Raw genomic sequence first — 57,671 nt, forward strand, 5'->3', positions numbered from 1 at the left:
TTCATCGTTCGACTTGCATGTGTTAAGCACGCCGCCAGCGTTCGTCCTGAGCCAGGATCAAACTCTCCGTGAATGTTCACCGGTAATCCGGTTGACACCACGAGAGCGGAACAGTCAGGCGGAATAAGCCCGACCGTTCACAGCGTCCTCGCTGTGTTGTATTACTTCAAAGGAACCTCGACCATCACGAATGTGATGGACGGGGTATCAACATATCTGGCGTTGATTTTTGGCACGCTGTTGAGTTCTCAAGGAACGGACGCTTCCTTCGTACTCACCCAAGAATTTCTCTCGGGTTTTCCTCTGGGCGCTTCCCTTCGGTGTTCCAAACTCTATCAGTGTTTTTCCGTCTCCCTGACCATCGTTCAGCAGGCATGCAGAACAAGACCCCGGGATAAGATCTGACAAGTTGGGTGCTGCCAGGCAAAGGCACTTGATCGCGTCACTCGGCCTCAAGCAGGAGTACGACTGTACACGGGCGCTCGGAGCACGCGCAAATCGATTGCGTGGTGCTCTACGGACGTCAACCGCCGTCTCTCGCACGGAACCGGCACTTCATATGACATACGCTGCTCAACAGTGTGCCGTCCGGGACAGGCAGTGACGGCCGGTATGAATCTCCACCCCGGGAGGCTTCCCTTGACCACCGTGACGTCCCCTCTTGCAGGGCGTGCCATCGGACTGGCCGCCGTGCCGGATCCGGTCTTCTCCGGAGCCATGGTCGGCCCCGGTACCGCGATCGACCCCGTGCGTGAGCCTTCGGAGGCCGTCGCCCCTGTTTCCGGAGTCATCGTCTCGCTCCACCCGCATGCCTTCGTCGTCGTGGACGACGAAGGCCACGGTGTACTCACCCACCTTGGTATCGACACCGTGCAGCTCAATGGCGAGGGCTTCGAGCTGCTCGTCAACAAGGGCGACACAGTGACGCGTGGTCAGAGCGTGGTGCGCTGGAACCCTGCCGCCGTCGAAGCTGCCGGCAAGTCGCCGGTGTGCCCGATCGTGGCGCTCGAGGCCACCGCTGATTCCCTCTCCGATCTCATCGAAGACGGCTCTGTGAAGGCCGGCGACAGCCTCTTCGGTTGGCAGTGACGTCGGCCGGACGATGACGGCAGGCAGGAAAACCACCGCGGCGGCGGGACCCGCCGCACTAACGGAGACGGGTGAGATGGAGACAACGCTGCGAGGCGTCGGTGTGAGCCACGGTGTGGCGATCGGCGAGGTTCGGCACATGGGAACGGCGGTGCTCGAACCGCCTGCGAAGCAGATTCCGGCCGAAGATGCGGAGCGCGAACAGGGGCGCGCCCGCCAGGCCGTGGATGCTGTGGCTGCGGACCTGAATGCACGCGGCAATCTGGCTGGCGGCGAAGCCCAGGCGGTGCTCGAAGCGCAGGCCATGATGGCCCAGGACCCCGACCTGATGGCAGACGTGGAGCGGCGAATAGCGGTCGGGAGCACGGCCGAGCGCGCTGTGTACGACGCGTTCGCCGCATACCGCGCTCTGCTGGCGGGTGCCGGGGAGTACCTCGCCGGGCGCGTGGCCGACCTCGACGACGTGCGGAATCGTATCGTCGCCCGTCTGCTCGGGGTGCCCATGCCCGGTGTCCCCGACAGCGACGAGCCGTACGTCCTTATTGCTCGTGACCTCGCGCCCGCCGACACTGCGCTGCTTGACCCCACTCTGGTGCTCGGCTTCGTCACCGAGGAAGGTGGGCCGACCAGCCACAGCGCGATCCTGGCGCGGGCTCTCGGGGTCCCCGCTGTGGTGGCGTTGCCCGGTGCGGGTGAGCTGGCCGAGGGCACGGTGATCGCCGTGGACGGCAGCACGGGCGAGATCTTCGTGGAACCCAGCGCGGAGAAGAAGGCGCAGTTGGAGGCGGCAGCGGCCCAGCGCAAGGCGGCGCTGGCAGCCTCGACCGGGCCCGGGGCCACCTCCGACGGTCACAAGGTGCCGCTGCTGGCGAACGTCGGCGGACCTGCGGACGTACCGGCTGCCGTCAAGGCCGGGGCCGAGGGTGTCGGTCTCTTCCGTACCGAGTTCCTGTTCCTGGACGACAGCAAGAGCGCGCCGTCCGAGGCGAAGCAGATCGAGGCGTACCGGCAAGTCCTCGAAGCGTTCCCCGAGGGGCGTGTCGTCGTACGGGTGCTCGACGCGGGCGCGGACAAGCCGCTGGACTTCCTTACGCCGGCAGACGAACCGAACCCGGCTCTGGGCGTGCGCGGTCTTCGGACCCTGCTCGATCACCCCGATGTGCTGCACACACAGTTGACGGCGCTCGCGAAGGCCGCGGAGGGTCTGCCGGTCTATCTCGAGGTCATGGCTCCGATGGTCGCGGACCGAGCTGACGCCAAGGCATTCGCGGACGCGTGCCGCGCGGCCGGGCTGCAGGCGAAGTTCGGTGCCATGGTGGAGATCCCGTCGGCCGCGCTGCGTGCACGCTCGATCCTCCAGGAGGTCGAGTTCCTGTCCTTGGGGACCAACGACCTCGCGCAGTACACCTTCGCCGCCGACCGTCAGGTGGGTGCGGTCTCGCGCTTGCAGGATCCGTGGCAGCCCGCGCTGCTCGACCTCGTCGCGCTGTCCGCCGACGCGGCACGGGCCGAGGGCAAGAGCTGTGGTGTCTGTGGCGAGGCGGCGTCGGACCCGTTGCTCGCGTGTGTGCTGACCGGTCTGGGTGTCACCTCTCTTTCCATGGGCGCGGCTTCGATTCCTTATGTGCGGGCGTCACTGGCGAAGTACACGCTGGCGCAGTGCGAGCGGGCCGCTGCGGCGGCCCGGGCTGCGGACAGCGCCGAAGAGGCGCGCGACGCTGCTCAGGCGGTGCTGTCCGGCGAGTGAGCGGCCGGCCGGCGCCGAGTCGTTGGACAGACCGGCCCGGTGCAGATCGTCGTTCGTCGAGGGGCGTCCCACTTCATGCGGGGCGCCCCTCGCCCGTTGTTCGTTCAGTGGGCGTGGCCTGTGGTGGGTTCGTCTCCTCCGAGGTCGGGGGGTGAGCAGTAGTCGACGTCCGATTCCGGTGAGATGAGGTCGCCTGATTCGGCGTCGGTGCAGTAGGCGTCGAATACCTCGCCGGCCGTCAGGGGCTCGACGCCGTTTCCGCGCAGGCGCCAGCCGTAGACGCGGTCGGTGGTCCCGGGGGCGGTGGTGCGCATGACGAGGCCTCCGGGGCTCTGGGAGGCGATACCGAGGGCCAGGACCGTGGTGAACTCGAGGACTTCGGCCTCGTCGAGTTCTGTGGCGCCCTCGCTGTCGTCGTCCGCGTGGAGGACGGCGACCAGTGTTTCGGCTGGTGTCGTGACGCTGCAGACGAGGTGCCTGTTTCCCCGCGGGGCGGTGTCGAGGATGCGGACCAGAAGGTTCGAGGCACGGGCGAAGGCCGCGTGGCCGATGTCCTCGCCGCAGGATGCGCAGGCACCGATGCGGGCCAGGAGTGTGGCGGCGTACTCCCAGGTCGCCTGTCGGACGGCCTCGTCGACGAGGTCCGGGACTAGTTCGGCGAGGGGCTGGCCGTCGTAAGGGACGGTCGGGCCCGTGGTCGCCAGTTCCGCTGTGAAGCGGGTGCGGCTGGACGGGGCGTCCGGGTCGAGGCCGGTTGCGGTGCAGAACTCGGCGTACTCCTCGGGGTCGAAGAGCGCGACGGTGGTGTGGTTGCCCTGGGCGGCAAGGCTCTTCAGAAGAGCTTCCACCTCGCGGAGGTAGGACCTGTGGTTGTCGAAGGTGAAGCTGCGGTAGCGCCGCATCGCCCGGAAGTCGTGCTCGTCGGTGAGCAGGCCGATGGTGCCCGCGATTTCGCGGCGCAGAACGCGCCGCATGGTCGAGTGCCTGGTGTTCGTCATGGTTCCCCCTGTGCGCAGTCGATCAATGCTCACTCACAGTAACCGGGGCCACTGACAATCGGGTTCGGGTCAGGCGGTCGCGGACGAGGCGGTGCTGGATCACGCAGGTCACAGCGATGCCGGCGCCGAAACAGGCCCAGCCGACGGGGCCGGTGGCGATGGCTGCCGTGACGGCGAGTGGACCGATGCTGCGTTGGACGGCTTGGGCGAGTCCATGGACTCCGAGGTACGAGCCCTGGGCGGTGTCGGAGGCGAGGGCGACGGAGAGTTCCCAGGAGACGGTGGCGTGGAGCATCTCGGCCACGGTGAAGGCGGCGGCCGAGGCGGTGAGGAAGAGCGTCGCGGAGACAGTCGTACCGGTTGCCGAGAGGGCCATGGTGATGCCACCCAGGGCGAAGACCGCGGACAGCGGGAGCAGGAGCCTACGAGCGGCCTTGGTGGTGGCGCCGAAGCGGGCCAGGGGGACTTGGAGGGCAACCACCATCACGTTGTTGAGGACCATCAGCAGTGGGGCGAGGCCGGTCGGTGCGCTGCCGGTGTGGGCGATCCAGAGGGGCAGGCCGACCTTGAAGACCGCGTCGTCGAGGAAGAGGACGGTCTCGGTGGCGACGTAGGCGAGGTAGGTGCGATCGCGCCAGGGGTTCGCCGGTCTGGTCGTGGGCGTGGGGTCGGAGGACGTGGCTACCGTGCGGGAGGGCGAAGGGGGTTCGGCGCAGCGGAGGGTGAGTGCCGCGGTGGCGACGAACGAGAGTGCGTCGCCGACGAGCAGCCATTGGTATGCCGTGGTGGTGCCGAGGGCCAGAGCCGCGGCGGCTGCGAGGCCTCCCAGGGCCCAGCCCGCGTTGGCTGCCGTCCGGTTGACCGCCTGATAGCGGACGCGGTCCGGGCCTGCGACACGGGTGGCGTAGAGCTTCGTGATGACGCTCGACGCGCGGTCGCCGAAGCCGCCGACGGCCGTACATGCGAGAAGCACGGCGTAGTGGTCAGCCGTGAGCAGGGTGAACGAGGCCAGGGCGCGCATCACTTGGACGGCGATCAGGACGCGGGTGAGCGGAAAGCGGTCGGCGAGGCGGCCGCCCATGGGTGCCCCGGCGATGCCGATGACTCCCGCGGCGGCGACGAGAGTGCCGACCTCGCCAATGGAGAGGCCCGCGACATAGGTGAAGTACAGGACGGAGACGGATGCCCACAGGCCGCTGCCGACTCGGTCGACGAGGGTGATCAGGAGCATTCTGCGGCCGTCGAGGCCCCCTGGTACGCGGTCGGTCCAGGCTGACGCACGGCGCAGTGGATTCACGTCTCCCCCTTGCTTCAATTTATGTACTGATACATAATCTTCAACGTGGCAACACAATATGGGATCAGTGGTACGACGGCCAAGGGGATTGCCTCGTCCGTCGAACGAGGCGTGTCCGAGGGGTCGTTGGGGCCGGGGGCCGCGCTGCCTCCGGTGCGTCGGCTCGCCGATGAACTGGGAGTGAGTCCGGGGACGGTCGCGACGGCTTACAAGGAGTTGCAGCGGCGCGGGATCGTGGTCACGCGCGGTCGGGGCGGGACCGTGGTGGCGGCGGCTCCGGCGGTTGCCTCACGGCGGCCTCCCAAGGTCCCGGACGGACTGCGCGACTTGGCCGGCGGGCACCCCGATCCCGATCTGCTCCCCCGGCTGGTGCCGCCCTCACGTCTCTCCCCTGGCGCCCGGTCGCATCGCGCGACACCCCGGCTGACGCGACTGGAACACGTCGTACGGGAGTGGTTCGGGCCCGACGGGGTGCCGACGGAGCACGTGGCCTTCGCCCATGGGGCGCTGGATCTGATCGGGCGGCTGCTGTCGGTAGAGCTGCGGCCCGGCGATGCGGTGGCCATGGAGGACCCCGGCTACCACCATCTGCTGGATCTGGTGACCGCGTTGGGGCTGCGCAACGTCCCCGTCGCCGTGGACGACGAGGGGCTGCTTCCGGAAGCGCTGCGAGAGGCGTTGCGGACGGGCGTACGGGCCGTTGTGTGCAGCCCGCGCGCGCAGAATCCGCGCGGGGGGTGTTTCTCGGCGGCGCGAAGGGACGCGCTTGTCGCGGTGCTCCGGGAGGAGCCGGAGGTCCTTGTGGTCGAGAACGATCACGCGTCCGCCGTCGCGGACGCGCCCCTGTACACGCTGACCTCGGGCGGTCTGGCCCGGTGGGTGCACGTCCGTACGGTGAGCAAGTTCCTCGGGACCGATCTGCGGTGGGCCGCGGCGGCCTGTGACCCGACCACACTGGCCCGGCACGACGGACGGATGCTGCTGACGTCCGGCTGGGTCAGTCATCTGCTCCAGGAGACCGTGTACGGGCTGATGACGGACGACGGCACGCGCGCGTTGGTCGCCAGTGCGCGGGAAACGTACTCGCTGCGGCGGAACGCGCTGCTGCGGGAGCTGGACCGGCACGGGATCCCGGCCCGGGGGGCGAGCGGGATGAATGTGTGGGTGCCCGTGCCGGACGAGTCCGCCGTGGTGAACGGGCTGCGGTCGTACGGCTGGTGGGTCGCGGCCGGGGCACGGTTCCGGCTCGCGTCCGGGCCCGCGGTGCGGATCGCGGTGGCTGACCTCCAGCCGGCCGACGCGGTGCGGCTGGCCTCGGACTTCGCAACCGTGTTGGTCGAGTCCGAGGCCACCTACGGTGGTTGACCGCTGTTCCCGGGGGCGGTCAGGAGCGCTTGCGGGCCAGCTCCTCGTAGAAGCGCAGCAGGTCGAGGTTGTCGATGGAGCCGGGGTTGACGGCCTTCTCCAGGGGGCTGCCCTGGAGAAGTCGCTTCACCGGGACTTCGATGCGTTTGCCGGTGAGGGTGTGCGGAACTCCGGGGACCTCGATGACCTCGTCGGGGACGTGGCGCGGGGAGAGCTGTTCACGGATGGTCTGCTTGATGCGGTTCAGGAGGGCCTCGTCGAGGACGGCTCCGGGCGCGAGATGGACGAAAAGCGGCATCCAGTAGCCGCCGTCGGGCTGTTCGACGCCGATGACGAGGGATTCCTTGATCTCGGGGAGTCGCTCGACGGCTTCGTAGATGTCGGCCGATCCCATGCGTACGCCCTGGCGGTTGAGCGTGGAGTCGGAACGGCCGTGGATGATCACGGAGCCCCGCGAGGTGACGGTGATCCAGTCGCCGTGGCGCCAGACTCCGGGATAGGTGTCGAAGTAGCTGTCGTGGTACCGGCTGCCGTCGGGGTCGTTCCAGAAGTGGATGGGCATGGACGGCATCGGGTTGGTGACCACGAGTTCACCGACCTCGTCCACCAGGGGTTTTCCGCTCGGGTCCCAGGACTGCAGGTCGGTGCCCAGTCCGGGCGCCTGGAGTTCGCCGATGTGCACGGGGAGGGTCGGTACGGCTCCTGCGAAGCAGGAGCACACGTCCGTGCCACCGCTGACCGAGGCGATCCACAGTGCGGCCCCGCTCTCCGCGAACTCGTCGTGCAGCCAGCGGAATCCGTCGGGGGGCAGCGGTGATCCGGTGGTGGCGACGCACTGCACCTTGGAGAGGTCGAAGTCGCGGGCCGGGTGCACGCCGGCCTTGCGGCAGGCCATGACGTACGCGGCCGAGGTGCCGAAAAGGGTCGCGCCCGTGCGTTCGACGATCCCCCACTGGGCGCCCGTGTCGGGGTAGCCGGGACTGCCGTCGTACAGGACGATCGTCGTCCCCGTCAGAAGGCCGGAGACGAGGAAGTTCCACATCATCCAGCCGGTGGACGTGTACCAGAAGAAGCGGTCCTCCGGCCCCAGGTCGCAGTGCAGGCCGAGTTGTTTGAGGTGTTCGACGAGGATGCCGCCCTGGGACTGCACGATGGCCTTGGGGAGGCCGGTCGTGCCCGAGGAGTAGAGCACCCACAGGGGGTGGTCGAAGGCGACCTGTTCGTAGGCGGGTGTCACGTCCGCGGAGGTGAGGGCGGACCATTCCAGGGCGCCTTCGGGGGCCTCGGTGCCCAGCAGCGGGATGTGGACGACGGCGCGCAGGGTGGGCAGTTCGCGGCGGAGTTCGGCGACTGTGTCGCGACGGTCGTGCTCCTTGCCGCCGTAGCGGTAGCCGTCGACGGTGAACAGCACGACCGGTTCGACCTGCTGGAAGCGGTCGAGGACGCTGCGCGCGCCGAAGTCGGGGGCGCAGGACGTCCATACGCCGCCCACCGCAGCCGTGGCGAGCAGGGCGACCACTGCTTGCGGAACGTTCGGGAGATAGCCGCTCACGCGGTCTCCTGGGCGTACTCCGAGGTCACGCAGCTCGGCGGCGAGGGAGCCGACCTGGCGGCGCAGCTCGGACCAGGTCACCGGGCGGGGTTCGTGGGTCTCGTCGACGTACAGGAGGGCCGGTTCGTCCGCGCGGGTGTCCGCGGCGCGCAGGGCGTGCTCGGCGTAGTTGAGGGTCGCCCCGGGGAACCATTCCGCGCCGGGCATCGAGCGATCGCCGAGCACGCGCGCGTAGGGCGTCGAAAAGCCCACGTCGAACCACTCGGTGACGGCTAGCCAGAACGTGTCGAGCTGGTCCACGGACCAGCGGTGCAGTGCCGCGTAGCCGCCGTCGGCGGGGGCTCCGTGTCGTTCGGCCGCCCAGGCCTGGAACTTGGTGATCCTGGCCCGGGCGACGCGTTCTCGGTCCGGCTGCCAGAGAGGCGTGGGGTTGGTGGTGGACATGGGGCGGCTCCCGGAACAGTGCGCATGACACGGCTGACACGGACCATGCCATCTGATCGACTCGGACACCAGGGTGCGCCGCGCGGGTGTCGTGTCGCGGAGATGAAGATGTGGTCATTGTCAGAGTGAACGGATACTGAACGGTACGTATATCGGGCGAAGTCAGTGGCAGGCTGAACAGCATGGACGGTCGTGACCTGGTGCGTTCGGTGAAGGCGGTCGGTTCGGCGGGGGCGGCTCAGGGGCTGCGTACCGTGCGGGCCGCGTGGCGCAGGAGACGCGCCGACGCCGCCGGGCTGCCGCCTCGGGGTACCGAGCGCGCGCGGGTGCCGGGCGCCGTGCGGGACGTGGCGCCGGGGCCCGGTGGTGGTGTCGTCCGGTTCGCGCGGGCCGAGCTGCGGATCACCGTCGCCGTCAACGGGGCGGTCTTCTGGGGCTGGGACGGTGCCGGTCCCGAGCCGTCGTACGCGCTCACGGGCCGCTGTCCGGAGCCGGATCCCCGTGCCTCTCTGGAGCCGGACAAGGACGGTGGCTGGCGGGTCGTGGCCGAGCGGGTGACGGTCGTGGTCTCGCGGCACGGTGCGGTGGAAGTGCTCACCCCCGGAGGGGTGAGCCTGCGGCGGGAACTGCCGCCCCGCTGGTGGGAACCCGTGGGCGGCGGTACGAGCCGCTGGATGCAGCGCTCCGAAGTGGCCGCGGACGCACGGTTCTTCGGGCTCGGCGGGCGCGCGTCGGGACTTCGGCTGCGCGATGGGACGTACCACCTGTGGAACACGGATCCCGGCCGGGCCTTCGGTCCCGGCGACGATCCGCTGTACATCACCATGCCGGTGCAGTTGGTGGTGGCCGACGCGGCGACCCATCTGGTGTTCCAGGACACCTCCTGGGACGGCACGGTGACCCTGCGGGAGGGCGAGGAGGGCGCGGGTTCCGGGCATGACCGGGCCGGAACGTGCGAGCTGCGGATGGACGGCGGGCCGCTGCGCTGCTGGATGATGGTGGGCACCCCCGCGCGCGTGCTGCACACCTGGGCCCTGCTCACGGGTGCTCCCGCATTGCCGCCCTCGTGGGCGCTGGGCCACCACCACGCGCGCTGGGGCTTCGGTGGCGAGCAGGGAGTGCGACGGGTCGTCGCGGGCTATCAGCAGCACGATCTGCCGCTCGACGCGGTCCATCTCGACATCGACCACTTCGACGGGCACCAGGTGTTCACCGTCGACCAGGAGCAGTTCCCCAAGCTGCCGGCCCTCGCCGAGGATCTGCGGCGCGACGGGATCCGGCTGGTGTCGATCATCGACCCGGCGATCAAGGCCGAGCCGGGCAACGCCGTGTACGACAGCGGGAGCGCCGAGGACGCGTTCGTACGGGACGCGTCGGGGCAGCTCGTACGGGGGGTCGTGTGGCCCGGGGAGTCGGTCTACCCCGACTTCACGCACGCGCGCGTGCGGTCGTGGTGGGGCCGGATGTACGCGGAGCGGCTCGGGCAGGGGTTCTCGGGTTTCTGGCACGACATGAACGAGCCCACGTCGTTCACCGCCTTCGGGGAGTCGACCCTGCCCCGTTCGGCCCGCCACGCGCTTGAGGGGCACGGCGGCGACCATCGTGAGGCGCACAACGTGTACGCCCTGTGCATGGCCAGGGCCGCCTACGGGGGGCTGCGCGAACTGGCGCCCGAGGAGCGGCCGTTCATATTCTCCCGCTCCGGGTGGGCCGGTATGCAGCGCTACGGAGGGACGTGGTCCGGGGACGTGGCGACGGGCTGGCCGGGGCTGCGGGCGTCACTGTCGCTGGTCATGGGCCTCGGGCTGTGCGGGGTGCCCTACTCGGGTCCGGATGTGGGCGGCTTCGACGGGAGCCCGTCGCCTGAGCTGTATCTGCGGTGGTTCCAACTGGGCGCCTATCTGCCGCTGTTCCGTACGCACGCGAGTCTGCGGGCGGGGCGCAGGGAGCCCTGGGAGTTCGGTGCGGACGTCCTCGCCCACGCGCGCGTGGTGCTCGTCGAACGCCGGCGCCTGCTGCCGTACTTCATGACGCTGGCGCATCTGGCGCGGCGCACGGGGGCGCCCTATGTGCGGCCGTTGTGGTGGGGGGCGCCGGAGGACCGGGCGCTGCGGGACTGCGAGGACGCCTTTCTGCTGGGTGACTGTCTTCTGGTGGCGCCGGTGCTCGACCCGGGTGCGGACCGGCGTGCGGTACAGCTGCCGCGCGGGCGCTGGTACGACACGGTGACGGAGCAGGCGTACGAGGGGCCCTGTCAGGTGCTGATCGACGCCCCTTTGTCGCGGATTCCGGTTCTCGCGCGCGCGGGCGCCGTCGTACCCGTGCGGGGCGCCGACGGCGGCCTGGAGCTGGAGGCGTGGGCGCCCGCCCTCGGGCGTACCGGGGGCGGGCTGGTGGTGCCGGACGAGGGTGACGGGTGGGAGGAGGCGGACATCGAGCGGTACGTCACGCGTTGGGAGGGGCGGCGGGTGGTCGTCGAGCGGGACGGGGAGGACGGCGTGAGCGAGCCGTCCCACCCCGTGCGCGTACGGGGACTCGCCGCGCACTGAGCGGGCTCAGTAGCGGCCCTCGAACCAGGCGCGGGCGGCCACCGTGTGCAGCGGGAAGGCCAGTTCCTCCGGCCTGCGCAGAAGGTGCCAACCGGCCGTCTCGTCCGTGGCGGCGGACTGCGGCAGGTGGTCGGCGGGGCGTTCCGGGAGGACTCCGAAGAGCAGCAGGTGCCCGTCCGGCGAACTCATCGCGTCGGCGAGCCGGACATCGCGGCTCGCCGCCTCGATGCCCGTCTCCTCCCTCAGTTCACGGACGAGGGCCTGCCGCCAGTCCTCGCGGTGGTCGACATACCCGCCGGGCAGGGCGGTGCCCCCGCGCGCGGGGGCGATGGTTCGGGTGATGACGACCAGGGCGGCGCCCTTGGTGTCGTACACGGGCTGGAGTGCCACCGCGACGGGCAGCGGGTTGCGGTAGGCCACGGCGCCGCAGACGGGGCAGGTGCGGGGCCAGCCGGAAACGCCCTCTCCGTAGGGCGCTCCGCAGCTCGAACAGTGGGAGTCCGGCACGGAGTTGTCGGTTGATAGTTGTTTTACGGACACGCGGCGGACTGTATCCGATCATGCGGACGGGGTCCTTCCGAGGGCTCCTCAGGACGCCGGCGTGAGGGAACTCGCGGAAACGGGGAAGTCGAAGTACGTGTCCGGATAGAGCTCGGGCTTGAACGTGAAGTGCCACCACTCCTCGGCGAGGTTGACGAAACCGAGGGTCTCCAGCGTGCCCTTCAGGAGGAGCCGGTTCGCGCGCTGCTCCCCCTGGATGCGTGGGTCGAGGGTATGGGAGAGGGTGTCGAAGCAGTCGTAACCCGTGCCCATGTCCACCGAGTTGTCCGGGAAGCGCTCGCTCTGGGGTGCGTAGCAGGACACGAGGGGTTCCCCTGGCACGTACGGCCTGGTCGGTTTCGCCGGGAGCTTCACGATCGTCAGGTCCATGGTGGAGCCCCGGCTGTGGCCCGACTTCTCCGCGATGTAACCGTCCTCGAACAGGCGGGTCTTGTCGACGTCCGGATAGAACTCGCCCTTCATGGTCTGGTCGTCGAGGTCCTCGGCCCAGCGGACGAAGTGGTCCACGGCGCGCTGCGGGCGGTAGCAGTCGTACACCTTGAGGGTGTAGCCCTGCGGGCGCAGCTTCAGCTGGGCCTGGTGGAGGGCCTCGGCCGCGGGCCTGGTGAGGATGCAGATCGGCTGCTCGTAGCCGTCGATGGGCTCGCCCACGAAGTTGTGCGGGGTGAAGTAGCGCATCTCCTGGATGATCGTCGGGTCGACGGATCTCAGGGCCACGAAGTCTTCGGGTGCCCCGGCTTCCGGGGTGGATCCGACGGCGGGAGCGGAGGCGGCCAGCAGCATGGCAAGTGCTGTCATCAAGCCACGTACTGCGACAGGAAGTCGTGTCATGCCTCCTGCATTTATCAGTTGTGGATCTCTCCGGGGAAGCAATCCGATGCGATCCTGCCCGATCGGGCACCAGGGACGGCCGGAACCACCCCCGTGGGCCCCGGCCGTCCCTACCGATACGACGACGCACGGACGGGGTGTCCGGTTCTGTGCGACGGCTGCCCAATCCGAAGTGACCGTGCCACACTTCTGACGTTCCGTCAGATCCAGTCCTCTGGAGGGGATGTGACACGTACCCGCACACCTGTGGTCGCCGGGTGGTTCACCGGGGACGGGGACGACTTCCGGCTCCTCGGTACCCGCTGCTCGGCCTGCGCCTCGGTGTTCTTTCCCCGCGAGGACGTCCACTGCCGCAATCCAGGGTGTCCGGGCGGAGAGTTGACAGAGGTGCCCCTGTCCCGGCGCGGGCGGGTCTGGTCGTACACCGACGGCAGGTACCGGCCTCCGTCACCATATGTGACCGATCCGGAACTTCCGTGGGAACCGTACGCGTTGATCGCTGTGGAGCTGGAGTCCGAACGGATGGTGGTGCTGGGGCAGGCGGTTCCCGGGGTCACCGTCGCCGATCTGACGGTGGGCATGGAGGTGGAAGTCGTCCAGGGGGTCCTCCACGAGGACGCGGAGACGACCTGGACGACCTGGCACTGGCGACCGAAGGGGGTGGTGAAATGACCGGTGATGTGGCGGTGCTCGGCGTGGGCATGCACCCCTGGGGCAAGTGGGGGCGTGGCTTCGTCGAGTACGGCGCGAGTGCCGCGCGCGCGGCACTCGCCGACGCGGGGATCGACTGGCGGGACGTCGACTCGGTCGTCGGGGCGGACACCGTGCGCGGCGGCTATCCCGGCTATGTGGCAGGGGCGACGTTCGCCAAGGTGCTGGGCTGGCAGGGCGCCCGGGTGACCAGCGTGTACGCGGCTTGCGCGTCCGGGGCGCAGGCGGTCGCCGTGGCGCGCGCGCAGATCCTCGCCGGGCTCGCGGAGGTGGTGCTCGTCGTGGGTGCGGACTCGGCGCCGAAGGGGTTCTTCCGGCCGGCCGGCGGGGACCGGCCCGACGACCCGGACTGGCTGCGGTTCCGGGTCCTGGGGGCGACGAACCCGACGTACTTCGGGCTCTACGCGCGGCGGCGGATGGCCGTGCACGGGGACACCCTGGAGGACTTCGCGCAGGTCAAGGTGAAGAACGCCGCCTTGGGGGCGCTCAACCCGAACGCCCGCTACCGCAAACGGGTCACGGCCGACGAGGTGGCCGCGTCCGCGGTGGTCGCCGATCCGCTCCGGCTGCTCGACATCTGCGCCACCTCGGACGGCGGGGCGGCGCTGGTACTGACCGGTATGGAGTTCGCGCGCCGGCACGGGGCCGCGGAACCGGTGCGGATCCGGGCGGTGTCGACGGTGACACCGCGGTACCCCACGACCGTGCTGGACCTGCCGGACATCGCCACGGACTCCGCGGTGGCCGTGGAGCCCACGGACGGGACCTTCCGGGCGTCGATCGCACGGGCGGCCTACGAGGAGGCCGGCATCGGCCCCGAGGATCTCTCCCTGGCCGAGGTCTACGACCTGTCCACGGCCCTGGAGCTGCAGTGGTACGAGGATCTGGGTCTGTGCGGCGAGGGCGAGGCGGCGAAGCTGCTGAGGGAGGGCGCGACGGCCCCGGGTGGGCGCATACCCGTCAACACCAGTGGCGGTCTCGCCTCCTTCGGAGAGGCCGTGCCCGCGCAAGCCATCGCACAGGTGTGCGAACTGGCCTGGCAGTTGCGGGGGGACGCGGGTGACCGGCAGGTCGCGCGGGCGCGTGTGGGCATCACGGCCAACCAGGGCCTGTTCGGGCACGGTTCGTCGGTGATCGCGGTGCGGTGAGGAACAGATGGGCGGGCGGTGCGCATCGAGTGCGCGCCCAGCTGGGAACTTCCACGCTCTGTGATCAGCTCGGAATCGTGCGTGAACACCTCGTGAACTGCGCCCGGGCGTACGCCTGGAGCGCCAAAATACTGCCGTGCCCTCCTGGACGGACGCTCTCCGTTTCGCCTTCCAGCCGGTCGTCAATCTGACGACCGGCGGCGTCGCGGCGCTGGAGATACTGGCCCGCCCGGAGAGCGGCGACATCCTCGCCCAGGCTCGCCGTGACCCCGAACTCGACGGCCGGCTGGCCGCGTTGGCGGTACGGGCGGCGGCCGCCCGGGAGACGCTGCTGCCGCTCCACGTCAACGTGTTCGCCGGCACCCTCGCCGACCTCGGCGGGCTCGCCGCCCTGCACCACGCCGTACGCGAGGCGGGGCGGCTGCCGTGGGAGGTGACGGTGGACGTGGTCCCGCCGTACACGCACGTGCCGCAGCGTGCGCTCCTGGAGGCGGTGGCCGTGCTGCGGGGCGAGGGCTTCCGGATCTGCGCGGACGGCGTCGGCGACGGGGACGTACCCCTGAGGCTGCTCACGGACCTGGCGCCCGACCTGGTGAAGCTCGACGCGTCCCTGCTGGACCGGCCTGCTGCGGTGCGGGCGATGCGGACCCTCTGCGAGCAACTGAGCGCGCTTCTTTCCGTGGAGGGCGTGGAGACCGAACTGCAGTGCGCCGCCGCGGTGTCGGCCGGGGCCCAGCTGGCGCAGGGCGAGCTGTTCGCCCCGCCCGCCCGGCTGCCCGTGGCCGACGTATACGTTCCGCCGCTCTCCCCCGGGACGGCCGCCACGCCCCCTTCCGGGCCGTCGGTGCGGCAGTTCGTACGGCCCGCCGCGCTTCTGCCTGCCACCGCGTCGGCGGGCCGGGTGCGGGCGCTGCTGACGGGGGCGCCCGACGTGTCCGGGGTGGTGCTCGTGGACGAGACCGGGGTTCCCGTCCGGTCGGTGCACCGGTCCCGCTTCCTGCTGTCGATGTCGGGGCGCTACGGGCACGCCCTGTACGCCGACCGGCCCGCGGCCAAGCTGGGTGACCCGCCGCGCACGGTCGGCGTCGACGCGACCGCCTGGGAGGTCCTGGACGTGGTCGCGGACGGCGACCGCGACCGTACGTCGGACGACGTGGCGGTCGTCGACCGGTACGGGCGGTGCGTGGGCGTCGTACGGCTGGCGGACCTCGTACGGGCGCTCGCCGAGAGCCGGGTCGAGGAGGCGGCGGGGCTCAATCCGCTGACGCGGCTGCCCGGTTCGGACGCGATCACCGCGGAGGTGGACCGGCGGATCACGGACGGGCGGATGTTCGCGCTGAGCTGGCTGGACGTCGATCACTTCAAGCGGGTCAACGACGGTGCCGGGTTCGCGGCCGGTGACGAGCTGATCCGGTCGGTGGCGCGGGTGTTGGCGCACTCGGCGTCCGGGAGCACGCGCGTGGGGCACATCGGCGGGGACGACTTCCTCGTCCTGGCGGATCCGGAAGGTCTCGATCCGCTGGCGTCGGCGGTGCTCGACACGCCCTGGTACGCGGGCGGCCACGCCGTCACGCTGTCCCTGGCGACGGTCCTGTGCGCGCCTGGCAGCGTCGCGGACCACCGGCAGGCCGCCGCGTGCCTGGCGCCGCTGAAGCAGGCGGCGAAAGCCCTCGACGGGGCGAGCTGGGTGCTCGGCCGGGCAGGTCTGCCCGGCCACGAGATCCTACGGGGATCGGGGCTGGCACCCGCGCAGGCGGGGTGAGGGCGGCAGAGAGGCCGTTCCACAGGAACCGCCATCGCATCCGCGAGGGGCGCCTCAACCAGTGTCGTCGGCGACCTTGACGCTCACAGGACGTCGGAGAACACTTCCGGTGTCAGTCGGCATCGCCACACATTCTCGGCGTAATCAGGCAATGCGCCGTGCGGGCCCCAACCGCACCACGGGCCATTCCCATGCGGGCGATCCGGCTGCGACGGCACGCTCGTCACGGACGCCGGGCGGGGCGCGGGAACTCCCTGTCCTCGGCTGAAGTAGCCATGGGAACGCACCCTGCAAGGTCGACCGGGGCCGGACCGCCCCGGGCGAAGGCCTAGGAGCCGCCATGAGCAATGGGGACATCTTTGTCGGCGAGATCATCGGTACAGCGATTCTGATCCTCTTCGGCGCCGGCGTGGTCGCCGCCGTCGTACTCAACTACTCCAAGGCGAAGGACGCCGGCTGGATCGTCATCACGTTCGGCTGGGGCTTCGGCGTGCTCGCCGGGGCGTACACCGCCGCACCGCTGTCCGGCGGACATCTCAACCCCGCGGTGACCATCGGGATCGCCGTCGACACCGGAGACTGGGACAAGGTGCCCGTGTACATCGCCGGGCAGATGGTCGGCGCCTTCCTCGGCGCGGTCCTGTGCTGGCTGGTGTACTTCGCCCAGTTCCAGGCCAACGCGGAGGAGGAGATCGCCCAGCCGACGCTCGGAATCTTCTCCACCACGCCCGCGATCCGCAATCCCGTCGCGAACCTCGTCACCGAGATCATCGCGACCATGGCGCTGGTCCTGCCGATCCTGGCCTTCGGTCTGACCAAGGGGCTCGGCGAGTCCGGCACATCGATCCTGATCGTCTCCTTCCTGGTGGTCGGCATCGGTCTGTCGCTCGGCGGTCCGACGGGGTACGCCATCAATCCGGCCCGTGACCTGGGCCCGCGGGTCGCCCACGCCCTGCTCCCGATACCCAACAAGGGCACCTCGGACTGGAGTTACGCGTGGATCCCGGTGGTGGGGCCGCTGATCGGCGCCGCACTGGCGGGGATCGTCTTCAACGCGGCCTTCTGACACGCACGCGCGCGTGCCGGGGCCGCAGACTTCCGGAGCTTCCCACGAAGGGGACGTCATGACGGACAAGTTCGTCGCCGCGATCGACCAGGGCACCACGTCCAGCCGCTGCATCGTCTTCAACCAGGACGGCGAGATCGTCGCCGTCGACCAGCGCGAGCACCGCCAGATCTTCCCCAAGCCCGGATGGGTGGAGCACGACGCCACCGAGATCTGGTCGAAGGTGCAGGCGGTGGTCGCGGGCGCACTCGCCAAGGCCGGGCTGCGCGCCGACCAGCTCAGCGCGCTCGGCATCACCAACCAGCGTGAGACGACGGTCCTGTGGGACCGCGCCACGGGCAAGCCGGTCCACAACGCGATCGTCTGGCAGGACACACGTACGGCGGCGCTCTGCAACGAGCTCGGCGGCACCGACGGGCAGGACCGTTTCCGCGAGCAGACCGGACTGCCCCTGGCCAGCTACTTCTCCGGCCCCAAGGCGGCCTGGCTGCTCGACAACGTACCGGGGCTGCGTGCCCGCGCCGAGCGCGGCGAGATCGCCTTCGGCACGATCGACTCCTGGCTGATCTGGAACCTGACGGGCGGTACGGACGGCGGGCGGCACGTCACCGACGTGACCAACGCCGGCCGCACCATGCTGATGGACCTGGAGACCCTCCAATGGGACGCGTCCATCCTGTCCGCGATGAACGTCCCTGAGGGGATCCTCCCCGAGATCAGGTCCTCGTCCGAGGTGTACGGCACCGCGGTGGGCCAGCTCGCGGGCGTCCCCGTGGCCTCCGCGCTGGGCGACCAGCAGGCCGCGGTGTTCGGCCAGGCCTGCTACGACGTGGGGACGGCGAAGAACACGTACGGCACCGGCAGTTTCCTGCTGCTCAACACCGGCAACCGGCCCGTCCCCTCAAAGAACGGCCTGCTGACGACGATGGGCTACAAGATCGGCGGCGAGGCCCCGGTCTACTGCCTCGAAGGGTCCATCGCGATCACCGGGGCGCTCGTGCAGTGGTTCCGCGACCAGCTCGGCATCATCCGTACCGCCGACGAGATCGAGACGCTCGCGGCGAGCGTCGACGACAACGGCGGCGCGTACATCGTGCCCGCCTTCTCCGGCCTGTTCGCGCCCTATTGGCGCTCCGACGCGCGCGGGGTGGTCACCGGCCTCACGCGGTACGTCACCAAAGGGCATCTGGCGCGCGCGGTGCTGGAGGCGACGAGCTGGCAGACGCGGGAGGTCGTGGACGCCATGTTCCAGGACTCCGGGGTGAGCATCACGACCCTGAAGGTGGACGGCGGCATGACCAAGAACAACCTTCTGATGCAACACCAGGCGGACGTCCTCGGGGTGCCGGTCATCCGGCCGAAGGTCTCCGAGACGACATGCCTGGGAGCGGCGTACGCGGCCGGGCTCGCGACCGGGGTGTGGAACGACCTCGACGAGCTGAAGTCGCACTGGCAGAAGGACGTCGAGTGGACGCCTGCCATGGAGGCGTCGGTGCGCGACCGCGAGTACCACAACTGGCGCAAGGCCGTGGAGAAGAGCTTCGGCTGGGAGGACGACGGCCGGGGCTAGAACCACCGCTCGGAGCGGAAAACGTGGTCCACGCGCGCGCGTGCCTCTTGGACCGCGGCCCGAACCCCGGTCGGCGGGGGTACGGGCCGTGCACGTGCGGGGCGGTGAAGGGCCGTCAGGTGGTGACGGTCGCGCGGCGGTCGGCCGCGTACGCCATCGCATGCTGGACGACTCCGATGAGGACCTCCTTGACCGACTCCCGGTCGCGCGCGTCGCACAGCAGGAGCGGCACACTGGCGTCGAGGTCGAGCGCCGCCCGGACGGACTGCGACGGGTAACGAGCCGCTCCGTCGAAGCAGTTGACGCCGACGAGGAAGGGTATGGAACGCCGCTCGAAGTAGTCGACGGCGGCGAAGCTGTCCTCCAGACGGCGGGTGTCGGCGAGGACGACCGCCCCCAGGGCGCCGGTGGCCAGCTCGTCCCACAGGAACCAGAAGCGGTCCTGTCCGGGCGTCCCGAAGAGGTACAGCACCAGGTCCTCGCGCAGCGTGATGCGGCCGAAGTCCATGGCCACAGTGGTGGTGTGCTTGCCCTCCACCCCGCTGGTGTCGTCGACCGGGCGGCCCGCCTCGGTGAGCAACTCCTCGGTGCGCAGCGGCTTGATCTCGCTGACCGCGCCGACGAGGGTCGTCTTGCCCGCGCCGAATCCGCCGGCCACGAGGATCTTGAGCGTGACGGGCTCGACCGGGGGCTTGCCGCGCTCAGAACGCCCGAAGATCATCGATCTCTTCTCCTGCTTGTTCGGGGTCGGTCGGCGGTGGGCCGTAGCCCCCGCCGCCGGGGGTTTCGATCACGAGTACGTCGCCGGGGCCGACGTCCGCCGAGTCGCTGCCGCCGAGCACGGTGACCGTGCCGTCCGCACGCTCCACGCGGTTGGCCCCCAGCGCGCCCGGCTCGCCGCCCGCCATACCGTACGGCGGAACCCTGCGGTGCTGCGACAAAGTCGAGACAGTCATCGGCTCGTTGAACCGGAGACGGCGCACCGCCCCGTCTCCACCGCGCCATTGTCCCGCACCGCCGCTGCCGTGCCGTACCGCGAACTCGTCGAGCCTGACGGGCAGTCGCCACTCCAGGACCTCGGGGTCGGTGAGCCGCGAGTTGGTCATATGGGTCTGGACGACGGACGCGCCCGGAAAACCGTCGCCCGCGCCGGACCCGGAGGCGACGGTTTCGTAGTACTGGTACCGCTCGTTGCCGAAGGTCACGTTGTTCATCGTCCCGGAGCCCTCGGCCTGGACGCCGAGCGCCCCGTACAGGGCTCCGGTGATGGCCTGTGAGGTTTCCACGTTGCCCGCGACGACGGCGGCCGGCGGCTCGGGGGCGAGCATGGAAGCGGGCGGTACGACGATGTCGAGCGGGCGCAGGCAGCCGTCGTTGAGGGGGATGTCGTCGTCGACCAGGGTGCGGAAGACGTACAGGACGGCCGCGTTGACCACCGCGAAGGGGGCGTTGAAGTTGCTGCTCAGCTGTGCGGAGGTACCGGTGAAGTCGACCGTCGCTGAACGTTTTTCGCGGTCCACGGAGACACGGACCCGGATGACGGCTCCCGAGTCCGTCTCGTAGGCGAACTCGCCCTCTTCCAGGGTGTCGATCACTCGCCGCACCGATTCCTCGGCGTTGTCCTGGACGTGCTTCATGTATGCCTGGACGACGTCGAGGCCGAAGTTGTCGATCATCCGGGCGACTTCGTCGACGCCCTTCTGGTTGGCGGCGATCTGGGCGCGCAGATCGGCGAGGTTGGTCCTGGGGTTGCGGGAGGGGTAGGGCGCCTCGGTGAGCAGCCGCAGGGTCTCCTCCTCGCGGAAGCGGCCGTTCTCGGCGAGCAGCCAGTTGTCGAAGAGAATGCCCTCCTCGTCGATGGTGCGGCTGTCGGCCGGCATGGAGCCGGGGGCGATCCCACCGATCTCGGCGTGGTGTCCACGCGAGGCGACGTAGAACAGGATGCGGTCACTCTCCGTGTCGCCGCTGCCTGTTGTCGTCCGCCCTGCGCCGAAGACCGGGGTGATCACGGTGACGTCCGGGAGGTGGGTGCCACCGTGGTACGGATCGTTGACGGCGTATGTGTCGCCCGGCCGCATGCCGTCGCCTCGGCGTTCGATGACCTCCTTGACGCTCGTCCCCATGGATCCCAGGTGAACGGGGATGTGGGGCGCGTTCGCGACCAGGTTTCCCTCGGGGTCGAAGAGGGCGCAGGAGAAGTCCAGACGCTCCTTGATGTTGACGGACTGGGCGGTGGATTCCAGTCGGGCGCCCATCTGTTCGGCGATCGCCATGAAGAGGTTGTTGAAGACCTCCAGCAGAACTGGATCGACTTCTGTGCCGAGATCGGAACTCTGCGTAATCGCCACGCGTTCCATGACCAGATGCCCGTCGTCGGTCGTCGCGGCCTGCCAGCCGTCGTCGACGACGGTCGTGGCACTGGCCTCGGTGATGATCGCCGGGCCGGTGACCGTCTCGCCGGGAGGCAGTTCCTCGCGGCGGTGCAGGGGTACGTCGTGCCAGGCACCGCCCGTGTGGAGGGCGGCCGTCTCCGGGGCGGTGGTGCGGGATTCGAATGCGGTGAGAGCGGAGAGATCGGGGGGTTCGGTGATGCCAGTGGCTTCCACGGAGAGGGCTTCGACCACCACAGGGCGGTCGAGGGTGAAGGAGTACGTGGCGCGATGACGTTCTTCGAAGGCGTGTTTCATCGCGTCGGGTTCGCCGAGCCCGACGGTCAGGGTGGTGTCCGTGCCGTCGTAGCGGAGCTGGGCGCGCCGGGTGACCTGGATGCGGTCCTCGGGGACGTCCTCGGCGAGGAGTTCGGCCCGGGCGGCGCCCTCCAGGTCTTCGGCGGTCTTGAGGACACCGGGCATGGAGGCGGGTTCCAGGGGTGCCTCGACGGACTGTTCACGCATGGCCGTGGTGTCGGCGAGTCCGATACCGAGCGCGGAGAGAACACCGGCCATGGGCGGCACCAGCACGGTCCGGACACCGAGCGAGTCGGCGACCCTGCAGGCGTGCTGCCCACCCGCACCACCGAAGGTGGTGAGGGCGTAGCGGGTGACGTCGTGGCCCTTCTGTACGGAGATCCGCTTGACTGCGTTGGCGATGCCGGCCACGGCGATCTGCAAGTAGCCCTCGGCTACCTGCTCCGGGGTGCGGTCGTCGCCGGTCCGTTCGCGGATCTCGCCTGCGAGGGCGGCGAAGCGGTCGCGGACGAGGCTGTCGTCGAGGGGCTGGTCGCCGTCGGGGCCGAACACCTTGGGGAAATGGGCTGGTTGGATGCGCCCGAGGGCGACATTGGCATCCGTGACGGTGAGCGGGCCGCCACCGCGGTAGCAGGCGGGGCCGGGGTCCGCGCCCGCGGAGTCGGGTCCCACGCGGTAGCGGGAGCCGTCGAAGTGGAGGACGGAGCCACCGCCGGCGGCGACGGTGTGGATGTCCAGCATGGGGGCGCGCAGGCGGACACCGGCGATCTGGGTGGTGAAGACGCGTTCGTACTCGCCGGCGAAGTGCGAGACATCGGTGGAGGTGCCGCCCATGTCGAACCCGATGACGCGGTCGAATCCGGCGAGCTGGGACATGCGGGCCATGCCGACGATGCCGCCGGCCGGTCCGGACAGGATGGCGTCCTTGCCGCGGAACTGGCCGGCTTCGGTGAGGCCTCCGTTGGACTGCATGAACATCAGCCGCACGCCCTGGAGTTCGTCGGCGACATGCTGGACGTACCGACGCAGGACGGGCGACAGGTAGGCGTCGACGACAGCCGTGTCCCCGCGCGGGACAAGCTTCATGAGCGGGCTGACCTCGCTGGACAGCGAGATCTGTGGGAAGCCGATGCGGGCGGCCAGGGCGCCGATGGCCTGTTCGTGAGCGGGGTGGAGGTGGCTGTGCATGCAGAGCACGGCGACGGCGCGGATCCCGTCGTCGTAGGCCTCCTGGAGCGGCCCGGTGAGGGCGTCGAGGTCGGGGGCGCGCAGGACGGTGCCGTCGGCGGCGATGCGCTCGTCGGCCTCGACGACCCGTTCGTGGAGCGGCCCGGGGAGGTCGATCCGGCGGGCGAAGATGCGGGGGCGGTTCTGGTAGGCGATGCGCAGCGCGTCGCGGAAACCGCGGGTGACGACGAGGAGGGTGCGTTCGCCCTTGCGTTCGAGGAGTGCGTTCGTGGCGACAGTCGTCCCCATCCGGACGGCCTCGATGGGCTCCGGGGAGTCCCCCAGGAGCTCGCGTACGCCTGCGACGGCCGCGTCGGCGTACCGGGCGGGGTTGTCGGACAGCAGCTTGTGGGTGACCAGGCCGCCGTCCGGGCGCCGCGCGACGATGTCGGTGAAGGTACCGCCACGGTCGACCCAGAACTGCCAGCCTGTCACGTCTCTACCCCGCTTCCGCGCTGCTCAGAGCGCCCGGAGGCCGTTGATCACATCGCGCAGAATACTCTCGTCCACCAGCTCGGCGGGGGGTACGGGGCGCGTCACATGGACCATTTCCTCGTCCACGAGGTCCCCGATGAGGACCCGCACCACGCCGATGGGGAGATTGAGCTCGGCAGCGAGTTCGGCGACCGACTGGGGGGCGTCACGGCAGAGTTCGACGATGTCCACGTGTTCCGGGGACAGCATGCGGTCCGCTTCCGGATCGTCCGCGTGCGCCTCCGTGACGACCACCGCGATCAGGTCCAGGCGGTGCTGGGCCGAATGGCTGGTGCGGCCCCGCGTCATGGCGTACGGACGGACGACCGGTCCGGCCTCGTCGTCGAACCAGTGGCTTCTGGGCTGACCGTCTCCGCTCATGTCATCTCACTACCCGCCTGCGGGCAGATCGGTGCGCGGAGCGGCCGCCAGATGCACACCGACACGCTTCACCAGGAGAGTCATCTCGTAAGCGACCTGGCCCACGTCCGAGTCGGCGTCCGAGAGCACGGCCAGGCAGCTGCCGTCCCCGGCGGCCGTCACGAACAGAAAGGCGTCGTCGAGTTCGACGACCGTCTGGCGGACGTTGCCCGCGTCGAAGTGACGTCCCACGCCCTTGGCGAGGCTGTGGAAGCCGGAGGCCACGGCGGCCAGGTGTTCGCTGTCCTCCCTGCTGAGGTCCTTGGAGACCCCGGTGGGCAGCCCGTCGCCGGAGAGCACGAGCGCTCTGCGGATGCTGGCCACCCGGTCCACGAGGTCGTCGAGGAGCCAGTTGAGTTCGCCGGACGCCTTGTCACTCGCGCTCTGGCCGGTCGCCTTCGGTGCGGTCATCGACCGTCCCCCTTAGTCGTTCCTTGTGCTGTGCCGTCCTGGGCGTCTTCGCCCGTGGCGTTCTCCTCACGACCACGCTGCCAACCACGCTGCAGCGAAGCCATGCGGCTGCGGACCTGGTCGGCATCGCGGTCGAAGAGGTCGGCTCCGTCCTGGGTACGGGACTTCGCCCGTTCGGCCCGCCGCTCCGGGCCGTCCCTCAGCTGCGGAGCCAGGTTCGCCTGGCGTACGCGGCGGGGCAGCCCAGCCGTACCGGACGCGGCCGGATCCGCCGCCGCACCGGGGTGGGAGGCGGTCCCGCCAGAGCCACCGCGCCGGTCTCGCTGCGGGAGGGCCGGCGCTTCCGGCGACAGGTCGCCGAGGCCGTTGCGGCCGGCCTCCGCTCGTCCGCCCGCGCCACGGGAGGGCGCGTCGGGACGGTCGGTGACAGATCGGTCGCCGAAGCGTGAGGCGGGCGGCTCCATGCGGTCGGTGAAGGACCTGGAGCCTGCTGAGTCCGCGCGGCCGTCGAGGCCCCGCGCGGCGGTTTCCCCTCGCCTGTCCCAACCGCGCACCGGAGGTTCCGTGCGGTCGCCGAAACCGTCACCCGAACCGCCGCCGGACCGGCGGACCGGTGTCTCGCCCCGGCGGCGGGCCGGGAGCGGGGCCAGGGCGTCCGGGTCCGACGAACCAGCGTTGTCGGGCTGTTCGTCCGATGGGGCCGGGATGCGCCGGGACGGCTGGTCCGTGACCGGACGGCCGTGGGAGCTGACCAGCTTGGGCGTCCGGCGGCGCGGCAGCGCCACGGCGTCGTCCGGCCGGCCGACCGCACTGTCGGGGGCGGTTTGGCTCCGGTCCTCGGAAAACTGCTGGCGTGGGTCGACCGGGAGGTCGCCCGTTTCGTCCGTCGCTCCGGTGATCGAGCGGCGTGGCCGAAGGAAAACGCCCTGCTCGCCGTCCGCGTCGCCGAAGGAACCGGGAAAGTCGTCGAGGGCGTCCAGGTCGACCGGCGCTTCCAGCTCGACCGGGCCGTCGATGAGCGAGGCGGGCAGGCCGGGGAGGCGCACAGGTCCCGGGGAGAGCGCGGCCTTGCGGCCCTCCTCGAACGCGGCCTCCTTGGAGGGCTGGGCGCGGTCCAGGCGGAAGCCGATGCCGTTGGTGTCCGGGACGTCGTCCGTGAGGAGTGCGTCGGGGACGAAGACGACGGCCGTGGTGCCGCCGTACGGGGACGGCTGGAGGGAGACCCGGACGTTCTGCCGCTGGGCGAGCCGGCTGACGACGAACAGGCCGAGCCGGTCCGTGTCGGACAGTTCGAACTCGGGTGTCTCGGCGAGTCGCAGGTTGGCGTCGAGAAGTGCTTCGGCCGCCATGCCCAGGCCCCGGTCGTGAATCTCCAGGGTGAACCCGTTGGCGACCCGTTCGCCCAGGACCTGGATGGCCGTGTGCGGGGGCGAGAACACCGTGGCGTTCTCCAGGAGTTCGGCCACGAGGTGGGTGAGGTCGGCGACGGCCGGGCCGGTGACGGCCATCCGGGGCAACCTGCGGACCTCGATGCGCTCGTAGTCCTCGACCTCGGCGACGGCGGCGCGTACGACGTCCATCAGCTGGACGGGCTTGCGCCACTGCCGGGAGGGGGCCGCTCCGGAGAGGATCACCAGGCCTTCGGCGTGCCGGCGCATGCGGGTGGTGAGGTGGTCGAGGCGGAACAGGTCGGCGAGTTCGTCGGTGTCCTCGGTCCTGCGTTCCATGGTGTCGAGCAGGGTGAGCTGCTTGTGCAGCAGGACCTGGCTGCGCCGGGCGAGGTTGACGAAGACCTCGGAGACTCCGGAGCGGAGTTCGGCCTGTTTGACGGCGGCCTCGACGGCGGCGCGCTGGAGGGTGTTGAGGGCCTGGCCGACCTCGCCGATCTCGTTCTTGTCGTACTCCAGGCGCGGTACCTCGGTCTCCACGTCGACCTGTTCGCCGGCCGACAGACGGCGCATCACGCTGGGCAGCCGCACGCCCGATGCCTCGTGGGCCTCAAGGCGGAGCTGGCGCAGGTCGCGGATGAGGGCACGGCCGATGCGTACGGACAGGACGAGGGAGAACAGCAGGGCGACCAGTCCGAGGACGCCGGCGACGACGGCTTTGACGATGACGCCCATGACGACCGGGCGGACCCGGTCCTGATAGCGGTCGCCCGACTGGTCGTTGAGCTTGCGGAGTTCGTCGAGGACATCGCCCGCGGTGGTGTCCCAGCTCTTCGCGGTGACGCCGCGGGGCCGGCCGGACTCGGCGCCGATGGCGGCCTGTTCGGCCACCCGGAGCGGTGCGGTGGAGGCGTTCTTCCAGAACCGCTCGTAGCGTGCGCGGTCCGACAGCGGGAGCAGCGGCAGGCTGACGTCGTACATGACGGTGCGCTGTGCCACGAGGTCGGAGATGTCGCGGGATTCGTCGCGGGAGACCTTGCCGACGACCAGGGCCGAGCCGAGCAACGCGTCCTCGCGGGAGAGCAGTTCGCGGGCGCGGGCGGTGTTGACGAGGGCGCGGGCCTGCTTGTCCATCTCGAGGTTGTCGATGATGTGCAGGTTGGCGAGCAGGACGTAACAGGGGTCGACCAGGCGGTTGTAGAGGTCGAGGGCCTGGGACCGGGTGACGGTGCCCTCCTCGACGCTGCGGCGCAACGGGTCGATGCCGTCGAACGCCTCCAGGACGGCGCTGAGGCGCTCGCTGTCACTGTCGCTGATCGAGTTGCGTACGTCGGATTTATCGGCGTTGTCACGGATCTCGCCGATGACGTCGTCGGTGGCGCTGCGGCTGCGCCGAAGAGCAGCCAGCGCGTCGGAGGCACGGGGGTCGGCGAGGTAGACGAGGGTCTGTCGGCGCTCCTGTTGGAGCACGCGCACGGCGTCCTCCGTGGGGTAGCTGACCTTCTCCACGATCGACGACACATTGAACAACTCGGCCGCCTCACGACCTGTGAGCACCGTGGCGAAGCCCCAGATCGCGGTCAAGGACACCAGCGGCACGAGAAGCAGCGCCACGATCTTCCGGCGGATGGACTTCCCGCGAAAGCGCATGGCCTCCCCCAGCTCGCCCCCGCCAGCGCGGGGGTACACATGTGCGTCAATAATCGGCGTGAGCCTACTACTGACCCACAGAGAACTCGAAGACCTGTCCGGAGGCTGAACTTCCGTCCTGCTGGCGAGAGATGGCGAGTTGTCCGATCATTACGGGAGATTGCCTCCACGAATCCGGCATCGGCCGTAGGACGGCGGCCGTCGGCCAACCTGACCGTTTGGCTGGATTTTTGCGTTTGATGGGAATCTTCGAGACACGTCGTTCGTCTTTGTACATAGGAAGTGGGCAGCGGAACCGTCAGCGGGGTCCGCAAACCCGCGTCCGGGCGGCGTAGAACAGTGCAAGCCGGGCAACCACTGGGGAGCCGGTGTCCACAGACATCGGGACGGGCGGTCTTGCCGGGCGGTGGGGAGTGGCACGTGATGGGCACGGCGGAACGACGCGAAGCGCTCGAGAACGACGTTGCGGCACCGGTGACGGCGGTCCGTGGTCCCGAAGCGCCTGATGACGGCCTTGCGACGGCGGACGGGCGCGACGTGCCGGTGAGCACGGGCGAAAGGGAAGGGAGCGCGGTGGACGGGAGCATCAGCGCACAGCCCTCCTATCGACAGCTGTGGGTGGAGGAGCCCGCGCGTCGGCGCCGGCTGCCGGATCCGGTGCGCACGGCGGCTGTACGGGCGGTGCTCGTCATCGCCGTGACGCTGATCCAGGCGATGGTGGCCTTCCTGTGCACGCTGGCCGGTTCCTGGCTGGCCTTCCCGATGGTGCTCAGCAGTGTGGCCAGCACGGTGGTTGCCACCTGGGCCGCGCTCGACGTGTGGGTGACACGCCAGGTCTGGAACCAGCGCAACGGCGTGGTGTCGACCCCGAGCAGCACGGCACGGGCACTGCGCCGTGAGCGTCGCAAGGCCCGGCGGCAGGTTCGGGCTGCCGCCCGGACCCAGGAGCGGATAGCCAGGCAGGGCGGCGGTTCCGGGCAGTTGTCGCACCCCTGAGGCCCCCGATTGCCGTCGCGCCTCCGCGGGCGGCGGCATCGAGTTCCGCGAGGACGTCCAGGCGTTCACCCCTCTCGGCAGCGCAGCCCTCGGCACCCGCTCCGTCAGCACCTCACCACTAAGTAATCGCACACACTTGCGCCCCTTATGAGTGGACGCCGCCTGCAATGGCATCGCGGTCGCGCCCGAAGGGTGGTGTGCTGGTGCCGGACGAACAGCACATGGGTTCCAGAGACGAAGGCACTCCCTCCGGCCGGGTACATCGACCGCCTCCAGCTGACGTGTCGAAGATCACATTCGGCATGAACCGTCGTCGGCCGGGGAGGCGCCCAGCCGCAAGGGCGCCTTACTACGGCGCTGACCAGGAGGAACAAGAACATGCCCGAACTCTTCATCGGCGGTGCGTGGAGGTCCGCGCTCGACGAGCGCACCCGGGAGATCCGCTGTCCCGCCGACGGTTCACTGGTCGGTGTCGTCGACGAGGCGGGCGGCAAGGACACGGTAGAGGCGATCGCCGCCGCCCGCCGTGCCTTCGACGAGGGCCCGTGGCCGGGTACGCCGGCGGGTGAGCGCGGTGACCTGCTGCTGCGCGTCGCCGACCTCATGGTCCGCGACAAGGACGTCCTGGCCCGCGCCGAGTCCCTCGACACCGGAAAGCGGCTGGTGGAGAGCGCGTACGACATCGACGACATCGTCAACTGCTTCCGCTACTTCGGGCGGCTCGTGGCGAGCGAGACCGGGCGGGTCATCGACACCGGCTCGCCGAGCGTGGACAGCCGGGTCGTGTACGAGCCGGTCGGTGTCTGCGCGCTGATCACCCCATGGAACTACCCGCTCCTCCAGACCGCGTGGAAGGTCGCCCCGGCCCTCGCGGCCGGCAACACCTTCGTCCTCAAGCCGAGCGAGCTGACTCCGCACTCCGCGATCCACCTGATGCGGCTCCTGGACGAGGCAGGACTGCCCGCGGGCGTGGCCAACCTCGTCCTCGGCGCCGGTCCGGAGGCGGGCGCGCCGCTCGGCGACCATCCGGACGTCGACCTCCTCTCCTTCACGGGCGGGCTCCAGACCGGCCGCCGTCTGATGGCCGCGGCAGCGGGAACGGTGAAGAAGGTCGCGCTCGAACTCGGCGGCAAGAACCCCAACATCGTGTTCGCCGACGCCGACTTCGACACGGCCGTCGACATGGCGCTCACCGCCGTGTTCCTGCACTCCGGGCAGGTCTGTTCGGCCGGGGCCCGGCTGCTGGTGGAGGACTCGCTGCACGACCGGTTCGTCGACGAGGTCGTCCGACGGGCCCAACTGATCCGGCTCGGCGGCCCGTTCGACGAACAGGCGCAGACCGGCCCGCTGATCTCCGAGGCACATCGCGCGAAGGTCGAGGCGTATGTCGCCCAGGGCCTGGCCGAGGGCGCGGTGCTGCGCTGCGGCGGGGCGCGTCCCGAGGGGCTCGACGACGGCTTCTACTACCCGCCGACGGTGCTCGACGAGTGCGACGCCCGGATGACCGTCGTACAGGAGGAGTCGTTCGGTCCGGTGCTCACGGTGGAGCGGTTCACGGACGAGGCGGAGGCCGTGCGGCTCGCCAACGACACCGTGTACGGGCTCGCCGGGGGCGTCTTCACCACCGACGAGGCCAAGGCCCAGCGGGTCGCGGCCCGTCTGCGGATCGGCACGGTGTGGATCAACGACTACCACCCGTACGTCCCCCAGGCAGAGTGGGGCGGCTACAAGCAGTCCGGCTTCGGCCGCGAACTCGGGCCCTCGGGACTCGCCGAGTACCGCGAGGCGAAGCACATCTGGCGGAACACCGATCCCTCGCCGCAGGGCTGGTTCTCGTAGCCCCCGCCCCACGACCCACCCCACCCCACGTCTGCCACTCCCCTCGTACGTCGTTCCCTCCGCACGTCGTGAATGTGCGCTTTCATTGATCCCGCCCCATTGATCCCGGCACCCGCAACGAGCCGCTCCGCTTCCTCCCACTCCCCCAGGCCCACCAGGAGTCCGCTCATGGCTACGACCGAAAAACCCACAGGCCCAGGGCACACGGACGACGCCGAACTCGCCGAGTTCGGCTACAAGCCCGAACTCAAGCGCACCCTCGGCAACTTCCACACCTTCGCGGCCGGGATCAGCTACATCTCGATCCTGACCGGCACCTTCCAACTCTTCTACTTCGGTTACGGCAGCGGCGGTCCCGCCTACTGGTGGTCGTGGCCGATGGTGTTCGTCGGCCAGTTCATGGTCGCGCTCTGCTTCGCGGAACTGGCCGCCCGCTATCCCGTGGCCGGCTCGGTCTACAACTGGTCGAAGAAGATCGGCAATCCGCATCTGGGCTGGCTGGCCGGCTGGATGATGCTGATCGCCTCGATCGTGTCCATCGCGGCGGTGGCGCTCGCCTACCAGCTCACGCTTCCGCAGATCTCCGACGTGTTCCAGATCGTCGGGGACGGCACCGGAAAGTACGACGTGGCGACCAACGCGGTGATCCTGGCCACGGTGTTGATCCTGTTCACGACCGTGGTGAACGCCTTCGGGGTCAAGCTGATGGCCACGATCAACACCGCGGGCGTCTTCATCGAGCTCGTCGCCACGGTCGTACTGATCGTCCTGTTCGCCGTGCACATCACGCGCGGTCCGCAGGTGGTCCTGGAGACCAACGGCACGGGCGCGAGCCACAGCGCCGGCTACCTCGGCGCGTTCCTGGTGGCCTCCCTGGCATCCGCCTACGTCATGTACGGCTTCGACACGGCCGCCTCGCTCGGCGAGGAGTCCGTGAACCCGTCCCGGAACGCGCCGCGCGCGATCATCCGGGCGATCGTCGCCTCCTTCGTCCTCGGCGGACTGATTCTGCTCCTCGCGCTGATGAGCGTCTCCAGCCTGAAGGGCGAACAGCTGTCCACGGACGGTCTGCAGTACATCGTGCTCGACGTCCTCGGGTCCACGGCCGGCAAGGCGATGCTGTGGTGCGTGCTGATCGCGGTCACCGTCTGCGCGCTCGCCGTCCACACGGCGGCGATCCGGCTGGCGTTCGCGATGGCCCGCGACAACAACCTGCCCGCGTCCTCGCTGCTTGCGAAGGTCAGCCCGCGCTTCCAGACGCCGGTACTGCCCGCCGTGATCATCGGTATCCTCGCGCTGGCGATCCTGGTGGTCAACATCCGCCAGCCGCAGATCTTCACCGTGGTCACCAGCATCGGCATCATCATGATCTACCTCGCCTATCTGGGCGTCACCGGGCCGATGCTGGTGGCACGGCTGCGTGGCAAGTGGCAGCCGGCCGGTGACGGCAAGTTCTCGCTGGGCCGCTGGGGCCTGCTCGTCAACATCGGCGCCGTCGTCTGGGGCGCGGCCATGACGACCAACCTGATCTGGCCGCGCGCCGAGGTCTACAACGCGACCGCCCCCTTCCACTGGTACCTCCAGTGGGGCGCAGTGCTGTTCGTCGCGATCATCGCGGGCGGCGGCTTCGCCTACTACTGGTTCATCCAGCGGCACCGGACGGGTGTGCTCGCCGGACACCGTTTCGAGGAGCCCTCGGCCGGGTCGGCCGGTCCCCTCACCGCTCCGGCGGCCGACTGAAGGAGGTCAACCACTCATGGACCAACCACTCCTGAACACCGAAGAGTTCGACTATGTGGTGGTGGGCGGTGGCACCGCGGGAAACGTGGTGGCGGCGCGGCTCTCGGAGGACCCGGCCGTCACGGTGTGCGTGCTGGAGGCGGGCCCGAGCGACGTCGGCGACGACGACGTCCTCAAACTGGAGCGCTGGATGGGCCTGTTGGAGTCCGGCTACGACTGGGACTACCCGGTCGAACCGCAGTCCAGCGGCAACAGCTTCATGCGGCACGCCCGTGCGAAGGTGCTCGGCGGCTGCTCGTCCCACAACTCCTGCATCGCCTTCTGGGCCCCGGCCGAGGATCTCGACGACTGGGCGGCGGCGGGCTGTACGGGCTGGAGCGCGGCCGACCTCTTCCCGCTCTACCAGCGCCTGGAGACCAACGACGCCCCCGGCGACCACCACGGCCGCACCGGGCCGGTGAAGCTCCGTACGCTGAAGGGCGAGGACCCGTGCGGCAATGCCCTGTTGGAGGCGTGCGCGCAGGCGGGCATCCCGATCACGCCCTTCAACACCGGCGACACCGTGGTCCGCGGGGCCAACTGGTTCCAGATCAACTCCGACGAGAACAACATCCGTCAGTCGTCCTCCGTCGCCTATCTCCACCCGGTCATGGACAAGCGGCCGAACCTGGAGGTACGGACGGGGGTGCGGGCGAAGCGGCTCGTGCTGGACGGACGTCGCTGCGTGGGTGCCGAGTATCTCGACCCGGATCTCATCCACACCCGGACCGTACGGGCGCGCCGCGAGGTTGTCGTGTCGTGTGGCGCGATCGACACCCCGAAGCTCCTGATGCTGTCCGGCATCGGACCGGCCGAGCAGCTGCGCGAGGTCGGCGTCGAAGTGGTCGTGGACTCGCCGGGCGTCGGCGAGAACCTCCAGGACCACCCTGAGGGCGTCATCATGTGGGACGCCAAACAGCCGATGACCACGACGTCCAGTCAGTGGTGGGAGGCGGGCATCTTCTACGACACTGAACCGGGCCTGGACCGGCCCGACCTGATGTTCCACTACGGCTCGGTGCCGTTCGACATGAACACGGCGCGCTGGGGCTATCCGACCTCGGAGAACGCGTTCTGCCTCACTCCCAACGTGACCCGGGCGAAGTCGCGCGGCACGGTGCGGCTGCGCACCCGCGACTACCGGGACAAGCCGATGGTCGATCCGCGGTACTTCACGCACGAGCACGATGCGCGCGTGATGACGTACGGGCTGAAGCTGGCGCGTCGTATCGCCGCGCAGCCGGCGCTGAGCGGGTGGGCGGGGGCGGAGTTGGCGCCCGGGCCGGATGTCCGGACCGACGAGGAGTTGTTGGACTACATCCACAAGACCCACAACACCGTTTATCACCCGGCCTGCACGGTGAAGATGGGTGCGGATGATGATGTGTCGGCTCCGCTGGATGCGCGGTTGCGGGTGAAGGGGATTGAAGGGTTGCGGGTTGCTGACGGGTCTGTGATGCCGGAGTTGGTGTCGGTGAATCCGTGTATTACGACGATGATGATCGGAGAGAAGTGCGCTGACCTTTTGAAAGGGGACGCCTAGGGGGGTGCGGTCGTGGGGAACTGCGGCGCCATCGTGGCTGGTCGCGCAGTTCCCCGCGCCCCTAGGGGGTTGCCCCTGAGGGAGTTGACTGTGCGGGGGGAATTGGCTGTGTCGGGCGTTTGAACATCCTGGTCGCCGTGATCTCGCTGTGCACCGCGTCCCCCTCCCCCTCCACGGGCTGCTGCGGCAGGCCCGGGCGGAGGTGTTCCTCCACGCTGATGTACTTCAGGCCCGCGCGGAGGTCGGCGTCGTTGCGGAGGCGGATGACGAGGGGGAACTCGGCGAGGGCGGTCGTGTCGAACAGGCCTGTGGTGTAGAGGAGTTGGACACCCAGCGCGTCCGACACCGCTCGCTGGAGTTCCAACAGGTACGTCGCGTTGGCGCGGCCGATGGGGTTGTCCAGGAACAGTGTGCCTGCGTGCCGGTGCTTGTCGCGGCCCCGGTCGTTGCTGCGCAGCGCGGCCATTGTGCAGTACAGGGCGATGGCGGCGGTGAGCAGCTGGCCGCCCGAGAACACGTCGCCCATTTGTCCGACGGGCACGCGCTCGGCGCGCAGTACGGCGTCGGGCTTGAGGATCTCGACGGCGATGCCCTTGGGCTGGAGGGCGGCGCCGACGCCCCTCAGGAGCAGGGACATGCCGTCCCGGCGCAGGTCGGAGTTCTTCTTCACGGCCGCGCGGGTGGCCTCGTCGATGACCTCGCCGAGCCGTTCGGTGAGCGTGGCCTGGTCGGGCTCCTCGAACCGGATGCGCAGGAACTCCTGCCCGGACCACTCGCCGAGCCCCTCAGGCAGCCGGGACAGCCGCTGGGCGGACCGCAGGGTGGCCAGCGCCGACTCCACGAGCCCGCGCAACCGGTCGACGATCGAGTCCCGGTTCCGCTCCAGCTGCGCCAACTCGTCGGTCAGGACCCGGAGTCGGGGCGCGAAGGCGTCCGCCCACTTCTGGGCGTGCTCGGGCAGCGCGGACGCGGGCAGCTCGCGGATCTGCTGGCGGGCGGGAGTGCGTACCGCCTCGTACCGCGTGGAGTTGGCATGCCGTACGAGGATGTCGCTCGCCTCGCGCACGGCGCCCTCGGCGGCGGACAGGTCGGCGGCACAGCCGCGCAGGGAGCGGCGGGCCTCGGCGGCCGACTGCCGTGCTTCCTCGGGGCTGCCGGGGTAGGGCTCCTGGGCCTCCTGATCGTCGTCGGAGGTGTGTTCGCGCAGCAGGTCGCGGAGCATGGCGGCGATCTCGTCGAACCCGGAGGCCGCGTCCTCGGCCGCCCGATGGGCGTCGAGCAATTCGGCGTGCGCCTCCCTGGCCTGGGTCAACGCCTCGGTGCGGGAGGCCAGTTCGGCGGTGGCGGTGCGCAGCAGGACCTGGGCGTGCTCGGCGTCGCGCGGGACGAGTTCCTCGGCCAGTTCGGTGTGCGCCTCGCCGTCCTCGGGCGCGTGCCGCTCGGCCTCGCCGCGCAGCCGCCCCAGCTGCTCGCTGGCGGTGGACACCCGGGTCTCCAGCAGCTGTACCAGTTCCTCCGCGCGCGCGGAGGCGGCCTGTCGGGACGGCCCGTCGGACCCGTCGGGCGACAGGAGCATCTGCTCGGCGCGCGTACGCACCTTGTTACTCAGCCGGTCCAGCTCCGCGCGCGCGGCGCTCTCATCGCTCTCGGCCCGCGCCTGCTCCGCCCGCAGGTCGGCCCCGACGCCGACCTTCTCGTAGAGCTGGGAGGCCGCCCGGTAGGCCTCACGGAGGGCGGGCAGCGACGACCTCGCGGCGTCCTCGTCAGCATCCGGTACGTCATCGGGGGCGCCCGCGATCTCCGCGCGCTCGGCGCGCAGGGCGCGGGCCGTGCGGCGCGCGTCGTCGGCGGCGCGCTGGGCGGCGCGCCGGTCCTCGTCGGCGGACCGGGCACGCTCCAGGCAGACCTGGGCGCGGGCCTCCGACTCGACGGCCTCGTCGGCCAGTTCACGCACCTTGACCTGCCAGCCGGCGCGTTCGCGCAGCCGGTAGGCGAGTCCGGCGAGCGCGTCGGCGGCGCGCCGGGCCCGCTGGGCGGCCTCCTGCCGCTCGTCCCGCACACGGGACGCCTCGCCGGCCACCTCGTCGGCCTCGACCCGCACGGTCCGCGCCTCGGCCAGCTCGGCCTCGGCCTCCTCGGCAAAGGCCCGCGCATCGCGAGCGGCCTGGGCCAGCTCGACAAGCCGCCCGGCCGGACAGCCCGTACGCCAGGAGGTGAGCCGTGCGGCCAGCTCCCGGTCCTTCCCGAGCCGCGCCGCGAGCGTACGGATCTCCTCCTCCCGCTCCCCCGCCCGGGCCCGCAGCGCCTGCCGCTCCTCGTCGGCGGCGTGCTCGTCGTGCATGGCCGGGTTCGGCGGTACAAGGAACACGTCGCCGTCGCCCGGTCCGGGCGCCGGGGTGGGGGCGAGGAGGGCGGCCGCCGTACCGACCGCCACGGCCGACCGGGGCAGCAGGGCCGCGTCGGCGAGTGCCTCACGGGCACGCGCGTGCGTGCCGGGGTCGGTGATGACGACACCGTCGACCAGCTCGGGGCGGGCGGCCAGCACGCGCGCGTGGTCGGCGGGGTCGACGGCCTGGGCGAGATAGCGCCAGCCGGGCAGCGCGGGAATGCCGTGCTCGCCGAGGAACTCGACGGTGGCCAGGACGTCGGGGCCGGGCGGCAGCAATCCGCCATCACCGAGTGCGCCAAGGATCCGGGCGTCGTCGGCCGCGGCGGTCCGCAGCTCGAAGAGCTGCCGCTCGGCGGAGGTGACACCGTCGTCGAGCAGCTCGCGGAGTTCGTCGGCGAAGCGGTCCAGTTCCTCTGGGGTCAGGGGACCTTCGTCGAGGGCCCGGGAGGCGCCCTTCCCACCCCCACCGGCCGCGTCCACGTCAGCACCCGCGGCCGTAGCCCCGCGGCGCTCACCCTCGCTCGCACCATGCTGGTGCGGCAGCGCGGCCCGCTGCCGTGCCCCGCCCACGGACGGCAGGCTGAGCAGCTCGGCGAGCCGTTCCTCTCCCGCCAGGGCCTCGGCGGTGCGCTGCTCGGCGTCGTACGCGCGCTCGGCAGCCGTGGCGGCGTCCGCCGCGCGGGCGGCCGTCAGCTCCGCGCGGGACTCGGCGGACGCCGCCTCACGCGCGTGCTCGGAGGCCCGCCTGGAGGCCTCGCGGGTGGTGTCCCAGGCCTCGACGGCCGTCTTCTCGGCGTCGCTGGCGGCGAGCGCGGCCCGCGCGGGATCCGCGTCGGGAGCGCTGTCGTCGAGCCAGCCCGCGCGTACCGCCTCGGCGGTCTCCTGTTCGACCTCGCTGAGCCGCTGCTTCAGATGCCCGACCTCGCTGCGGGCGCGCTGTGCCTCGGTGGCGGCGCCGGTCGAGTCCCGGTGCGCGGCCTCGCCGGCCTCCTGGAGGACGGCGGACCGCTCCTCCTCCTCGTTGGCGAGGGCTTCCGCGCCTTCCGCCGCCGAGTGCAGCGCCCGTACGAGGTCGACGGCGGCCTTGGCGCGGGCGGCGAGCGCCGGGGCCGCGTCGAGCTCGGCCTCGCGGATCGCGACGGCCACGCGCGCGGAGCGGTCGGCGGCGGCTCGGTGCCGCAAGAAGACCTCGGCGGCCTGCCAGGCGGAGTGCATGGTGCGCGCGTCGGCGAGTTCGCGCTTCTGCGCGGCGGCCGTCTTCTCCGCGGCCGCGAGTGCCAGCGAGGCGTGCCGGAAGGCGAGTTCGGCGGCGATCAGCGCACTGCGTTCCCGCCCGCCCTCGGAGTGGGTGACGGCGTACGCGGCGGCGGTGACCCGCTGGGCGAGATCGCCGGCCCGGACGCGCTCCTGGACACCCCGCGCGGACAGTCGCCGGGCGAGCGTGCGCGTACGCCGCTCCGCGCCCGCGTGGATGTCCCGCGCGCGGGACCGTGCTTCCGCGGCCTCGACGATCCGTCCGAGCAGGTCCACGGACCCGGCGGTGAAGTCCCGTTCGGCGATCAGTTCGGACCGTCGCCCCAGCTTGTTACCGAAGCCGCCGACCAGATCGGCGAGCCCGTCGGTGTCCCGGGTGTCGGTGACCGCGCGCAGCAGCAGGTCGGTGAAGTCGGAGTCCTTCTTGACCGCGAAGAGGCCGGCGGCCTCGCCCTCGTCGGCGTTCATCTCCCGCTGGTAGCGGAAGAGTTCGGGGTCGAGACCCAGCTCCCCGAGGTGCTCGATCCAGCGGTCGTGGATCTCCTCCCAGTGCACTTCGAGGTGCGGATACGCCTTGCCCGCCTCGGTGATCGCGTCCCGGAAGCCCTTCATCGTCCGGCGCCGCCCCTGGGCCCCGGAGGCGCCCTCCACCGGCGGCCGTACGGCGGTGGACTCGGCGACGGGAAGGTTGTCGAGGCTCAGCCCGGGGCCGGGCCGGAAGGAGTACCAGGCCTCGGCGAACTTCCGTGGATCGTTGGAGACCTGCCGCCCCCGCCACTCGCTCGCCTTGCCGACCACCACCAGCTCACCGGTGAGCGTGTGCTGCCACTCCAGGGCCACATGCCCGCAGTCGTCGGCGAGCAGGAACTTCCGCAGCACACCGGAGCTGGCCCCACCGAGCGTGTTGCGGTGCCCCGGCAGCATCACGGAGAAGATCAGCTTGAGGAGTACGGACTTGCCGCCACCGTTCTCCAGGAAGAGCACGCCCGCGGGCGCGGGCCGGCGCGGCGGTCCGACGGGCTCGTCCTCGAAGAACTCCGCCTGGGTGGGCGCGGGGTCGGGCACCGGCTCGCCGACGCCCCGCAGGTCAAGCACGGTGTCGGCGTAGCGCGCACCGGCAGGACCGATGGAGTAGAGGCGGACCCGGGACAGCTCGTACATGGCGGACTCTCGTAGTCGTAAGGAAGTAGTCGGGTTGAGGGTGTTGGGCCGGATGGGAGTCTGAGCGGCGGTCAGGAGTGGTGGAAGGGCAGTCCGGCGTCGGCCACCAGCTCCAGGTCGTCGGTCTCCTCGGCGGGCAGCAGCGTCGGTGTCCCGTCGGTGACCGGCACGACACCCAGTTCGAGCAGCTCGGCCATGGCGGCGTTGCCTGCCATGTCCCGCACCTGGAGCTGGTAACGAGCCGTCGTCCGATACGTACCGCCGTTGTCGTCACCCGTCCGCTGGAGGAAGCCGGAGTCGGTGAGGAACGCGACGGCCTTGCCGACGATGCCGGTGGTCGAACTCGCCGGTCTGCGCGCGTCCTTGGTGGCCCCCGTCGCACTCCGCCTCATCCAGATCCGCCAGGCGGCCTCGAGCCCCGGGGCGTCACTGGCCGGGTCGGTGTTCTCCCCCTGCGCCTCGGCCCGCTCCTCCAGCCGCCGACAGGCCTGCCGTACGAAGGCCTCGACCCCGTTGACGGTGACGCGCCCGATGTAGCCGTCGTCGGCGAGATCCTCGGGCCGCGGAAACGCCATGGCGGCGACGGCGAGATGGGCGAGCCCGTGCAGAAACCGGTCCGACCCGTCGGCGGACGTACGACGGGCGTAGTCGCCCATCCGCACGGCGAAGACGGAGTCCTCGGCAGCGGTGACTGCCATCCCCGCGCGCGGGGACACCTCCAGCACGACCAGCCCGAGCCCGGCGGCAACAGCGTCGGCGAGCCGCGCAAAGGCCGAGTCCTCCCGATACCGCCGCAACAACTCGGCGTACTCCTGATCCCGAGCAGCCTGCAACTTGGGCTGAAGCCCAAAGGCAACCAGCCGCGCCGCATCGGCGGCGTCGGCAGGAGTCACAGGGGCAGCAACAGCCGGCGCGGCAACAGTCTCCGCCTCACTCCACTCGACCGACTCGTTCACGGTTGAGGCTCCTTACAGTTCATGCAGACAAGGGCGCGGGCAGGCTTGCCTTTAGGGGCGCGGGGAACTGCGCGACAAGCCCCCACCGGCCGCAAGCCGACGAACGACCCACAAAACATCACGCCGCCTCAGAACGGCCCGCGGCCATCCCCACCGCATCCAGCAACGCCATCCCCACAATCAGATCAGCGCCCCCGAACTCCGGATCGTCCAACTCCGTCCCGTCATCGACAGCGAACAACAACTTCTCCTCACCCTGCCGATAAGCCGTCCCCACCGGCGGGCTGGCCGCATGAACGGCCAACAACGCCACCAGATAGGGAAGCTCCGCATCCCGAAGGCGCGCCTCAGCCAACAACCCCGACAACCGCCGAGGAGCGTCCGCGGGCAGATCCAGCAACTCCATGGCCGCCGCCAACTGCTCCTCGCTGAACCGGCTGTCGTCGGGCGTGGCGATCAGGTCCGGCTCCGGCATCTCCGCCCCGAGATGCTCCCGTTCCAGCGGAGGCGTCAGCAGTATGTCGACGAGGTCGCCGACCCGGACCGACACCGGCGTACGAAGCCCCGTCCCGCGCGCGAAGAACGCGTCCGTGACCCGCACCGCCTGCTCAAGGGGCAACGGCAGAACCGGGGAGACCAGATGGCCGTACAGGTCTATCCCCGACGACGTCATCGGCGTGGCGAAGGCCTGCCGGTCCTGCTCCGCGCGGAACAGCGGCCCCGCCTCCAGCAGCCTGGACTGGAGCTGCGTGTGCCGGCGAATGCAGTCTTTGACGATGTCGACGAGTTCGGCGGCGCGCCGCTTCTGTTCCGGGTCCTCGGACTCGTCACGGGCCTTGCGGATGTTGGTCAGGATCGCGTTCTCGTGGCGATACCGGTCGGCGACATGGTCGAGCGCCTCGGCGATCATGTCGGGGACGGTCTGGAGCCAGTCCACCGCGCGCACGTTCCGCCGGGTCGCGTCCAGCGCCCTCCGCAGGACCTCCGAGTACTGGACGGTCCGGTAGCGGGCCTGCTCCGCGGCGAGCTGGGCGTCGGCCAGCCGGCCCCGGCTGATGAGCACCTCCAGCTTGACCTCGGCGGCGATCTGGGCGCTGGTGACGTCGGTGTCGAGGGCCCCGACGAGTACGTTGACCGCCTCATCCGTCGTACGGAGGTAGACGCTTCCGCCGTATCCCGGGACCTCTTCGATCAGCTTGAAGTCGTAGTCACGGCGTACATACGTACCGTCCGGTGCGAACGTGCCGTATACGGCCCGGAAGCCGCGGTCGACGCTGCCGACGTTGATCAGGTTCTCCAGGACCCAGCGGGCGACACGCTCGTGCTCGGTGACGGGCCGCTGCGGGGCCTGGGCGGCGATGCGCGGGATGAGGCGGGCGACGATCTGGTCGTGGTCGGCGCCGGTGTCGAAGTCCATGTTCAGGGTGACCAGGTCGATGGCCGCGAGGGCCACCTCCGCCATGCCGTACACCGAGTACTCGCCCGCGAGATTCGCCTTGCGCGCGTCCAGGTCGTGGAGCGGGGCGGTGCAGGCGAGCGCGCGCAGGCGCCGCGCCAGTCCCTCGTCGGCGGCCGGGCCCGGAGCGGGGCGCGGCCCCGCGCTGAGCTGGGGCGGAACGCTGTCCGTCGATGCAGGCGAAGTCACGCTGCACAGACTAGGTCCTCGGTCTGACAACGGCCCAAACGACTCAGAAGCGACCCGCCGTCACCGCGCCACGAGCAGCCCGGCCCGCACCACGCGCCACCTAGCCGTCCTCGCCCACCCTCCGCCGATAGACCTCGACAACCCGTTCGAGCGAGTCGTCGAGATAGACCGAAAGCAGCCCCTCGGCCCGCTCCCGGTCGCCCTCCTGGAGTGCCCGCAGTATCTGTTCGTTGCGCGCGAGATAGGGCTCGTGCAGGCGTCGCGGGTCGTCCACGACGTGGAAGGCCAGGCGAAGTTCGGCGAAGACGCTGCGCATCAGCTCGTCGGTGCGGGCGCTACCGGCCAGCGCGACGAGTTCACGGTGGAAGTGGATGTTGGCCGTACCCAACCCTTTCCAGTCACCCTCGCGCGCCGCCCGCTGCCCCTCCTCGACGGCCGCGGCGAGGTTCTCCAGGGCGTACGGCGGCTCACCGAGGCCGCGGACGACGGCGCACTCGACGAGGGCGCGGGTGCGGTAGATGTCCTCGACGTCCTCGACCGTGAGGACCCGTACGAAGACGCCTCGGTTCAGCTCGTGGATCAGCAGGCGTTCGTGCGTGAGCAGCCGGAACGCCTCGCGCAGCGTGTTGCGGGAGACGCCGAGCGCGCCTCCGATGCTGTCCTCGGAGAGCCGGGTCCCGGGTGGGAAGTACCCGTCGGCGATCCGGCTCCTGAGGATGTCCGAGACCCGCTCGGCGGTGCTGGTGCGCCCGAGGAGCGCGCGGTCGTCGGCCAGTCCCGTCAACTGCTCTGCCATGCCTGGAATTCAACCGTAGATACAAGAACGAAACAACATGGGTATTGAGGGATCGTTCAACGATCCTCTACCTTGCTGGACAGGCACCGCCGGATCCACGCGGTGCCGACCGCTCCCGCACTGCTCATTCCTGAAGCACCCTCCGTCCCTCAACTGCGAGGTGCCCATGAGCACGACCCCTCCACCGCAGGCCCTGACCACCGAATCCCGCCCCGGATCGGGTGAACCCGCCGTCGACGAAGGCGCGTTCGCCTGGCTGCGGGCGCTGGGCCCGCGCGGTCGCCGCGCCTTCGGCGGTGCGTTCGGCGGCTATGCCCTGGACTCGTACGACTACTTCACGCTGCCGCTGAGCATGGTGGCCCTGTCCGCGTACTTCGGTCTGAACAGCGGTCAGACCGGACTGTTCACCACCGTCACCCTGGTCGTCTCCGCGATCGGCGGCGCCGGCGCGGGCGTACTCGCGGACCGAATCGGCCGGGTCAAGGCGCTGATGATCACGGTGATCACGTACGCGGTCTTCACGGTGGCCTGCGGCTTCGCGCCCAACTACGAGACCCTGCTGGTGTTCCGCGCACTCCAGGGCCTCGGTTTCGGCGGCGAGTGGGCCGTCGGCGCGATCCTGGTGGCCGAGTACGCGAGCCCGAAGCACCGCGGCCGTACGCTCGGCGCGATCCAGAGTTCCTGGGCCGTGGGCTGGGGTCTGGCCGTGATCGTCTACACCATGGTCTTCTCGTTCCTCGACGACGACCTGGCCTGGCGCGTGATGTTCTGGACGGGCGCCCTGCCCGCGCTGCTCGTCGTCTGGGTGCGTCGCTCGGTGCAGGACGCGCCCCGCGCGGTCGCCGAGCGCGAGAAGAACCCCAACAAGGGCTCCTTCAAGGAGATATTCAGGCCCGGCACACCCGAGGCACCCGGACTGCTGCGGATCACGATCTTCGCGGGCCTGCTGTCCACCGGCGTCCAGGGCGGCTACTACACCCTCTCGACCTGGGTGCCCACCTATCTCAAGACGGAGCGCGGACTGTCGGTCGTCGGCACCGGCTCGTATCTCACGTTCCTGATCTCCGGGGCCTTCATCGGCTATCTGACCGGCGGTTACCTCACCGACCGGATCGGCCGCAGGCGCAACATCTGGCTCTTCGCGGTCCTCTCGGCGCTGTGCATCCTCGCCTACGCGAACATCCCGAACGGCTCCAACACCCTTCTCCTGGTGCTCGGTTTCCCGCTCGGGTTCTGTATGTCGGCGATCTTCAGCGGCTTCGGCTCCTATCTGAGCGAGCTGTACCCGACGGCCGTTCGCGGCACGGGACAGGGCTTCACCTACAACACCGGCCGGGCCGTCGGCGCCGTCTTCCCCACCACGGTCGGCTTCCTGGCCGACAGCTGGGGTGTGGGCGGCGCGCTGGTCTTCGGCGCGATCGGGTACGTCATCGCCGCCCTGGCACTGCTCGGGCTGCCGGAGACCCAAGGGAAGGAACTCCAGTGAACCGTACGGAAGACCGCCCCCTGTCCCTCGTCGACGAGCACGCGCACGCGTGGAGCCCGGAAACCGCGCGAGCCCGCTTCCGCGCGGGCCTCACGGGCCCCACCGCGGGCGTCGCGGCCGGCCACACCCAGGCCAACCTGATCTCGGTGCCCGCGGACTGGGCGTACGACATGCTGCTGTTCTGCCAGCGCAACCAGAAGCCCTGTCCGGTCCTGGACGTCACGGACGCCGGCTCCTGGACCACCGTCCTCGCCGAGGGCGCGGACCTGCGCACCGACCTGCCGCGCTACCGGGTCTGGCGGGACGGCGAGCTGGTGGACGAGCCCACGGACGTGCTCGCCCATTGGCGCGACGACCTGGTGACGTTCCTCATCGGGTGCAGTTTCACCTTCGAGTGGGCGCTCGCGGAGGCGGGCGTCCCGATCCGGCACATCGAGCAGGGCCGCAACGTCCCGATGTACGTGACCGGCCGCCAGTGCCGGCCCGCGGGGCGGCTGCACGGCCCCATGGTCGTGTCCATGCGCCCGGTGCCGCCGGAGCATCTGGCGGCGGCGATCCGGGAGAGCAGTCTGCTCCCGGCGGTGCACGGCAGCCCCGTACACTGCGGCGACCCGTCGGGGCTCGGCATCGACGACCTCGGCCGTCCGGACTTCGGCGATCCGGTGGACCTCGCGCCGGACGACATCCCGGTGTTCTGGGCCTGCGGAGTGACCCCGCAGGCCGCGGTGATGGCCTCCCGCCCGCCTTTCGCCATCACCCACGCGCCGGGCCAGATGTTCCTCACCGACACCCGCGACGAGCAGTACCGCGTCGCCTGACCGGAGCGTGACAGGAGTCCCGGATGATCGACCTCAACGCCGACCTCGGCGAGGGCTTCGGCCGCTGGCGGCTGACCGACGACGAACAGCTGCTGTCCGTCGTCACCAGCGCCAACGTGGCCTGCGGCTTCCACGCCGGGGACGCGGTCACCATGCGCCGCGTGTGCGAACTGGCGGCCGAACGCGGCGTACGGATCGGCGCCCAGGTCTCCTACCGCGACCTCGCGGGGTTCGGGCGGCGCGCGATGGACGTGCCGCCCGACGAGCTGACGGCCGAGGTGGCGTATCAGATCGGCGCTCTGGAGGTCTTCGCGCGAGCGGCAGGCACGCGCGTGTCTTACGTCAAGCCGCACGGGGCGCTCTACAACCGCGTCGTGCACGACAAGGAACAGGCGGAGGCGGTGATCGACGGCGTGCTGCTGGCCGACGACAGCCTGCCGGTGCTCGGGCTGCCCGGCTCGCGCCTGCTGGAGCTGGCCGGGGCGGCGGGCCTCCCGGCCGTCCCGGAGGCGTTCGCGGACCGCGCGTACACCGACGAGGGCACGCTCGTGCCGCGCGGCCAGGACGGGGCGCTGGTGACCGACCCGGAGGCAGTGGTGACCCGCTCCGTCACCCTCGCCCGGACCGGGGTGATCGCGTCGCGCTCAGGGACGCCCCTCGCGGTCCATGCCCGCTCCCTGTGCGTGCACGGCGACACACCGGGCGCGGTGGACCTGGCCCGCCGGGTCCGGGAGCGCCTGGAGGCGTCGGGCGTCCGCGTGGAGGCCTTCACATGAGCGGGACGACGGGGATGCGGGCGCTGCCCGTCGGCGACGACGCGCTGCTGGTCGAGGTCTCCTCCGGAGAGGAGGCCCAGGCCCTGCACGCGGAACTGCTGCGCCGCCGCGCGGAGGGCACCCTTGCCGTACGGGAGATCGTCCCCGCGGCTCGTACGGTCCTCCTCGACGGCCTGTCCGACCCCACCCGCCTGGCTGCCGAACTGACCGCCTCCGAGGTACCTCCCGCGCTCCCCCGCACCCAGGAGGTCGTAGAACTCCCGGTCCGCTACGACGGTCCGGACCTGGCCGATGTCGCCGCCCTGTGGGACGTGTCCGAGGAGGCGGTGGCGGGCATCCACGCGGACACCGAGTTCCGGGTCGCGTTCTGCGGTTTCGCGCCAGGCTTCGGCTACCTCACCGGCCTCCCTCCGCGCTACGACGTACCGCGCAGGGCAACGCCACGGACGTCCGTCCCGGCAGGTGCGGTGGCGCTGGCGGGCCCGTACACGGGCGTGTACCCGCGTTCGTCGCCGGGCGGCTGGCAGTTGATCGGTACGACGGACGCGGTCCTGTGGGACCACGCGCGCGTGCCGGCCGCGCTGCTGTCGCCGGGCACCCGGGTCCGTTTCGTCCCGGTGGCACGCCGATGACCGATCGTGCGCTGGCCGTCGTACGGGCGGGGGCGCTGACCACGGTGCAGGATCTGGGGCGTCCCGGGTACGCCCATCTCGGGGTGCCCCGCTCCGGGGCCCTGGACGCGCCCGCGGCGGCGCTCGTCAACCGGCTGGTCGGCAACCCGCCCGAGGCAGCCGTCCTGGAGACCACCCTCAACGGCTGCGCCCTGCGCCCCCGTTGCCCGGTCACCGTCGCGGTCGGCGGCGCCCCCTGCCCGCTCACGGTGGACGGCCGCCCGGCGGCCTGGGGCGCTCCGGTGCGGGTGCCCGCCGGCGCGCTGCTGGACATCGGAACGGCCCTCTCCGGGGTACGGACCTACGTGGCCGTCTCCGGCGGAGTCGCCGTCGAGCCGGTGCTCGGCAGCCGCTCCACCGACCTGCTCTCCGCTCTGGGCCCGCCACCCCTCACGGACGGCGCGGTACTGCCCCTGGGGAATGTGATCGGCGCCCTCGCGCGCGTGGACGTCGTTCCACAGCCCGCGCCCCCGGCCGAACTAGTACTCAGGGTGACAATCGGCCCCCGCGACGACTGGTTCACGCCGACGGCACTCCGGACGTTCACCACGTCCACGTACCGGGTGTCCTCCGCGAGCAACCGCATCGGCCTGCGCACGGAGGGCCCCTCCCTGGAGAGGGCCTTCTCCGGCGAACTCCCCAGCGAGGGCATGGTCCTGGGCGCGGTCCAGGTACCCCCGGACGGCAGCCCGGTGGTCTTCCTGGCCGACCATCCGACCACCGGGGGCTATCCGGTGATCGCCGTCGTCCGCCCCACCGACCTGCCCGCCGCGGCCCAGGCGACGCCGGGCACCCCGGTCAGGTTCGTGCCGGTACGCCGCCGCTGACCGCGCGGGGCCGGTCCGGCGGACCAAGCCGGAGAGGCGGGCCATGGGCGGCCTGCCTCCGGCGTGGTCGCCGGTCGCCTGCTCCCCATGCTCGAACAATCCCGCCCGGGGCACCCCCATCGCCTCGGCAGCAAGCTGACGCCGGCGTCTCCGCCGCCCTGGGGCCAGACCGACCGAACTCCGTTCGCCTGTGCCGACGAGCCGCCGCAATCAGGCCTGATCCGTCGGCCAGGGCCGCCGCCACGCCGTCGGATGCCCCCAGGCCGAGGCAGGCACTCGTGCCCGTGCGCCCCTTCGCCCACACCCACGAGGCGCCACAGCCACCCCGACCCGACACACCACACAGCCCCTACGCCACGTCCGGCTCCGCCCCGTGCCCCACGACCGACAGAACAGCCAGAGCCGCCACCACCACGTGGGACGCCCCAGGTCGATACGGGGACTCGTGCCCCGAGCACCCAGGGCGCCCACGCCAACGATCCGCGGAACAAGCCCGACGCCACGTCCGGCTCAGCCCCATGCTCCGCAACCGACAGAGCCGTCAAGGCCCGCCGCCACGGCGTCGGGCGCCCCAGGTCGAGGCGGGCACTCGGACCCCGGGCACCCCTCGCCCACGCCCACGAGCCGCCACAGCCACCCCGGCCCGACACACCACACAGCCCCTACGCCACGTCCGGCTCCGCCCCGTGCTCCGCGACCGACAGGGCCGCCAGGGCCGCCGCCACCGCGTGGGACGCCCCCAGGTCGAGGCGGGCGCTGGTGCCCCGGGCTCGGTGGCGGACCTCCTGGGCGGCGAGGCGGAGGAGCTGTGGGAGCAGGTCCGTGCAGCGTCGTGCCACCCAGCCCGTGCCCGCCGTGGCCAGCCAGCGCAGGCTGGCCGACCGGGTGGGGGCCGGACGTTCCGGCGCGGGCGACGGGCCCGCTCCGTCCGCGACGCCCGCCTCCGCGAGCAGCGCGTGGAAGCGGACCGCGAGCTGCCGGTGGCCCTGCTCGCCGGGGTGCAGCCGGTCCGCGCTCCACATCTCGCGTCCGCTGAGCCACTCGCCCTCGGCGGCGTGCAGATGCACGGCCCCGTAGCGCTCGGAGAGGGCGTGGACGACCGTGTTGACCGCCCGTTGCCGCCGGGCCAGCGGGTTGGCCAGGACGCCGGGCAGCCCCAGCATCGCCCCGGGGTCGGGCAGACACGCCGTGAGCAGGAGCGCGCCCCGCTCGGTGAACGCCGCGTACACCTCGTCGAGGCGGGCGGCCACCGCGTGGATGTCGAAGGTGCGGCGCAGGGTGTCGTTCACCCCGATGACGACGGACACGACGTCCGGCTCCAGGTCGAGGCCGGCCGGCGTCTGTTTTTCCAGCACGTCGCGCGTCTGTGCCCCGCTGACCGCGAGGTTGGTGAACTCGATAGGCGTGTCGCCGAACCCGCGGGCGAGCAGCGCGGCCCAGCCGCGCCACCCGTCGTCCACGGGGTCGCCCACCCCCTCGGTCAGCGAGTCGCCCAGCGCCACGAACCGCAGCGGTCTCATCCGACGCCCTCCGGTATCACGGGCCGCACGGGCGCCTCACCGGCGGACGGCACCCTCGCGTCGTGCGCCGCGAGGAACGCCTCGACCGCGGCCGACCAGCCGAAACACTCCGCACGCGCGCGTGCCTTCTCGCGGCGCTCGTGTTCGGGCCGTCCCAGCAGCAGCCGTACGGCGTCCGCGAAGGCCTCTCCGTCGTCGGCGGCGACGGCTCCGGCGGACCCGATCACCTCGGGCAGCGCGGAGGACGCGCTGACGACCACGGGCGTACCGCAGGCCATGGCCTCCAGCGCGGCGAGCCCGAACGTCTCCGCGGGCCCGGGCGCCAGGCACACGTCGGCGGACGCCTGGAGCCCGCCCAGCAGTGCCCGGTCGGCGACGTGCCCGAGGAACGTGACCGGCAGCCCGCGCTCCCGTGCCCGCTGCTCCAGGCGGGCCCGCAGCGGCCCGTCCCCGGCGACCACGAGCCGCGCCCGCTGTCCGCGCCGCCGCAGCGCCTCCACGGCGTCCAGCGCCGTTCCGGGCCGCTTCTCGACGGACAGCCGGGAGCACATCACCAGGAGCGTCTCGTCCCCGCGCGCGTGGACGGCCCGCAGTTCCGGGTCCCGCAGCGACGGGTGCCGCAGCACCAGGTCGACGCCCAATGGCGCCCGTACGACATTGCGCGCGCCGATCCGGACGAACTCCCGCTCGGCGAACTCGGTGGTGCACACCACGCGCGCGTAGGTGTGCGCCGTGCGGACGTTGAGGGCGTCGGCGGCGCGCCGGGAGAGGTTCTCCGACAGGCCCCAGGTGCGCAGGACGCCGTCGGCGGTCTCGTGGGAGACCATCACCGCGGGGACGCGGGCCCGGCGCGCCCACTTGCCGGTCCACCTCAGGGTCGTCCGATCGGACACCTCCAGGCGGTCCGGCGCGAGTGATTCGAGCAGAGCGGCGACACGGCGCTTGTCCGTGAGGACGCGGTAGCCGCCGGTGCCGGGCAGCAGCGGGCCGGGCAGGGTGATCACGCGCCCCTGTTCGGTGTCGCGGTCGCTCGCCCGCTCACCGGGCACGATCAGGACGGGTTCGTGCCCGGCGGCCCGGTAGCCGGTGCCCAGTTCGCGCAGCGCGGTGCGCAGGCCGCCCGAGGCGGGGGCGACGAAGTTCGCCAGCCTGACGATGCGCAGCGATCCGGTCGTACCGCGTGCTGTCTCGCTGTTCACGCTGCCACCACCGTTCGCGCGGTGAGTATGTCGGCGTAGTGCCCGACGAGCTGGTCGCCGACGGCCGCCCAGGTGCGGTCCTCGACCATCGCCCGCGCGGCGGCGCCGTACGCGGCCCGCAGCGCCGGGTCTCCGGCCAGGGACCACACCGCGTCCCGTACGGCGGCCGCGTCGCGCGGCGGGACCAGCAGACCGGTGCGCCCGTGGGCGACCAGGTCCAGCGGTCCGCCGGCGGCGGGGGCGACGACGGGGACACCGCTCGCCATGGCCTCCTGCACGGTCTGGCAGAAGGTCTCGAACGGTCCGGTGTGGGCGAAGATGTCCAGCGAGGCGAAGATCCGGGCGAGTTCGTCGCCGGTACGGCGGCCCAGGAAGACCGCGCCGGGCAGCTGCTCGCGCAGTCCCGGCTCGCTGGGTCCGTCGCCCACGACGACGACCCGTACGCCGTCCAGTCCGCAGACCCCGGCGAGGAGTTCGACCTGCTTCTCGGGGGCGAGCCGGCCGACGTAGCCGACGATCAGCTCGCCGTTCGGGGCGAGTTCGCGGCGGATCGCCTCGTCGCGCAGTTCGGGGCGGAAGCGCACGGTGTCCACTCCGCGCTGCCACAGCTTGACCCGGGGCACGCCGTGGGACTCCAGGTCGTGCAGGGCCGCGCTGGACGGCGCGAGGGTGAGGTCGGCGGCGGCGTGGACGGAGCGGATGCGGCGCCAGGCGGCGGCCTCGCCCGCGTGGACATATGTGCGAGCGTATCCGGCCAGATCGGTCTGGTAGACGGCCACGGCGGGGATGCCGAGCCGGGCGGCGGCGGCCATGCCGCGTACGCCGAGGATGAAGGGGCTGGCCAGGTGGACGATGTCCGCGCGGTGCTCGGTGATCGCGGCGGCGACGCGTCGGCTGGGGAGGGCGACGCGGACCTGGGGGTAGCCCGGGAGCGGTAGGGAGGGGACACGGACGACAGGGCACGGCGCCGAGGCGTCGGGCCCGGTCCCGGCGGCGGTGGCCGGGGCGACGACGAGGGGAACGTGACCGCGATCGACGAGGTGCCGGGCGGTCTGGAGCGCGCAGTGGGCCACGCCGTTCACATCGGGGGGAAAGGATTCGGTCACGATGACGACACGCATAGGGGTGTTGTCGCCGTACTGGACGTGCTCGCGTCAACGTCGATCTTTCCGGCCGGGGAACGTCCCGTGAGCGTTGCGCACCGCCCCCTCGCAGGCCGGCGCGCGTCCATACGCTCCTGGTCCCCGGGTCACCCCCCGTTCATGCGGTGGGTGAAATCAGGCCCGATACGGCTTCTCACGGCTGTCTGGACCTCGGCCTCCTCGGCCGGGTCGGCGGCAAGTCGGCGCAGCTGCTCAACGACCCTGGTGTCACCGGTCTCGGCGTGCCGGGCGGCGACCTCGCGGGTGGTCTCCTCGCAGTCCCACAGGCATTCGACGGCGAAGCCGGCGGCGAAGGAGGGATCGGTGGCGGCGAGGGCCCGGGCGGCCCGGCCGCGCAGATGGGACGAGGCGGTCTCGCGGTACACATGGCGCAGGACGGGGGCCGCGCAGACGATGCCGAGCCGCCCCGCGCCGTCCACCAGGGTCCACAAGGTCGGCGCGTCGGGTCCTTCGCCCCGTACGGCCTCCCGGAGGGCGCCGAGGACGAGGTCGCTGTCCCTGGTGCCGCCCAGGCAGGCGAGCATCCGTCCGGCGGCGGCGCCCAGCGGGTCGGGCCGGTGGACCCACCCGCGCGCGCGGTCGACGGCGGCGATACTGCGCATGCGTTCGAAGGAGTCGACGGCGGCCTCCACGACGGCCGTCGTGCCGTCGGCGATCGCGCCCTCGATCAGGTCGAGGGCGTCGGGATCATTGCCGTCGGCGAGATAGCGCAAGGCCGTACAGCGGGCTCCGTCACCCCCGCGGCGGGCCGCCTCCAGAATCTGGGGCCGGTCCTCGGGGCCCGCCACAGCCGTGAGGCAGCGCGCGGCCGGCACATGGAGCACGGCGCCGCGGTCGATGCCCTGCTGGGCCCATTCGAAGACGGCCTGCACGCTCCAGCCCGGGCGGGGTCCTGACGGTCGCATCTGGCGTTGCCAGCGGTCGAAGCAGCCGGTCTCCTGAGCGGCACGCACACGCGTGGAGACCGATTCGCGCGGATCGTCGGCCCACAGCCGCCAGGGCCGTGGCTCGAAGGCGTCGCGCACGGCGGCGGCGAGTTCGGCCTCGCCCTCCGCGTCGGTGCCGAAGCGGGCCAGCACGGGGGCGGCCAGGGCCCGCAGCCCCGCGTCGTCGTCCCTGAGCGCCAGCTCGTCCAGCGCCCAGGCCCAGCTGGTCCCGGTGGCGGCGTACCTGCGCAGCAGTTCGAGCGCGTCGCGCCTGCCGTACGAGGCGAGGTGCCCGAGGACCGCGAGGGCGAGCCCGGTGCGTGACTCGTCGGTGTCGAGGATGTCCTCGGCGTCGAAGAGGTGGGCCTCGATCTCGTCCACCTCGCCATGGAGGTCGACATAGAGACGGGCGTAGTAAAGGGAGCGGTTCTCCACCTGCCAGTCGTGGCGGGGGTCGCGGAGCACGCAGTGGTTCAGCGCCGCGAGCGCCTCGGCGCGCGGTGCGGTGAGCGCGTGCAGCGTGCCGTCGCCGCGGCCCCTCTGGAGCAGGCCGAGCAGCGTACCGCTGGGCGCTATGACCGGATCGAACATGGGAAACAGCCTCACATCAAGCGTCGACGCAACCGGGATCTTGCTTTACCTGGCCACGTGACAACACGTCGGAGCGCCCGCCGTTTCCTGCTTGCTGTAGACCATCTTCCTCTGCCTCTCGTAGGTGGGCCCATGCGGACCGCCTCACGGCCCGCGCGGTGCGGCAACACCTGCCCAGCCATCGCGTCCGTGAATCACGACGTCATGATGACCCGGCTGTTCAAGCTGCCGCGACCGTATTTCCGGCGGCCCCGTTCCGCCTCCCCCGTTTTCCGTGTCTTAGCTGGTCAGTGTGTACGGCTCAGTGTGCGCCGAACAGCTCAAGGAGTTCTGTCTTGCCGAACATCCGTGCGGTGTCGACGGCCGAGGGCATACCCGCGGCCGGGTTGGCGCCGCCCTCCAGGAGGGCCTGGATGACGTCCTGCGCGCCCTTGAAAACGGCCCCGGCGAGCGGGGTCTGACCCCGGTCGTTCACCCGGTCCCCGTCGGCACCGCGCGCGAGGAGCGCCCGGACCGCGTCGGCGTGCCCGTGATAGGCGGCGAGCATCACCAGGGAGTCCCCGCGGTCGTTGGTGAGGTCGGCCGGGACGCCCGCGTCGACGTACGCCACGAGTGCCTCGGTCTGCCCCTGCCGGGCCAGGTCGAAGATCTTGGTCGCCAGCTCCACGACATCGGGGTCGGGGGCTTCGCTCATCGGCCGGACCGCCTCTCGTTACAACCGTACGGGTGAATCGTCAGCGTACTGGCTCGGCAGGCTCATGACCCGACACCTCGGCGGCAAAGATCAGCACACCCGAATGGCACCGAATGACACCGAACTGGTCCGCCAGCGGAGTGAAATGCGCCCAAATTCACTCGATTGCACCTTTTATCGTATAGATACATGCGGTGATCCTGGAAGAACTCATGGTGACTGTCCCCACCACACCAGGAGATCTCTCATGATCCTCTCCATCTCAGGCGTCGTTCTGCTCGGCATCATCGTCTTCCTGTTCTTCAAGAAGGACGGGCTGAAGGCGTCGCACGCCTTCGTGGCCGCGCTCTTCGGCTTCTACCTCGCGAGCACCGCCATCGCTCCGAGCATCAAGGCCGGCGGCGAGAGCCTGGCGAGCCTGCTCGGCGGAATCAAGTTCTGACGCCCTTCCCGCCCGCACGCACCTCCAGGAGACAGCAGTGGTCCGGCGCCCCCTCCCCCGCATCCTGAGCAACGGCAGCGCACAGATCGCCCGGAGCCGGGAGCTGGCCCGGACCGCGGCCGACAGCGCGACCGATGTCCTCCATCCGCTGATCACGATCAGCCGGGGGCTGCGCCGACTGGCTGCGGCCGGGCGGCGCAAGTGGGCGGACACGCCCAAGGACAAGCGCGGGCCACTGCTGTTCATGGTGGCCTCGATGGTCCTGGTCGTGGCTCTCGTGCCGTACGGCCCGCTGCTCGCCGTCATCTCGGTGATGGCGGCAGCGGCCTGGCACGGCAGGGACCGCGCCCCGGCGGAGCCCGAGGGCCCCGACGAGTCCCAGACCCAGCGCCTCCAGTCCCTGCACGAGGCACTGGTCCCCTACTTCTCGACCCCCGACGACCCCGATCCCCTGTACGCCCACGGCGGCGACTGGGAGAAGACCTTCCCCTCGTACGAGTTCGACGGCACCGGCCGTGTCTCGCACCTGCTGGTGCGCTACCCGGCGTACTTCACCGACGGCGAGGCCGACTCCCGCGCGCGGATCGAGCAGTTGCTGCACGCCAAGTCGGGCCGGGGCCGCGAGTACCACTTCGCGTGGGACGAGGAGGGCAACCAGCTCACGGTCGACGTCCTGCCACCGCTCCCCACCGACATCGCCGCGCAGCGTTTCGTCACGTCCCCCGGCGAGACGGTGCTCGGCTTCACCGACCCCACCCAGGTCCAGCGCACGCTCCCCCTCGGCCACGGCGAGGAGCAGCGCGACGTCCCGCCGGTCGTCTGGCGCACGGGCCCCCGCTCCACCGAACCGCACCTGCTGGTGATGGGCGAGCCCGGCACCGGCACCACGACACTCGTGCGCTCGATCGCCCTCCAGGCCCTCCAGTACGGCGATGTCCTGATCATCGACGGCAGCGGCACCGGCGAGTACGCGTGCCTGACCGGCCGGGACGGCGTCCTCGGCGTCGACTGCGCCCCCACCGGAGCCCTGGCGAGCCTGGAATGGGCCGCCCACGAGACGGAACGCCGGCTGATCGCGGCCAACCAGGCCCGCCAGGCCGGCCAGCCCCTCCCCGACGACACCCGACGCCCGCTCTGGCTCCTCCTCGACCGCCCCGGAGCCCTCGCCCACCTGGCCACCGCCGACGGCCACCGCGACCCCCAGTCCCTGCTGCAGGTCCCCCTGCGGCACGGCCGGGCGGCGAACGTCACGGTCGTGGTGGCGGAGCAGTTCGACAGCGCGGACACCCTGAGCGACGCCGTACGACAGCACACGCGCGCGCGGGTCGTCCTCGGCGCCGTGTCTCCCGCCCAGGTGGAAGCGGTCCTGGGCGCTCCCCCGCACACGACGCCGGTCCAGGTCATGCCCCCGGGCCGGGGCTACGCCCGCCTGGGCACGGGCCCGGTCCACCGCCTCCAGGTCCCGGCCACCCCGGACCCCCACGACGACGCGACGAGCGACGCACAGCGCCAAGCGGTGTTGGAGCTGTTGCCGCCACGGTCGGCGCCGGTGGAAGCGGACCACGAACCGGTGGCGTAAGGCACGCAGCCTGCGGGCATGCGCGCCGCCTGGGGCGGCACGGGTGGGCGCAGGCGGCACCCCGTCAGCGCCGGGCCGCGCGTCCCACCCCCGGGCAGCAACATCGCTCGCCCCGCTTATGGGGTGCCGCTGCGCCCACCCGTGCCGCCCCTAGCAGCACGCATGCCCGCAGCTATGCCTGCTACGGCTGCTACGGCTGCTACGGCTGCTACGGCTGCTACGCCACGAACGTACGGGGCGACTCGCCTCCCCCAGACCCCCCGCTCACCACGATCCGCGCCGCCGCAGCCAGCCGAACAGCCGCCTCGTCCGCCACCGCTCCCCCCACGGTGAACGGCAGCCGCACATACCCCTCGAAGGCCCCGTCGACCCCGAAGCGCGGCCCCGAGGGCACCCGTACCCCCACCCGCTCCCCCGCCTCGGCGAGCCGCGACCCCGACAGCCCACCCGTACGCACCCACAGCGTGAGCCCGCCCCGCGGCACCGTGAACTCCCAGTCCGGCAGCTCCCGTCGTACCGCCGCGACCAGCGCGTCCCGGTTGTCGCGGGCCTGTTCGCGCCGCATCTGGACCGCCTGCTCCCAGCCGCCCGTGCTCAGCAGCCAGTTGATGGCCAGCTGTTCGAGTACGGGCGTGCCCAGGTCCGCGTAGGCACGCGCGGCGACGAGGCTGCGGATCACGTCCGGAGCCGCCCGTACCCAGCCGATGCGCATCCCGGCCCAGAAGGCCTTGCTCGCCGAACCCACCGTGATGACCGTGGACCCGGCGGGGTCGAAGCCGCACACCTGCCTCGGCATCTCCACGTCCGGGTCCAGCCACAGCTCGGTCATCGTCTCGTCGGCGACGAGCACCGTGCCCGCCGACCGGGCCGCGTCCACAAGCTGGCGCCGCTGGTCCTCGTCGGCGAGGGCGCCGGTGGGGTTGTGGAAGTCGGCGACGACGTACGCGATCCGGGGCGCCGCCTCGCGCAGCACCTGGCGCCAGCGGTCCAGGTCCCAGCCGGCGAGCCCCTCGGCCATCGCGACGGGCACGAGCCGGGCGCCCGCCTCCCGCATCAGCTGCAGGATGTTGGCGTACGAGGGCGACTCCACGGCGATGCGTTCACCCCGGCCGGAGAAGAGATGACAGATCGCGTCTATGGCGCCCATCGCACCGGTCGTCACCATGATCTGTTCGGGCATGGTGGGGATCCCGCGCGCGGTGTACCGCTCGGCGATCATCGCGCGCAGTGCGGGCAGCCCGGCCGGGTAGTCGCCGTGCGTGTGCGCGTACGGGGGCAGTTCCTCCAGGGCGCCCTGGACGGCACGGGTGAGCCAGGGCTCGGGCGCGGGCAGGGCCGCCGTACCGAGGTCGATCACCGAACCGAGTGCCTCAGGGGGCAGCGGTTCGAGCCCGCGCGCGGGAAGTGGGTTACCCGCGGGTACAGCGGTCCAGCTGCCTGCTCCGCGTCTGGACTCCAGGAAGCCCTCGGCGCGCAGCGCCTCATAGGCGGCGGCGACCGTGGTGCGGCTGACGGAGAGGGCGAGGGCGAGTTCGCGTTCGGCGGGGAGGCGGGCGGCGACCGGGACCCGGCCCTCCAGGACCAGCAGACGGATGCCGTCGGCCAGTGAGCGGTAGGCGGGCGGGCGGCGGGTGCCGGGGCCCGCGGGGCGGTCCTGCTGGGAGGTGAGCAGCCGGGCGAGCTGCGCGGTACCCACCGCCGAAGTCCACTGCACCATATGAATCAGTCCACCTTCCCCGAATTGGCCATGGATGCGGTCCATTCCCAAGCCACAGGGTGTCACGTGCCAGGCCACTACCACCACAGGGGGCAGCTCGTGAGTTCGTTGCCGGCGCAGGACCGTCTCGGACGACGGTTGATCCAGCTCTACATCGGTCTCACGCTGTACGGCGCCAGCTCGGCCCTGCTCGTCGAGTCCGGCCTCGGTCTGGAGCCCTGGGGCGTGCTGCACCAGGGGCTGGCCGAGCTGACCGGGCTGACGATCGGCGTCGTGTCGATCTTCGTGGGGGCCGCCGTGCTGCTCCTGTGGATCCCGCTGCGCCAGCGTCCGGGCCTCGGCACGGTCTCGAACGTCTTCGTCGTCGGCCTCGCCATGGACGCCACGCTCGCCCTGGTCCCCGACACGGACGCCCTCGCCGCCCGCGTCCCGCTCCTGGTGGCCGGCATCGTCCTCAACGGTGTGGCCACCGGCCTCTACATCGCGGCGGCATTCGGCCCGGGCCCGCGCGACGGCCTGATGACCGGCCTCCACCGGCGCACCGGCCGCTCGATCCGCCTCGTCCGTACGGCGATCGAGCTGGCGGTGGTGGCGACCGGCTTCGCCCTGGGCGGCACGGTGGGGATCGGCACGGTGCTGTACGCGGTGGCGATCGGACCACTGGCGCAACTGTTCCTGCGCGTTTTCGCCGCCCCGGCGGCATCGGACCGCAGCCCGGCCGTTGCCGCCGGTCAACCGGAAGAAGCGATACTGCGACCGTGACCACGCGGATACGCCATCCCTACCTCGACCATCCCGGCCCGATCCCCTTCGCCCACCGGGGCGGAGCGGCGGACGGGCTGGAGAACACGATGCTCCAGTTCCGGCGGGCGGTCCAAGCGGGCTACCGCTACCTGGAGACCGACGTCCACTGCACGGCGGACGGAAAACTCGTCGCCCTCCACGACTCGACGCTGGACCGGGTGACGGACGGCGGCGGCCTGATCGCGGACCTCCCGTGGTCCGACGTACAGCACGCGCGCGTGGCGGGCAGCGAGCCGGTGCCCCTCTTCGAGGACCTCCTCGAAGCCTTTCCCGAGGCGCGCTGGAACGTCGACGTCAAGGCCGAGCCCGCACTGCGCCCCCTGCTCGACCTGATCGAGCGCGCCGGGTGCTGGGACCGGATCTGTGTCGGCTCCTTCTCCGAGGCACGGGTGGTCCGTGCCCAGCGGCTCGCGGGTCCGCGGCTGGCGACCTCGTACGGCACCCGGGGCGTCCTCAACCTGCGGCTGCGCTCCTGGGGAGTGCCCGTGGGGGTGCGCCGGTCGGCCGTCGCGGCCCAGGTTCCCGAGTCGCAGTCGGGCATCCCGGTGGTCGACCGGGCCTTCGTGCGCACCGCCCACGCGCGCGGGCTGCACGTCCATGTGTGGACGGTCAACGATCCCGATCGCATGCACCGGCTCCTGGACCTGGGAGTCGATGGCATCATGACCGATCACATCGACACGTTGCGCAAGGTTCTGGAGGACCGGGGCACCTGGTTCTGACGCCCCGCGCGCACCGCCTTCACGGGGAAAGCGAGGGGCACGGGTGGGCACCGACACCGTGCGGGACGAAGCGGCCGACGAGGCCGCAGGGCGCAAGCGGGAGCAGCGCGGCTGGTACTTCTACGACTGGGCGTGCTCCGTCTACTCGACGAGCGTGCTCACCGTGTTCCTGGGCCCCTATCTGACGTCGGTCGCCGAGGAGGCGGCCGACGCGGACGGGTTCGTTCATCCACTGGGCATACCGATCCGCGCGGGCTCGTTCTTCGCGTACTCGGTGTCCCTGTCGATCATCCTGGCGGTGCTGGTGATGCCCCTGGTGGGCGCCGCCGCCGACCGCACGGGCCGCAAGAAGCCGCTTCTGGGGACCGCCGCCTATGTGGGCGCCACGGCGACGACAGGCATGTTCTTCCTGGACGGCGACCGCTATCTGC

Annotated in this window: 43 protein-coding genes and 1 rRNA gene (1 of these 44 running past the window's edge); 23 read left to right on the forward strand and 21 right to left on the reverse strand. The window is 71.0% G+C overall.

Annotated elements, in window-relative coordinates:
* Nucleotides 1-73: ribosomal RNA gene (locus ACWCRB_RS21520) — 16S ribosomal RNA — on the reverse strand; the annotation flags it as partial.
* Nucleotides 74-639: 566 nt separating this feature from the next.
* Between ACWCRB_RS21520 and ACWCRB_RS21525 the strand changes: the two genes are divergently transcribed.
* Both ACWCRB_RS21525 and ptsP read left to right on the forward strand, forming a co-directional pair.
* On the forward strand, nt 640-1,089 hold the full coding sequence (locus ACWCRB_RS21525; protein ID WP_450997560.1) for a PTS sugar transporter subunit IIA: 450 nt from the start codon (nt 640-642) through the stop codon (nt 1,087-1,089).
* A gap of 76 nt (nt 1,090-1,165) precedes the next feature.
* Entirely contained in the window at nt 1,166-2,836 is a 1,671-nt protein-coding gene (ptsP, locus tag ACWCRB_RS21530) for a phosphoenolpyruvate--protein phosphotransferase (protein WP_450997561.1), read from the forward strand.
* 104 nt (nt 2,837-2,940) lie between these two features.
* Here the strand turns inward: ptsP and ACWCRB_RS21535 are convergent, their stop codons facing one another.
* Together ACWCRB_RS21535 and ACWCRB_RS21540 are read right to left on the reverse strand one after the other, a co-directional pair.
* A complete protein-coding gene (locus tag ACWCRB_RS21535) occupies nt 2,941-3,834 on the reverse strand; it encodes a hypothetical protein (protein ID WP_450997562.1) in 894 nt (297 codons plus the stop codon).
* A gap of 22 nt (nt 3,835-3,856) precedes the next feature.
* Nucleotides 3,857-5,131 carry an MFS transporter gene (locus ACWCRB_RS21540; RefSeq protein ID WP_450997563.1) on the reverse strand — a complete coding sequence of 425 codons (1,275 nt, stop codon included), beginning with the start codon at nt 5,129-5,131 and terminating at the stop codon, nt 3,857-3,859.
* Between the two features lie 45 nt (nt 5,132-5,176).
* Here ACWCRB_RS21540 and ACWCRB_RS21545 point away from each other — a divergent pair, with 45 nt between their 5' ends.
* Nucleotides 5,177-6,496, forward strand: a complete 1,320-nt coding sequence (locus ACWCRB_RS21545) for an aminotransferase class I/II-fold pyridoxal phosphate-dependent enzyme (protein WP_450997564.1) — start codon at nt 5,177-5,179, stop codon at nt 6,494-6,496.
* Between the two features lie 19 nt (nt 6,497-6,515).
* On the opposite strand, the gene ACWCRB_RS21550 is transcribed toward ACWCRB_RS21545, so the two are convergent.
* Nucleotides 6,516-8,492, reverse strand: a complete 1,977-nt coding sequence (locus ACWCRB_RS21550; RefSeq protein WP_450997565.1) for an acetoacetate--CoA ligase — start codon at nt 8,490-8,492, stop codon at nt 6,516-6,518.
* 182 nt (nt 8,493-8,674) lie between these two features.
* Between ACWCRB_RS21550 and ACWCRB_RS21555 the strand changes: the two genes are divergently transcribed.
* Nucleotides 8,675-11,041, forward strand: coding sequence for a glycoside hydrolase family 31 protein (locus tag ACWCRB_RS21555; RefSeq protein WP_450997566.1), 2,367 nt, complete (start codon nt 8,675-8,677; stop codon nt 11,039-11,041).
* A gap of 6 nt (nt 11,042-11,047) precedes the next feature.
* On the opposite strand, the gene ACWCRB_RS21560 is transcribed toward ACWCRB_RS21555, so the two are convergent.
* On the reverse strand, nt 11,048-11,581 hold the full coding sequence (locus ACWCRB_RS21560) for an NUDIX domain-containing protein (protein ID WP_450997567.1): 534 nt from the start codon (nt 11,579-11,581) through the stop codon (nt 11,048-11,050).
* 48 nt (nt 11,582-11,629) lie between these two features.
* Entirely contained in the window at nt 11,630-12,433 is an 804-nt protein-coding gene (locus ACWCRB_RS21565; protein ID WP_450997568.1) for a M15 family metallopeptidase, read from the reverse strand.
* A gap of 246 nt (nt 12,434-12,679) precedes the next feature.
* On the opposite strand from ACWCRB_RS21565, the gene ACWCRB_RS21570 reads away from it, so the two are divergent.
* From ACWCRB_RS21570 to glpK, 5 genes are all read left to right on the forward strand, one after another.
* A complete protein-coding gene (locus ACWCRB_RS21570) occupies nt 12,680-13,105 on the forward strand; it encodes a Zn-ribbon domain-containing OB-fold protein (RefSeq protein ID WP_450997595.1) in 426 nt (141 codons plus the stop codon).
* Entirely contained in the window at nt 13,102-14,292 is a 1,191-nt protein-coding gene (locus ACWCRB_RS21575) for a lipid-transfer protein (RefSeq protein WP_450997569.1), read from the forward strand. The genes ACWCRB_RS21570 and ACWCRB_RS21575 overlap by 4 nt, the downstream gene beginning before the upstream one ends.
* 136 nt (nt 14,293-14,428) lie before the next feature.
* Nucleotides 14,429-16,054: an EAL domain-containing protein gene (locus tag ACWCRB_RS21580; protein ID WP_450997570.1), complete on the forward strand. Its 1,626-nt coding sequence runs from the start codon at nt 14,429-14,431 to the stop codon at nt 16,052-16,054.
* Between the two features lie 340 nt (nt 16,055-16,394).
* A complete protein-coding gene (locus ACWCRB_RS21585) occupies nt 16,395-17,120 on the forward strand; it encodes an MIP/aquaporin family protein (protein WP_450997571.1) in 726 nt (241 codons plus the stop codon).
* Between the two features lie 58 nt (nt 17,121-17,178).
* A complete protein-coding gene (gene glpK, locus ACWCRB_RS21590; protein ID WP_450997572.1) occupies nt 17,179-18,690 on the forward strand; it encodes a glycerol kinase GlpK in 1,512 nt (503 codons plus the stop codon).
* Between the two features lie 115 nt (nt 18,691-18,805).
* Here the strand turns inward: glpK and ACWCRB_RS21595 are convergent, their stop codons facing one another.
* The 5 genes from ACWCRB_RS21595 to ACWCRB_RS21615 are packed head-to-tail and all read right to left on the reverse strand — an operon-like array spanning nt 18,806 to nt 26,947.
* Nucleotides 18,806-19,411: a GTP-binding protein gene (locus tag ACWCRB_RS21595; protein ID WP_450997573.1), complete on the reverse strand. Its 606-nt coding sequence runs from the start codon at nt 19,409-19,411 to the stop codon at nt 18,806-18,808.
* Nucleotides 19,392-23,039 carry a hydantoinase B/oxoprolinase family protein gene (locus ACWCRB_RS21600; protein WP_450997574.1) on the reverse strand — a complete coding sequence of 1,216 codons (3,648 nt, stop codon included), beginning with the start codon at nt 23,037-23,039 and terminating at the stop codon, nt 19,392-19,394. The genes ACWCRB_RS21595 and ACWCRB_RS21600 overlap by 20 nt, the downstream gene beginning before the upstream one ends.
* 24 nt (nt 23,040-23,063) lie before the next feature.
* The gene (locus tag ACWCRB_RS21605) at nt 23,064-23,459 is read right to left on the reverse strand and encodes a DUF742 domain-containing protein (protein ID WP_450997575.1); all 396 of its coding nucleotides are present in this window, start codon (nt 23,457-23,459) and stop codon (nt 23,064-23,066) included.
* A 9-nt stretch (nt 23,460-23,468) separates the two neighbouring features.
* Entirely contained in the window at nt 23,469-23,909 is a 441-nt protein-coding gene (locus ACWCRB_RS21610; protein WP_369032108.1) for a roadblock/LC7 domain-containing protein, read from the reverse strand.
* The gene (locus tag ACWCRB_RS21615) at nt 23,906-26,947 is read right to left on the reverse strand and encodes a nitrate- and nitrite sensing domain-containing protein (protein ID WP_450997576.1); all 3,042 of its coding nucleotides are present in this window, start codon (nt 26,945-26,947) and stop codon (nt 23,906-23,908) included. The genes ACWCRB_RS21610 and ACWCRB_RS21615 overlap by 4 nt, the downstream gene beginning before the upstream one ends.
* A gap of 423 nt (nt 26,948-27,370) precedes the next feature.
* Between ACWCRB_RS21615 and ACWCRB_RS21620 the strand changes: the two genes are divergently transcribed.
* The 4 genes from ACWCRB_RS21620 (at nt 27,371) to ACWCRB_RS21635 (ending at nt 33,104) form a co-directional block, all read left to right on the forward strand.
* Complete coding sequence (locus tag ACWCRB_RS21620) at nt 27,371-27,943, forward strand: hypothetical protein (RefSeq protein ID WP_450997596.1); 573 nt, start codon at nt 27,371-27,373, stop codon at nt 27,941-27,943.
* A gap of 378 nt (nt 27,944-28,321) precedes the next feature.
* Complete coding sequence (locus ACWCRB_RS21625) at nt 28,322-29,782, forward strand: aldehyde dehydrogenase family protein (RefSeq protein WP_450997577.1); 1,461 nt, start codon at nt 28,322-28,324, stop codon at nt 29,780-29,782.
* A 168-nt stretch (nt 29,783-29,950) separates the two neighbouring features.
* Entirely contained in the window at nt 29,951-31,522 is a 1,572-nt protein-coding gene (locus tag ACWCRB_RS21630; protein WP_450997578.1) for an APC family permease, read from the forward strand.
* Between the two features lie 16 nt (nt 31,523-31,538).
* Nucleotides 31,539-33,104, forward strand: a complete 1,566-nt coding sequence (locus tag ACWCRB_RS21635; RefSeq protein ID WP_450997579.1) for a GMC family oxidoreductase — start codon at nt 31,539-31,541, stop codon at nt 33,102-33,104.
* Between the two features lie 61 nt (nt 33,105-33,165).
* Here ACWCRB_RS21635 and ACWCRB_RS21640 read toward each other — a convergent pair whose 3' ends face one another.
* The 4 genes from ACWCRB_RS21640 to ACWCRB_RS21655 form a co-directional block, all read right to left on the reverse strand.
* On the reverse strand, nt 33,166-37,908 hold the full coding sequence (locus ACWCRB_RS21640) for a hypothetical protein (protein WP_450997580.1): 4,743 nt from the start codon (nt 37,906-37,908) through the stop codon (nt 33,166-33,168).
* Between the two features lie 71 nt (nt 37,909-37,979).
* The gene (locus tag ACWCRB_RS21645) at nt 37,980-38,864 is read right to left on the reverse strand and encodes a hypothetical protein (RefSeq protein WP_450997581.1); all 885 of its coding nucleotides are present in this window, start codon (nt 38,862-38,864) and stop codon (nt 37,980-37,982) included.
* Nucleotides 38,865-38,982: 118 nt separating this feature from the next.
* Nucleotides 38,983-40,509 carry a hypothetical protein gene (locus ACWCRB_RS21650; RefSeq protein ID WP_450997582.1) on the reverse strand — a complete coding sequence of 509 codons (1,527 nt, stop codon included), beginning with the start codon at nt 40,507-40,509 and terminating at the stop codon, nt 38,983-38,985.
* Between the two features lie 100 nt (nt 40,510-40,609).
* Entirely contained in the window at nt 40,610-41,305 is a 696-nt protein-coding gene (locus ACWCRB_RS21655; protein WP_405538733.1) for a GntR family transcriptional regulator, read from the reverse strand.
* Nucleotides 41,306-41,471: 166 nt separating this feature from the next.
* Between ACWCRB_RS21655 and ACWCRB_RS21660 the strand changes: the two genes are divergently transcribed.
* From ACWCRB_RS21660 to ACWCRB_RS21680, 5 genes are read left to right on the forward strand one after another with little or no spacing between them, the layout of a single operon-like run.
* Complete coding sequence (locus ACWCRB_RS21660) at nt 41,472-42,791, forward strand: MFS transporter (RefSeq protein ID WP_450997583.1); 1,320 nt, start codon at nt 41,472-41,474, stop codon at nt 42,789-42,791.
* Complete coding sequence (locus ACWCRB_RS21665) at nt 42,788-43,609, forward strand: putative hydro-lyase (RefSeq protein WP_450997584.1); 822 nt, start codon at nt 42,788-42,790, stop codon at nt 43,607-43,609. Before ACWCRB_RS21660 ends, ACWCRB_RS21665 begins: the two co-directional genes overlap by 4 nt.
* 23 nt (nt 43,610-43,632) lie before the next feature.
* On the forward strand, nt 43,633-44,385 hold the full coding sequence (locus ACWCRB_RS21670; protein ID WP_450997585.1) for a LamB/YcsF family protein: 753 nt from the start codon (nt 43,633-43,635) through the stop codon (nt 44,383-44,385).
* A 14-nt stretch (nt 44,386-44,399) separates the two neighbouring features.
* Nucleotides 44,400-45,017 (forward strand): 5-oxoprolinase subunit B family protein, encoded by a 618-nt coding sequence (locus tag ACWCRB_RS21675; protein ID WP_450997597.1) that lies wholly within the window; start codon nt 44,400-44,402, stop codon nt 45,015-45,017.
* Nucleotides 45,014-45,883 carry a 5-oxoprolinase subunit C family protein gene (locus ACWCRB_RS21680; protein WP_450997586.1) on the forward strand — a complete coding sequence of 290 codons (870 nt, stop codon included), beginning with the start codon at nt 45,014-45,016 and terminating at the stop codon, nt 45,881-45,883. The genes ACWCRB_RS21675 and ACWCRB_RS21680 overlap by 4 nt, the downstream gene beginning before the upstream one ends.
* 662 nt (nt 45,884-46,545) lie before the next feature.
* Here ACWCRB_RS21680 and ACWCRB_RS21685 read toward each other — a convergent pair.
* From ACWCRB_RS21685 to ACWCRB_RS21705, 5 genes are all read right to left on the reverse strand, one after another.
* Nucleotides 46,546-47,403, reverse strand: a complete 858-nt coding sequence (locus ACWCRB_RS21685; protein ID WP_450997587.1) for an SGNH/GDSL hydrolase family protein — start codon at nt 47,401-47,403, stop codon at nt 46,546-46,548.
* Entirely contained in the window at nt 47,400-48,602 is a 1,203-nt protein-coding gene (locus ACWCRB_RS21690; protein ID WP_450997588.1) for a glycosyltransferase, read from the reverse strand. The genes ACWCRB_RS21685 and ACWCRB_RS21690 overlap by 4 nt, the downstream gene beginning before the upstream one ends.
* Nucleotides 48,599-49,723 carry a glycosyltransferase family 4 protein gene (locus ACWCRB_RS21695; protein WP_450997589.1) on the reverse strand — a complete coding sequence of 375 codons (1,125 nt, stop codon included), beginning with the start codon at nt 49,721-49,723 and terminating at the stop codon, nt 48,599-48,601. Before ACWCRB_RS21695 ends, ACWCRB_RS21690 begins: the two co-directional genes overlap by 4 nt.
* A 128-nt stretch (nt 49,724-49,851) precedes the next feature.
* Nucleotides 49,852-51,282, reverse strand: a complete 1,431-nt coding sequence (locus tag ACWCRB_RS21700) for a HEAT repeat domain-containing protein (RefSeq protein ID WP_450997590.1) — start codon at nt 51,280-51,282, stop codon at nt 49,852-49,854.
* Between the two features lie 301 nt (nt 51,283-51,583).
* Nucleotides 51,584-51,976, reverse strand: a complete 393-nt coding sequence (locus ACWCRB_RS21705) for an ankyrin repeat domain-containing protein (RefSeq protein WP_369032091.1) — start codon at nt 51,974-51,976, stop codon at nt 51,584-51,586.
* Nucleotides 51,977-52,223: 247 nt separating this feature from the next.
* Here ACWCRB_RS21705 and ACWCRB_RS21710 point away from each other — a divergent pair, with 247 nt between their 5' ends.
* Nucleotides 52,224-52,418, forward strand: coding sequence for a hypothetical protein (locus ACWCRB_RS21710; RefSeq protein ID WP_105974144.1), 195 nt, complete (start codon nt 52,224-52,226; stop codon nt 52,416-52,418).
* Nucleotides 52,419-52,455: 37 nt separating this feature from the next.
* Nucleotides 52,456-53,997, forward strand: coding sequence for an ATP-binding protein (locus tag ACWCRB_RS21715; RefSeq protein WP_450997591.1), 1,542 nt, complete (start codon nt 52,456-52,458; stop codon nt 53,995-53,997).
* 217 nt (nt 53,998-54,214) lie between these two features.
* Here ACWCRB_RS21715 and ACWCRB_RS21720 read toward each other — a convergent pair whose 3' ends face one another.
* Nucleotides 54,215-55,714, reverse strand: coding sequence for an SCO1417 family MocR-like transcription factor (locus ACWCRB_RS21720; protein ID WP_450997592.1), 1,500 nt, complete (start codon nt 55,712-55,714; stop codon nt 54,215-54,217).
* A 108-nt stretch (nt 55,715-55,822) separates the two neighbouring features.
* Between ACWCRB_RS21720 and yczE the strand changes: the two genes are divergently transcribed.
* The 3 genes in view from yczE to ACWCRB_RS21735 are tightly spaced (at most 43 nt apart) and all read left to right on the forward strand, a layout consistent with a single transcriptional unit that may run on beyond the window.
* A complete protein-coding gene (gene yczE / locus ACWCRB_RS21725; RefSeq protein ID WP_450997598.1) occupies nt 55,823-56,476 on the forward strand; it encodes a membrane protein YczE in 654 nt (217 codons plus the stop codon).
* Entirely contained in the window at nt 56,473-57,240 is a 768-nt protein-coding gene (locus ACWCRB_RS21730) for a glycerophosphodiester phosphodiesterase (RefSeq protein WP_450997593.1), read from the forward strand. Before yczE ends, ACWCRB_RS21730 begins: the two co-directional genes overlap by 4 nt.
* Before the next feature lie 43 nt (nt 57,241-57,283).
* A protein-coding gene (locus tag ACWCRB_RS21735; RefSeq protein WP_450997594.1) for an MFS transporter crosses the window boundary here: on the forward strand, nt 57,284-57,671 show its 5' portion. Its footprint extends 974 nt past the window's final position; 388 of the gene's 1,362 nt are visible here — the first part of the coding sequence; its start codon is at nt 57,284-57,286; its stop codon lies beyond the right edge, outside the window.

Source organism: Streptomyces sp. NPDC002156 (assembly GCF_053593675.1).

Excerpts from the sequence above, each read along its gene's own strand:
- ACWCRB_RS21625 (WP_450997577.1), top strand. The coding sequence starts at position 28,322 with ATGCCCGAACTCTTCATCGGCGGTGCGTGGAGGTCCGCGCTCGACGAG.
- ACWCRB_RS21655 (WP_405538733.1), bottom strand. The coding sequence starts at position 41,305 with ATGGCAGAGCAGTTGACGGGACTGGCCGACGACCGCGCGCTCCTCGGG.
- ACWCRB_RS21605 (WP_450997575.1), bottom strand. The coding sequence starts at position 23,459 with ATGAGCGGAGACGGTCAGCCCAGAAGCCACTGGTTCGACGACGAGGCC.
- glpK (WP_450997572.1), top strand. The coding sequence starts at position 17,179 with ATGACGGACAAGTTCGTCGCCGCGATCGACCAGGGCACCACGTCCAGC.
- ACWCRB_RS21535 (WP_450997562.1), bottom strand. The coding sequence starts at position 3,834 with ATGACGAACACCAGGCACTCGACCATGCGGCGCGTTCTGCGCCGCGAA.
- ACWCRB_RS21695 (WP_450997589.1), bottom strand. The coding sequence starts at position 49,723 with ATGCGTGTCGTCATCGTGACCGAATCCTTTCCCCCCGATGTGAACGGC.
- ACWCRB_RS21595 (WP_450997573.1), bottom strand. The coding sequence starts at position 19,411 with ATGATCTTCGGGCGTTCTGAGCGCGGCAAGCCCCCGGTCGAGCCCGTC.
- ACWCRB_RS21660 (WP_450997583.1), top strand. The coding sequence starts at position 41,472 with ATGAGCACGACCCCTCCACCGCAGGCCCTGACCACCGAATCCCGCCCC.
- ACWCRB_RS21640 (WP_450997580.1), bottom strand. The coding sequence starts at position 37,908 with ATGTACGAGCTGTCCCGGGTCCGCCTCTACTCCATCGGTCCTGCCGGT.
- ACWCRB_RS21550 (WP_450997565.1), bottom strand. The coding sequence starts at position 8,492 with ATGTCCACCACCAACCCCACGCCTCTCTGGCAGCCGGACCGAGAACGC.
- ACWCRB_RS21630 (WP_450997578.1), top strand. The coding sequence starts at position 29,951 with ATGGCTACGACCGAAAAACCCACAGGCCCAGGGCACACGGACGACGCC.
- ACWCRB_RS21685 (WP_450997587.1), bottom strand. The coding sequence starts at position 47,403 with ATGAGACCGCTGCGGTTCGTGGCGCTGGGCGACTCGCTGACCGAGGGG.
- ptsP (WP_450997561.1), top strand. The coding sequence starts at position 1,166 with ATGGAGACAACGCTGCGAGGCGTCGGTGTGAGCCACGGTGTGGCGATC.
- ACWCRB_RS21705 (WP_369032091.1), bottom strand. The coding sequence starts at position 51,976 with ATGAGCGAAGCCCCCGACCCCGATGTCGTGGAGCTGGCGACCAAGATC.
- ACWCRB_RS21555 (WP_450997566.1), top strand. The coding sequence starts at position 8,675 with ATGGACGGTCGTGACCTGGTGCGTTCGGTGAAGGCGGTCGGTTCGGCG.
- ACWCRB_RS21565 (WP_450997568.1), bottom strand. The coding sequence starts at position 12,433 with ATGACACGACTTCCTGTCGCAGTACGTGGCTTGATGACAGCACTTGCC.
- ACWCRB_RS21620 (WP_450997596.1), top strand. The coding sequence starts at position 27,371 with ATGGGCACGGCGGAACGACGCGAAGCGCTCGAGAACGACGTTGCGGCA.
- ACWCRB_RS21635 (WP_450997579.1), top strand. The coding sequence starts at position 31,539 with ATGGACCAACCACTCCTGAACACCGAAGAGTTCGACTATGTGGTGGTG.
- ACWCRB_RS21700 (WP_450997590.1), bottom strand. The coding sequence starts at position 51,282 with ATGTTCGATCCGGTCATAGCGCCCAGCGGTACGCTGCTCGGCCTGCTC.
- ACWCRB_RS21615 (WP_450997576.1), bottom strand. The coding sequence starts at position 26,947 with ATGCGCTTTCGCGGGAAGTCCATCCGCCGGAAGATCGTGGCGCTGCTT.
- ACWCRB_RS21680 (WP_450997586.1), top strand. The coding sequence starts at position 45,014 with ATGACCGATCGTGCGCTGGCCGTCGTACGGGCGGGGGCGCTGACCACG.
- ACWCRB_RS21575 (WP_450997569.1), top strand. The coding sequence starts at position 13,102 with ATGACCGGTGATGTGGCGGTGCTCGGCGTGGGCATGCACCCCTGGGGC.
- ACWCRB_RS21670 (WP_450997585.1), top strand. The coding sequence starts at position 43,633 with ATGATCGACCTCAACGCCGACCTCGGCGAGGGCTTCGGCCGCTGGCGG.
- ACWCRB_RS21675 (WP_450997597.1), top strand. The coding sequence starts at position 44,400 with ATGCGGGCGCTGCCCGTCGGCGACGACGCGCTGCTGGTCGAGGTCTCC.
- ACWCRB_RS21720 (WP_450997592.1), bottom strand. The coding sequence starts at position 55,714 with ATGGTGCAGTGGACTTCGGCGGTGGGTACCGCGCAGCTCGCCCGGCTG.
- ACWCRB_RS21710 (WP_105974144.1), top strand. The coding sequence starts at position 52,224 with ATGATCCTCTCCATCTCAGGCGTCGTTCTGCTCGGCATCATCGTCTTC.
- ACWCRB_RS21610 (WP_369032108.1), bottom strand. The coding sequence starts at position 23,909 with ATGACCGCACCGAAGGCGACCGGCCAGAGCGCGAGTGACAAGGCGTCC.
- ACWCRB_RS21585 (WP_450997571.1), top strand. The coding sequence starts at position 16,395 with ATGAGCAATGGGGACATCTTTGTCGGCGAGATCATCGGTACAGCGATT.